Source organism: Paractinoplanes rishiriensis, assembly GCF_016862375.1.
GTDB classification, from domain to species: Bacteria; Actinomycetota; Actinomycetes; order Mycobacteriales; family Micromonosporaceae; genus Actinoplanes; species Actinoplanes rishiriensis.
Genome location: NZ_BOMV01000055.1, coordinates 57,023 through 113,998 on the forward strand (window position 1 = coordinate 57,023; position 56,976 = coordinate 113,998).

The window sequence follows — 56,976 nt, forward strand, 5'->3', positions numbered from 1 at the left end:
CGGGCGGATCTGCCAGCACCGCCGACAGCACCGCGGCGGCGGTCCGGCGCTGATCCGGCAGCTTGCCGAGGGCGCCGGCCAGATCGAGACGGTGCTGGTCGGTCCGGCCGGGCCCGGCCAGCATCTCGCGGAGCAGGGTTGCCACGCCGGCCCGTTCGGCACCGTCCAGCCCGGCCAGCGCGGTCACGGCGCTCTCCCGGACCCACCCGAAGACCTCCGGATCCTGCACCATGGTCCGCAGGCCGGCGACGGCCGCCGCCCGGCTCGCCGGCAGGCCGAGCAGCTCGTCGGCGGCGCGGAGCCGATCGGTGTGCTCGGTCCAGGGGTCGGCGACCAGGCCGGCGAGGATCGCGTGGGCCTCGGCGCGGCGCTCCGGGCACAGCTGGGCCAGCCGGACCGCGACCTCGACCAGTTCGCCGGTGTCCAGCGTGCCCGAGTCGAGCAGGCCGGTCAGCGAGGCGACGGCGGCGGAACGGTGCTCCGCCCGGGAGTCCACGATCATGCTCAGCACCTCCAGGGTGGCTTCCGGGTTCGCGCCGGCCTCCGCCAGAAGCGCGTGGAAGATCTTGTCGGCCTGCGCCCGGTGGGCCGGGCCGAGGTCGGACAGCACGGCGACGGCCTGGCTGCGGGTGGAGAGATCGCCGGCCGCCTCGGCCGCCACCGCCCGGCACGCCGCGGCGGCCTCGTCGACCGCGTCCGGGTACAGCTCGGCCAGTGCCCGCGCGGCGTTCAGCGCGTCGTCGGCGTCGGACCGCCGGCCGATCACCACCAGCAGCGCGGACCGCGCGTCCGCCCGGTGGTCCGGGCCCAGGCCGGCCAGGATCTCGGCGGCCGCCAGCAGCTCGGCGCTGCCCGCCTGCGGGTCGGTGACCGACCGGTGCAGGCCGGCCGCGATCTCGCCGGCCGATTCCGGGCTCAGCCGGGCGAGGGCCACCGCGGCCCGGGCCCCCGTCGCCGTCCGCACCAGCGCCAGCCCGGCCGCCCGGTGCTCGCCGCCGAGCTTGGCCAGCCCGGCCGCGGCCTCGTCGTAGACCCAGTCGTCGACCTTCGGCGTGGCCAGCACCTCGAGCAGGATCCGGCCGGTGAAGTCGTCGCCGGTCACGTCCGCGTCGGCCAGCGCGGACACGGCCCGCAGCCGCCACCACGGCGACAGCGAGGGTTCCTCGGCCATGGCCCGCAGCCGCTCGGCGGCCCGGCGCCGCTCGCCGGGCCCGCAGCCGAGCAGCAGCCGGGCGAGATACGTGGTGTGCCAGCTCTCGTCGTCCGACCGGGCCAGCGCCTCCCGGAGCAGGGTCACGACCTCGGACGGCAGCTCCTCGCCCAGGTCGAGCAGCGCCTCGGCCGCGTTGATCAGGTCGCCCGCCCCGCCCGGATGGTCGGCGCACATCGACCGCAGCGCGCCGGCCGCCTCGTCCCGGCGGTCCGGGTCCAGGTCGGCCAGCGCTCCGGCGGCCTCCAGCCGGTCGCCGGGCGCGGCCGCCGGATCGTGCAGGAGCCGGGTCAGCCCGGTCAGCGCGGCGTCGCGGTGTCCCGGACCGAACTCGGCCAGGGCCTGGGCGACCGCCCCCACCGACCGGCCGCCGGCCAGCGACTCGCGCAGGGCGGCCGCCGCCTCCGCGGTGTGCTCCGGTGCCAGCAGCACCAGCCCGCGGGCCAGGGCGATCCGCGCGTCCGGATCGGTGACCGCCCGGAGCCGGGCGCGGAGCGTCGCCACCGAGTCGGCGCGGTCCGCCTCGGGCGCGTCCAGCAGCAGCACCGCCGCGGCCGCCTGAAGCGCCGGATAGTCGCCGGCCTCGGACACCGTCGTCCGCGCCCACTCGCGCGTCACCGCGTTCCGGGGCAGCCCGCGCAGCAGCCCGGCCGGGCCGTCGTAGGTTTCCGGCCGGCGCCACGACTCGGCTGCGACGTACCGCAACCCGGCCCGGAGGTGCTCGGGACCGGCCGCGGCGCCCTCGCCGATCAGCACGACGGCCGCCCGCTGGTACGGCGGGCTGCCCCGTTGCAGCCAGCTCAGCAGCTCCCCGGCGTCGTGCCGGCCGGCCCAGTGGGCGAGCACCGCGGCGCCGATGCCCTCCCCGGCGACCGTCTGCCGGGTCCAGCCGGCCCACGCCGCCGTGCCCGGGTCGAAACGGTCCGGCAAGGTACCGGCGTGATACGCCGCCGCCAGGTGCTCGGCGAAGCTGTGGTGCAGGAAGCGCAGGCCGGCGCCGGCACCGACCAGCAACCCGGTGCCGGTCAGCGTCTCCCGCACGACCACCGGCCAGGACGCGGTCGGTTCGGCCGGGGCGATGCCGTTGGCCCGGCACCACGCGGTCGCGGCCGCGAGCAGCGGTTCGTCGCTGGCCACCCGGTGCACCGCGAGGTGCTCCACCAGTTCGCCGCGCCGGTCGTAGAGGGCGGCCGCGGCGCCGGCCCCGCCCACCCCGTTCATCCGGCGGCGCAACTGCTCGCGCAGCCGCGGGCGCTTGGCCGCGGTCGAGTCGCGAAGGTGGGCGAGGTACTGCTCGTACAGCTCGCGGCGGCTGCCCGGCAGCCGGCGCCGGGGATCGTTCAGATAGACCGCGAGCGCGATGGTGGCCAGCAGCGGGGTGCTGGCGACGTCCAGGTCGGCGTCGCGCAGCTCGGCCAGGAACCGGGCGGACACCTCGGCCGGGTCCGGGTCGCGGCGGGCGGCGACCACCCCGTCGACGAACTCGCGCAGCCGGGGCCGGGTGAACGGCAGGATCGTGCACACCGCGCTGCCGGCGCCGCTGAGCCGCTGCCGGGCCCCTTCGGGCAGCGGCCGGCTCAGGACCATCAGCCGCCACCGGGCGCCGGGCTGGGCCATCCGCTCGGCCAGCACGCCGACCAGGTCGCGGCGCTGCGGCTCGGGCACCTCGTCCAGGCCGTCCACGATGATCAGCCAGGTGAGGCCGTCGCGGTCCGGATCGATGGCGATCGGGCCGTCGGTGTGCTGGCCGAGCCCGGCAGCCGCGCGGGTGAGGGCGGCCGGCCAGTCCAGGTCGCGGTACCGGCTCAGATCCGGCGCCGTCACCAGCAGCGGCACCACCGGCTCGGCATGCGGCGCCGGGCCGTCCTCGAGCCAGGCCCGGGCCAGCCGGAGGGTCAGGTCGCGGGCCAGCGTGGATTTGCCGAGACCCGGGCCGCCCTCCACGATCACGTGCCGGTGCCGGGCCAGCACCCGCTCGATCGGCTGGGCCGGGTGCCGCCGCGGCCGCTCCCGCTCGTCCGGATCCGGGCCGGACCGGTCGTCCTCGGCGGCCGGTGCGACCTGCTGCTGCACGTGGACGGCGGACAGCCGGACCCCTTCGACGCCGGGCACCTGATAGGGCAGTTCCTCGGCGGCCCGGGCCTGGGCCTGGAGCAGCCGGTGGACGTCGGCGGGTACTCGCAACCGGCCCCACGCCGTGCGCCGGGTCCGCACGGCCGCCGCGGGCCTGCTCGTGGCGGACCTGGTCGTGGCGGACCTGCGGCCGCTGGTCAGGGCCAGCGCGAGGCCGATCAGCCCGACAAACCCGGAGATCACGCTGGACCACTCGTCGGCCCGGGACAGTCCCTGCCCGGCCAGCGCCACCCCGAGGCCGACCAGACCCGCGACGAACAACACCAATCCGCCGGCGATGGGAAGCATCCGTCCATCATGGCGGGTGCGTCCCGGGGCGGGGGCGGGCCCGCCGTCCCGGAGAGCGGGAAACGGCCAGTGGTGCGCGGCCCGATACCGCCTTTCGCCGCCACCTGAACCAACGCTAAGGTGGGATCCGGCTCCTTGATCAGGCAGCCCGCCGCATTCCCCCGGCCGCCACCCCGGCCGGACACCACATCTGCCTGACCAGGAGTCCCACCATGACGCTGCACGCACAGCGCCTCGCCGGGGTGGCCAGTTCCCCGGTCCGCGACCTGCTCGCGCTGATCAACCGCCCCGAGGTCATCTCGTTCGCCGGCGGCCTGCCGGCACCCGAACTGTTCGATGTGGACGGCCTGCGCGGCGCGTTCGACCGGGTGCTGTCCGCACCGGACGGGCGCCGCCACCTCCAGTACGCGCCCACCGAGGGCAACCCGGGCCTGCGCGCCCAGGTCGCGGCACGGATGACCGCCCGCGGCCTGCCCACCGGCCCCGAGCATCTGCTGATCACCACCGGTTCGCAGCAGGCGCTCACCCTGATCGCGGCGGCGCTGCTCGACCCGGGCGCGACGGTCGCGGTCGAGGAGCCGACCTACCTGGCCGCGCTGCAGTGCTTCCAACTGGCCGGTGCCCGGATCGTGACGGTGCGGGGCGACCGCGACGGCGTCGACCCGGACGCCCTCGCCCGGGTGCTGCGCGACGAGCGGCCCGCGTTGCTCTACCTGGTGCCGACGTTCGCCAACCCGACCGGGCGCACGCTCGCCGAGGAACGGCGCCGGGAGGTGGCCGGGCTGGCCGCGGAGCACGGGCTCTGGGTGGTGGAGGACGACCCGTACGGCGAACTGCGCTACCGCGGCGAGCCGGTGCCCGCGCTGGCCGCCCAGCCCGGCGCCGAGGACCGGGTGCTGCACCTGGGCAGCTTCTCCAAGATCGCCGCGCCCGGCCTGCGACTGGGCTGGGTGCGCACCCCGGACGCGCTGCGCTCCGCGCTGACCGTCGCCAAGCAGGCAGCCGACCTGCACACGTCCACCATCGACCAGGCGGCCGCGGCCGAATACCTCGCGCACACCGATCTGGACGCGCACGTGCGGGGGCTGCGCGCCGCGTACGCCACCCGGCGGGACGCCATGATCGCGGCGATGCCGCGGACCGCACCGGCCGGCAGCACCTGGACCGACCCGGACGGCGGCATGTTCACCTGGCTGCGCCTGCCCGGCCCGGTCGACACGGCCACGCTGCTGCCGGCCGCGCTGGCCCGGGACGTGGCGTTCGTGCCCGGCGCGCCGTTCTACGCCGGCCGGGCCGACACCGCGACGCTGCGGCTGTCGTTCACCACGCACACCCCCGGCGAGATCACCGAGGGCATGCGCCGGCTCGGCGAGGTGCTCAGCGCGACTGCTCCCTGATCCACTTCACGCAGTGCTTGTCGACGGCGGCGAACGGCACCCCGTACGCGTCGCGCGCCGCCTGGTCGTACTCGTTGTCCTGGGTCAGCACCAGCCGGACGAAGTCGAAGAGTTTCCGCTCGCCGTACTTCTTGGCCATGCAGTCGGCGGCGAAGTGGCTGAGCCCGTAGAACGCGTCGCCGGCCCGGTCCGACGACCGGGCGCCGGGCAGCGCGGGCACCATCGACTTGGCCGCCTTGCGGTTGAGCTGCCAGCGCACGCTGGACAGGCGCAGGCTGCCGGCGGCCGAGGTCGGCTTCCACCCGATGTACTCGGCGATGCCCTCGCTCAGCCAGGTGTCCTCGGCGGCGTCCGCCCGGAACGCACCGCTCAGCGTGATCACGTGGCCCAGTTCGTGCTGGAGCGTCAGCCGCAGCACCCGCGCGTCGGTCATCTCCTTCATCCGCAGCACCACGTCGATGCCGCGCATGTTGAGCGGCACCGCGAGGCCGATCGCCCAGGCGCTGTCGTTGCCGCCGTACCAGGACTTCCACTGCTTCTCGCCGGCCAGGAAGATCCGGTACCGGGACGGCGTGGTGCCGAGCATCGCCGCGTACCGGTCGTCCACCACGGCCGCCGCCTCGGCCGCGGCCAGCACGCGCTGCAGGTGTTTCTGCTGTCCCGCTGCCGCCGCCACGGTCACCCGCTTGCCCTGCGCGAAGGTCAGGTCGCCGCTCTCCCAGGGCAGGGGCTGACGCGGCTCCTTCTGCGGCGACGCACCGAGGTCGCTGATCACATAGCGCCCGTCCGCCGCTGGCTTTACTACGATTTTCTGTGAAATATACGGGGGTTTTGCCCACTCGGTGGCGGCCGATTCCGGGCACATCTCGGCGCCGAAGCAATAGCCGATGTCGACCCGCATCGACATCGCGGACGCGTCGCCCTTGACCGGTTGACCGACGCCCGGCCGGTAGGCGTAACGGGTCACACCGAGCGCCCGGAGTGAGCGGAACAGCTGCCGGTACCGCGTACGGAGACCGGTTTTGCTGGAATCGACGGCCGCGAGCCAGGCACTCTCGTCTCCCCGCAGCAAGGCCTCGGATTGCGCGGTGAGCGCAGCGACCGCCAGGTCATAAGGCGCCGACGGAGCACTCGGCGCGGCCGGAGCGCTGGTGGCGGCAACTGCCGCGTCGGTGGGCTCCGCGTCGGGCCGCAAAACCACAAAACCCAGCGCCAGTACGCCGAGAGCACTGCCGGCGGCGACCAGGGCTTTCCCTTTGCTACGCCGCGGCTTCTCCGGCTCCGGCGGCGGCGCGGCCGGGGGCTCGTAGCCGGCGTCACTGGGCGCGCGCTGGGCCGGGATCGCCGGGGTGACGGTCTCGGGGCCTTCGGGGGTCATGGTCAATCCTCAGGGTCAGCTCGATGGCCCCAAGATCTAACCAGCTTCCGCGCCGGCGCGTGCACCCGTCTTTTTACTCCCCCAGGAAGGGCCCCGCGACGAGCCGCACGGTCCACCGGCGCGACCGTTCCCCGTCACACTGGTACTGCACCGCGACCCCGCTCTCGGCCGCGCTGCCCCCCGCGATGGTGAGGCACTTGCCGCTGTGCACGTTGGCCAGCTGGGCATCCGAGCTGGGCAGCAGCGTCGTACTCTTCAACGTCCACTGCCGCGCCGGCCGCCCGTCACAGGCGAACTGCACCGCAAAGTCGTTGTCGTCGCGCCCCTCCCCCGCCACGGTGAGGCACTTGCCACTCTTCACGTTCTGGATGACAAATCTCCCACCCAGCGAAACCGGCAGGAATCGCCACCGATAGGCGGGCTCCTTGGTGCAGGTCCGCTGGTTCAGCTTGGCGTTGTCCGCCATGGCCGCGCCCACGGTGGTGAGGCACTTCCCACTGTTCACATTGACCAGCTGAAACCCCAGCCCGACAACGTCACCGCCACCGTCCCGCCCACCGCCGGCCTGCGAAACCCCCAGCACTTCCGACCAGGGCATCCCAACCCGCTCCAACACCCGAACAGCCGCCACCCCGGCCCCCACCCCGGCCCCGTCCCCCGCCCCACCTTCTCGCGCGTCGGCGACACCCACTCCCCCAGCCGACCCGGCCACAGCAGCACCCGCACCACCGACCGGCCCGGCCGCAGCGGCACCCAGCACCGCCATCCCCACCCCGGCGGAAACCACAATCCGGCGCCCAAGCCAGCCCATCCCACACACCCCCGACAGCCGAAGATCAGCACCGCCACCCTAACGACCAGAAACCCTTTTATCCGTTTTATGCGCTTTTAGCGATCGGTGGCGAGTCGCCCACCCACCGAGGCGCGTCCACCGAAGGCAATCCGGAGTGGCCCGCAGGCAGACCGCCGAGCACAGCCGGGACACGCCCCGCACCGTGACGGCCATCCCGAAGAGGGACGAGAGCTGGGAGGAAGCGCCTGGCCGCCGCTCGGGAGTGATGGACCCGCGCGGCGGCCCGTCTCGGCGGTTACGGCTGCAGGTCGATCGCGGCCTTCATTTCCTCGTCCATGTGGAACGGGACGGACTCGTGTTCGTGGGTTACCAGCCAGCGGCCGTCGATGCGGCGCAGGCCAAGCGTCACGCGGAACCACAGGGTGAACTCGTGGGTGGTTCCTCGCGGGGTCGCGGTCATCGCGTTGATGCTGGTGGCGAACGCCACGTCGGTGCCGGCGGTTACCTGGAGCTGCGTCACCCGCATGCGGGGCGGGGCCTCGAAGGTCGCCACCCACTCGGTCGCCGGCTTCGGGTCGCGGCCGTCGATGGTCTTGCCCAGGGGCGGGGCCAGGTTGTATTCGACCAGTTCGGGAGCGTTGTGGGCCTGCATGCCTTCGACGTCGCCGGCGGTCAGGCGGGCCGCGCGGTCGAGAATGATGTCGTGGATCTCCTGCATGGGTTCCTCCTGAAGACGAACTCGTAACGAAACTTCACGGGAGACGTCGAAGCCGCGCGGCCGGCTTCGACATCCTGGTGAGGCCAAGGAGGAAAATCGTGAAGTACGTGATCCTGATCCAGTCCAACCCGCGCAGCCTGGCCGCGTGGGAGGCGATGTCCGACGCGGAGCGGTCCGAGTTCGGCGTCGGGCACCTGCGGCTGACCGACGAGATGGCCAAGGCGGGGGTGCTGGTGGCGTCCGAAGGGCTGCCCGATCAGTCGCTGTCCAAGTGGGTTTCGGTACGTGACGGCAAGGCGCTGGCCTCCGACGGGCCCTACGCGGAGTCCAAGGAGCACTTGGCCGGCTTCTACCTGATCGACGTTCCGGGCGAGGACGACGCCGTCGCCTGGGCCGCCAAGGTGCCGGACGCCCGCTACACCGAGGTGGAGGTCCGGCCCGTGTACGACATGAGCGGGTGGGAGTTCTGAACCAGATCGAGGTCGTGCTGCGCACCACGACGCCGCAGGTGGTGGCGGCCGTGGTGCGCCGGTACGGCGACTTCGACGCGGCCGAGGACGCCGTGCAGGAGGCGCTGCTCGCGGCCGCCCGGCAGTGGCCGGCCGAGGGCGTTCCGGATGATCCGCGTGCCTGGCTGATCCGGGTGGCGTCGCGCCGGCGCATCGAGGCGATGCGCAGCGACGAGGCCCGGCGCCGGCGCGAGGCGCTGCCGGCCGATCCGCCGATGGAGGTACGCGGCGACGACGAGCTCACGCTGCTGGTGCTCTGCTGTCATCCGGACCTGTCGCCGCCCGCCCAGGTCGCGCTCACGCTGCGCGCGGTGGGCGGCCTGACCACGGCCGAGATCGCCCGCGCGCTGCTGGTGCCGGAGGCGACCATCGGGCAGCGGATCAGCCGGGCCAAGCAAAAGCTGCGCGGCAAGGAGCTGCGGTCGCGCGAGGACCCGTCGGCGCGCCTGCCCGGCGTACGGCAGACCCTGTATTTGATCTTTAATGAGGGGTCGACCGCGAGCGCCGGGGATGCGCTGCACCGGGTCGAACTCAGTGCCGAGGCGATCCGGCTGACCCGGCAGTTGCGGGCGCGGCTGCCCGGCGACGGTGAGGTGGCCGGGTTGCTGGCGCTGATGCTGCTCACCGATGCCCGGCGGCCGGCGCGCACCGCTCCGGACGGTCGGCTCGTGCCGCTCGCCGAGCAGGACCGGTCACGCTGGGACGCGGCCGCCATCGCCGAGGGCATCGCGATCATCACGGACGCGCTGAGCCGGTTCGAGGTGGGCCCGTTCCAGGTGCAGGCCGCGATCGCCGCGGTGCATGCGGAGGCGAGGCGGCCCGAGGCCACCGACTGGCCGCAAATTCTGCAGCTGTACGGGTTGCTGCACGCGCTCGCTCCGGGCCCGATGGTGACGCTGAACCGGATCGTGGCGCTCGCCGAAGTGAGCGGCCCGGCGGCGGGACTGGCCGCTCTGGAAGCGGCGGCGCTGGCCGGCCACCACCGGTTCGCCGCGGTCCGCGCCCACCTGCTCGAGCGGACCGGCGACACCACGGCGGCCCGGGACGAGTACCGGCGCGCGGCCCGGCTCACGCTGAGCCTGCCGGAGCGCCGCTATCTCGAATCCCGGGCCGCGCGGCTCACCTGAAATCACTCGGCTCCGGTGAACGCCTTGAACGAGCGCTCGGCCCGGGCCTTCGCCACCGCCGGGTCCTCGCCGCCGGCGATCGCGGCCTCGGCCCACGCCTCGCTGCTCAGCCGCATCATCAGGACGCCGTCCGGGGAGCCGGCCCAGGCCATCTTCTCCTCCTGGGAGACGAGGACCGCGCCCTCCGGGTCGGACAGGAAGAGCCGCAGGCCGACCAGGCCCGAGTCCCAGCCGATGCCGGTGGCAGCGGGGCCGTACTGCTCCCAGAACTCGTCCTTGACGTGCGCCACGTGCTCCAACTCGAACCGGGTGCCGTCACCCTCGGGGGTCAGCCGTACCTCGATCCAGCTGACCTCGCCGCCGTATTCCCAGGTCGCGGCGTAGCCCCGGGGCTTGTCGCAGCGTGAGATGCTGCCGCCGGCCTGGCCCTCGAACTGGTAGTGGCCGCCCTCCTTGAGCTCGCCGCTCACCGGCAGGAACCAGCGGCCGATCCGCTCGGGCGTGGTGACGACCTCCCACAGATCGTCGATGTCGGTGTCGTAGACCTGGCTGATGACGGACACCTTGGCCTCGCCGGCCTCCAGGGTGCGGCTGCCCACGGAGCGCCGCACCGCACTGATCTGCTGCCGGACGTCGATCATTGCTCGTTCCCCTCACTCGCCAGACGGCGTTGTCGTTTTCCCCGCGCCACCTCGGTGGCCATTGCTGCCAGATGCGGTTGCCAGAACCGCCGGAACCGGCCGAGCCACGCGTCGGCCTCGCGCAGTGCGGTGTCGTCGACCGCGTAGAGCCGCCGCGCGCCATCCGGGCGCACGGTGGCGAAGCCGTTGTCCCGTAACACCCTGAGGTGTTGCGAGACGGCCGGCTGGGAGATCCCGAACTCCGCCCGGATGACCTCGGTGACGTCACCGGACGACCGCTCGCCCTCGGCGAGCAGCTCCAGAATCCGCCGGCGCACCGGGTCGCCGAGCACATCGAACGCGTGCACGGGCCGAGGCTATCAGAAGCGACTTATATAAGTACAGCGTTTTGAATTGCCTCCGCCATCACCTCGGCGGCAACCCCGCGGATCAGGTCGAGATCCGCTTCGGCGACCTCGCCGGTGGCCAGGGCGACCACGGCGTCGCCGTCGTAGCGGGAATGGGCCGGGTGCAGGGCGCGGGCGAAGCCGGTGTGGCCACTCTGCGCGAGGAGGAAGCAGTCGTTCTTGCTGAGACGGGCATCGGTGAGCAGGACCGCGATGGTGGTGTTGCCGGCGACGAAGGGCTTTTCTTCGGACATTTCGGAAATGTTTGGCGTAAAGGGTGCGGTGGGGGTGATCACGTCGCCCCAGGCGTTGACGACGGCCACCGCTACCACCGAAGCGGCCCCCGCCGCGCGCTGTGCCACGCCGACACCGCCCGGGTCGGCCCGGCCTCGCCACTTGCCGGTGGTCGCGCCGGCGCCGGCGCCGACCGCGCCGGTGGCGAACGCTTCCCCGCTCAGCGCCGCCAGCAGAGCCGCCTTCCCGTCGGCCGCGGCCGGTGGGGTGCCGGCGACCGAGGCGTCGAAGAGGCTCATGCCGACCACGATCGGCACCGGGCCGTACGGGGTGGCGAAGCCCGAGCCGCGCGCCCGCAGTTCGCGCAGCACGCCGTCGCCCGCGGCCAGGCCGAAGGCCGAGCCACCGGACAGCACCACCGCGTCCACCCGGTCGACCAGGCGGGTCGGGTCGAGCAGGGCGAACTCGCGGGTGGCCGGTGCGCCGCCGCGGACCTCGCCGGAACCCACCGTGCCGGGTGGCGGGACGATCACGGTCACGCCGGTGCCGGCGCCGGTCCAGTGGCCGGCCCAGGCCGAGAGCAGCTGCGGATCACTCACCCGCCCCATTCAACCCCGTCAGTAGCGGCCCGTCAGTAGCGGCCCGTCAGTAGCGGAACGTGGACACCAGGCTGGTGAGTTCCGCCGACATCCGGGCCAGTTCGGTGGTCGCCTCCTGGGACTGCTGCACACCCTCGGTGGTGCGCCGCGCCGCCTCCGCCACGCCGGTGATGTTCTGGGCGATCTCGCTGGTGCCGGTCGCCGCCTCGGACACGCTGCGGTTCATCTCGGCCGTGGTGGCCGTCTGTTCCTCGACCGCGGACGCGATCGTGGTCTGGAAGTCGGAGATGCGCGCGATCACGTGGCTGATCTCCTCGATCGCCGAGACCGCGCCCTGGGTGTCGGACTGGATCGCCGAGACCCGCTTCGAGATGTCCTCGGTGGCCCGGGCCGTCTCCTGGGCCAGGTCCTTCACCTCGGACGCCACCACCGCGAAACCCTTGCCGGATTCCCCGGCCCGGGCCGCCTCGATGGTCGCGTTCAGGGCCAGCAGGTTGGTCTGCTCGGCGATCGAGGTGATCGTGTTGATCACGTTGCCGATCTCCGAGGACGACTCCCCCAGCTGGTTCATGGTGGTCGAGGTCCGCGCCGCCAGCCCCACCGCCTCGCTGGCCACCTGCGCCGCCTCGCTGGCGTTCTGCGATATCTCGCGGATCGACGCGCCCATCTCCTCGGAACCCGCCGACACGGTGTCCACGCTGCGCGACACCTCCTCGGCCGCGGTCGACACCACCAGCGCCTGCTCCGAGGTCTGCTCGGCGGACGACGCGATCTGCCGGGCCACCCCGTTCATCTGCTCGGAGGCGCCGGCCAGCGCGGTCGCCGAGTTGTCGATGGTGGACACCGTGCCGCGCAGCTTCACCATCGCCTCGTCCAGCGCGCGGCCCATCTGGCCGGGTTCGTCGCGGGTGGTGAGCCCGCTGGTCCGGGTCAGGTCGCCGGCCGCCAGCGAGTCGCACACGCCCCTGACCCGGCGCAGCGACCGCACGATGCCGCGGGAGATGAAGATGCTCAGCGTGATCGCTCCGACCGACCCGCCGGCCAGCAGCGCGATGGTCTGGATCCGGCTGTCGCGGTAGGACCGGACGGCCTGCGCGTCGGCGGCAGCCGCATCCGCGTTCTCGGCCGCGCGAAGCCCCTCGACGTTCTTGGCGATCGCCGACAGCAGCGGCGCGATCTCGTCGTCCCGGGTGTTCTGCCAGGCCTCGATGTCCCTGGTCCGGCCGGCCGGGATCTGCTTGTTCTGCGCCAGGTCCACGTACGCGGCCCAGTTGCTCTCCAGCTCGGCGACCAGCGACGCCTCGCCGGCCGGCCCGCTCGCCCGGTACTGGTCGAACGCCTCGCCGACCGCCGCGAGGTCGCCCTGGAACGCCTCGGTGTACTTGGCCGTGCTGGCCGCGTCCTTGGAGAGGATCTGGTTGGCCAGGCTCACCCGGGTCTCGGCCATCTCGGTGGTGATCATCCCGAGCGCGTTGATGCTGGGCAGGTTGCCCCGGTACATGTGGTGGGCCGCGTTGGCGGTGCCGCTCAGCGCGTACAGGCCGAGCGAGCCGATCACCAGCGCCACCACGACGCCGACGGCCACGATGATGCCGATCTTCACCTGCACGCTGAGGTTCGCGAACAGGCCACGCCCCGCCGCGGGCGCAGGGGACGTCGTTGAGGCGCTCATGCCGATCTCCCGCTGCCGATTACCTGCCGTTAACCGTACGTTTCGGGCACGCGGCGGGGGGCCGAATCGGCTCGGCTTGACACCTCAGCCGCCCCCGAGCAGTCTCACTTTTATCGATTTAGCACTTCCGGCTCACCGGTACCACGCCAAGGGAGCATCGGATGGATCCCGTCGAGGACGCTGCCGTCGTCGCCCTGACCGCGGCCGGTGTGACGGTGCTGATCGATGCCAACTGGGCAGGGTTGCCGGTGATCGCGTACTGGGGCCCGGAACTGCCGCCGCTCGACGCCGGCCAGGCCGCCGCGCTGATCCGGGCCGGCGAGCCGGTGGCCGGGTCGAACAACCTCGACCCGCGCCCGCGGGTGGCCGTGCTGGCCGAGCACGCGACCGGCTGGACCGGCCGGCCCGGCCTCAGCGGCTCGGCGGCGGGCCTGGGCTGGTCGACGGCGTTCCGGACGGACCGGCCCCGGCAGGGCTTCGTCAGCGGCGGCGCCGGGCGGCACGTCACCGACGCGGTCGACGACACCGGCCGGCTGGCGCTGCGGCTCGAGTTGGAACTGCTGCCCACCGGCCTGCTGCGGGCCCGCGCCGAGGTCACCAACCGCGGCGCCGAACCGTACGAGCTCCATGATCTGACCCTGTCCTTCCCGCTGCCGGCCGAGGCCACCGAGCTGCTCGACTTCGGCGGCCGGCACAACCTGGAACGGGTGCCCCAGCGCGGCCCGCTGCACGTCGGCACCCACCTGCGCGAAAACCGCAAGGGCCGGACCGGCGCCGACAGCGCGTACGTGCTGCACGCCGGCGCACCCGGCTTCGGTTTCGCCCGCGGCCGGATCTGGGCCGTGCACACCGCCTGGAGCGGCAATCACGTGCACTACGCCGAGCGGGTGTTCACCGGCGAGCAGCGGATCGGCGGCGGCGAGTTGCTGCTGGCCGGCGAGGTGCGGCTGGCCGAGGGCGAGAGCTATCAAAGCCCATGGGTGTACGCCGCACACGGCGACGGTCTGGACGAGGTGGCCCGCCGTTTCCACCGGCACCTGCGCGCCCGGCCACGCCCGGTCGGCGCCGAGCGCCCGGTGACGCTCAACGTGTGGGAGGCCGTCTACTTCGACCACGACCTCGGCCGGCTAACCGACCTGGCCGAGCGGGCCGCACGGCTCGGCGTCGAACGGTACGTGCTGGACGACGGCTGGTTCGGTTCGCGCCGCGACGACACCTCGGGACTGGGCGACTGGGTGGTCTCCCCGGACGTCTGGCCGGACGGGCTGCACCCGCTGATCGACCGGGTCCGGGGGCTCGGCATGCAGTTCGGCCTCTGGTTCGAGCCCGAGATGGTCAACCCGGACTCCGACCTGGCCCGCGCGCACCCCGAGTGGATCATGGCGGCCAGAATCACGGCGGCCGGGCCGGAATGGCCGGTCGAATCGCGGCACCAGCAGGTGCTCAACCTCGGCGTCCCGGCCGCGTACGAGCACGTGAAGGGCCAGATCCTGGCGATCCTCGGCGAGTATGCCGTCGACTACATCAAGTGGGACCACAACCGCGACCTGATCGAGGCCGGCACCCAGCCCGCCGGCGGCCGGCCCGGCGTACACCTCCAGACGTTGGCTTTTTATCGCCTGCTCGACGAGATCCGCGCGGCCCACCCCGGGCTGGAGATCGAGTCCTGCTCCTCCGGGGGCGCCCGCGTCGACCTCGAGGTGCTCGAACGCGCCGACCGGATCTGGGTGTCCGACAACATCGACCCGCACGACCGGCAGCACATGCTGCGCTGGACCACCCAGCTCATCCCGCCCGAGTTCATGGGCTCGCACATCGCCTCGGACCGCAGTCACGTCACCGGCCGCCGGCACGACCTGGCGTTCCGGGCCGGCACCGCGGTCTTCGGTCACCTCGGCATCGAGTGGGACCTGGCCGAGGCGACCGACCGCCAGCTGGCCGAACTCGGCGAATGGCTGGCTTTCTTCAAGGAGCAGCGCGGCCTGCTGCTCGGCGGCGACCTGGTCCGGATGGACGGGTACGGCGACGACGTGCTGGTGCACGGCGTGCTGGCACCGGACCGCTCCCGCGCGCTGTTCGCCATGGTCACCATGGCCAGCCCGTATCCCGATCCCCCGGCCCGGCTGCGCCTGCGCGGCCTGGACCCGCACCGGCCGTACCGGGTCCGGCCGGCGCGGCGGGCCGGGCGCGCACCGCTGTGGTGGGGGCCGGACGACACCGGCGAGATCTTCAGCGGCGCCGCCCTCGAGCACGTGGGTGCGGCCTGCCCGCGTGTGCACCCGGATCAGGTAGTGCTCTACCGCGCGGACGTGATGCCGCCGTAGAAGGAGACACGATGGCCGTGACCACCGCTACCCCAGGAGTCAAACCGGCAAAGAAACAGGACGACACCCGTCTGGCGATGTTCTTCATCGCGCCCGCCCTGCTCGGCTTCCTGGTCTTCATGATCTGGCCGACGCTGCGCGGCCTCTACCTCAGCTTCACCAAGTTCAACCTGCTCACCCCGCCCGAGGTCAACGGCCTCGACAACTACGTGCGGATGGTCCAGGACCCGGTGTTCTGGAACGCGATGTGGGTGACCCTCTACTACGTGATCGTCAACATCGCGATCCAGACCGTCCTGGCGCTGGCCATCGCCGTGATGATGCAGCGGCTCACCCGGCGCACCTGGCTGCGCGGCGCGGTGCTCACGCCGTACCTGGTCTCCAATGTGGTGGCCGCGATGGTCTTCCTCTGGATCCTGGACTACCAGCTCGGCATCGGTAACTGGGTGCTGGAGCAGATCGGGCTCAACCGGATCGCGTTCCTGGCCGACAGCGCCTGGGTGATACCGACCATCGCCCTGATCAACGTGTGGCGGCACGTCGGCTACACGGCTCTGCTGATCTTCGCGGGTCTGCAGACCATTCCGGAGACCGTGTACGAGGCGGGGCGGATGGACGGGGCCGGCGAGATCGCCATGTTCCGCCGGATCACCGTGCCGCTGCTCCGGCCGATCATGGCGCTCGTCCTGATCATCACCGTGGTCGGGTCGTTCCAGGTGTTCGACACCGTCGCGATCACCACCCGCGGCGGACCGGTCGACTCCTCGCGGGTGCTCCAGTTCTACATCTACGACATGGCGTTCGGGCGCTTCCAGTTCGGCTACGCCTCGGCCATGTCGGTGGCGCTGCTGATCGTGCTCGTGATCATCACATTCGTCCAGTACCGGCTCACCCGGGCCGAATCGTCGGACCTGGCCTGAGGAGCGCGCCATGGCCACCACCACGACCCCGCCGGTCACCACGCCGGAGACCAGCACCGAGACCGCCCCGCCCGAGCGGGCCGGCTTCAACCTCGGCCGGGCCCTCGCCTGGCTCTTCATGATCCTGGTGATCCTCGCCTCGCTGTTCCCCTTCTACTGGATGCTGCGGACCGCGCTGTCCAGCAACAACGCCCTCTACGCCGGCTCCGACAGCCTGCTGCCGGTGCAGTTCGACTGGGGCGGCTTCGCACGGGTCTTCGGCCTGCAGACCGGTCAGGAGGCGATCGACAACGGCGGCGCCGGCCAACCCATCGAGTTCTGGCACTACCTGCTGAACTCGGTGATCGTGTCCACCCTGGTCACCGGCGGCCAGGTGTTCTTCTCGGCGATGGCGGCGTACGCGTTCGCCCGCCTCCAGTGGAAGCACCGCGAGAAGGTGTTCGGCTTCTTCCTGGCCGGCCTGATGATCCCGGCGATCTTCACGCTGCTGCCCAACTTCGTCCTGATCAAGCAGCTGGGCCTGGTCGACACCCTGCTCGGCGTGGCCCTGCCGACCATGCTGATGACGCCGTTCGCGGTCTTCTTCCTGCGCCAGTTCTTCCTCGGCATCTCGCGCGAGATCGAGGAGGCGGCCCTGGTGGAGGGCGCCTCGAAGATCCGGGTGTTCTTCCGGCTGATCCTGCCGATGTCCTCGGCGCCGATCGCCACCCTGGCGATCCTCACCTACATCACCTCGTGGAACGACTACTTCTGGCCGCTGATGGTCAGCTACACCGACCGGTCCCGGGTGCTCACCGTGGCGCTGGGCGTCTTCAAGTCGCAGACGCCGCAGACCGGCCCGGACTGGTCCGGCCTGATGGCCGCCACGCTGGTGGCCGCGCTGCCGATGCTCATCCTGTTCTGCTTCTTCGCGAAGCGCATCGTCAACTCGATCGGATTCAGTGGGATCAAATGAAGCGCATAGCGGCCCTGCTGACCGTCTCGCTGCTCGCCGGGTGCGGGTGGGGAGGGGCGGAAGCCGCCACCGGGCCTGGTGGCAACGGCACCATCGAATACTGGCTGTGGGACTCGGCCCAGCAGCCCGGATACCAGAAATGCGCGGACGAATTCGCCAAGCAGAACCCCGGCCTGCGGGTGCGCATCTCGCAGTACGGCTGGGACGTCTACTGGTCCAAGCTGACCGCCGGCTTCATCGCCGACACCGCACCCGACGTGTTCACCGACCACCTCGCCAAATTCGCCCAGTTCGTCGACCTCGAGGTGCTGCGCCCGCTGGACGACCTCGGGCCGACCAGCGACATCGCCGACGACGACTACCAGCCGGGGCTGGCGGCGCTGTGGAAGGGCCAGGACGGGAAACGGTACGGCTCGCCGAAGGACTGGGACACCATCGCGATGTTCTACAACCCGCAATCGCTGGCCGATGCCGGGATCGATCCGGCAAGTTTGCAGAATTTGTCGTGGAATCCGGTCGATGGCGGGACTTTCGAGAAGACCATCGCGCGGCTGACCGTCGACCGCAACGGCGTGCGCGGCGACGCTCCCGGCTTCGACAAGAACAACGTGGCGCAGTACGGGCTCGGGTCGGACGGCGCCGGCGGGGGCGGCTGGGGCCAGACCCAGTGGTCCGCGTTCACCGGCAGCGCCGGCTGGCAGGCCACCGACAAGAACCCGTGGGGCACCCACTTCAACATGGACCAGCCCGCGTTCCAGGACACCCTGCGCTGGTACTTCGGGCTGGCCGAGAAGGGCTACATGCCGAGCTTCGCCGAGATCGGCGGCAACAACCCGGTCGGCGGCGACAAACAGATCCAGTCCGGCCTGGCCGCCGTCGCGCTGAGCGGGTCCTGGATGATCTCCACGTTCAGCAACCTGACCGACGCGTCCGGCGCCAAGCTGAACATCGGCGTCGCACCCACCCCGATCGGGCCGACCGGCAAGCGGGCCTCGATGTTCAACGGCCTGGCCGACTCGATCACCACGCTGTCCCGGCAGCCGGACAGCGCGGCGAAGTGGGTGAAGTACCTGTCCGGCGCCGAGTGCCAGAACATCATCGGCGAGTCCGGCGTGGTCTTCCCGGCCCGGCCGGAGGGCACCGAGAAGGCCATCGCGTTCAACCGCGACGACCGCAAGCTCGACGTCTCCCCGTTCACCGACCAGGTGCTCGACAAGACCACGTTCCTGTTCCCGGTGACCTCGAACGCGGCCGACATCACCGCGCTGATGGTGCCGAGGCTGGACGCGGTCTATATCGGCGAGGCGCCGGTGGAGTCACTGACCGCACTCAACGATCAGCTCAACGCCCTGTTCGAGGTCGCTCAATAGCGTTGCCGGCGATCGCGCCGGCCAGTTGCGGCCACAGCTCCCGCGGGAGGTCGTGCCCCATCCCCGGGATGATCAGCAGTTCGGCGCCGGCGACCGCGGCGGCGGTCGCCTCGCCCCCGCTCACCGTGATCAGCGGGTCGTCGGCGCCGTGGATCACCAGGGTCGGCACCTTCACGCCGCGCAGCCCCTCGGTGCGCTCCGGGGAGGCCAGGATGGCCGCGTACTGCCGCATCGTGCCCTGCGGCCGGTAGCCGCGGTCGAACTTCGCGGCGTGCTTGCGCTCCAGTTCCTGCTGCGGAGCGGGGTACCCGGGCGAGCCGATCACCCGGGACGCGGCCACCCCGCCGGCGATAGCCTCCTCGCGACTCGGCGCGGCCGGCCGCATCAGCACGGCCGCGGCCTCGGGCGTGGCCCGGCCCACCGCCCGGTCGCCGGTGGTCGACATGATCGAGCAGAGGCTGGCGGTCAGGTCGGGATGGTCGATCGCGAACTGCTGAGCGATCATGCCGCCCATCGACGCGCCGACCACGTGCGCCCGTTCCACGCCGAGCGCCCCGAGCAGCCCGGCCGCGTCGGCGGCCAGATCCGAGAGCAGGTACGGCACGGTGGCCGGGTCACCGCCCAGGATCGCCGGCACGTTCGGCACACCCAGGTCGTCGAGCAGGCTGGACCGGCCGGCGTCCCGGTTGTCGTACCGGATCACGTGAAAGCCGCGCCCGGCCAGCTCCTCGACAAAGCCGTCCGGCCAGTCGACCAGCTGCGCCCCCAGCCCCATGATCAGCAGCAGGGCCGGATCCGAGGGGTTGCCGGCGGTCTCGTAGCAGAGGTCGATGCCGTTCGCGTGCAGATGGGGCATGGGGGCCATTCTTACGCACCGGGCCTCCGCCGGTCTTGTGCTCAGCGCTGTGCAGATGTCGGTCAATAGCGCGGCCGGCAGACGTTCATGTGGGTCAGTTGCGCGTCGACGATGGCGTCGACCGACGGTAGCCGGTAGCTGGCCACTATCTCGACCCGGTCAGCGGGTAGATGTCCCCGGCCGGGATCGCCGACGAACACCTGAGCGCCCCGCGCCGCCGCACGCTCGAGAAACGCCAGCATCCGCAAGGCCAGCGTCTCGGTGTAGAAAACATCACCGGCCAGGATCACCTCCGCGTCACCCCCGTCGCCGTCCAGCAAATCGGCATGGCTTTCGGTCACCGTCACCGCGTTGGCCCTGGCGTTCAGCACGCTCGCCGCGACGGCGTACGGGTCGATGTCGTTCGCGATGACCGCCGACGCGCCGGCCTTGCCGGCCGCGATGGCCACCAACCCCGAACCCGAGGCCACGTCCAACACCCGCCGACCGGCCACCGTCTGCGGATTGTCCAGCACGTAACGGGCCACCGCCCGGCCGCCGGCCCACGCCGACGCCCAATACGGCGGGACCTGCAGGGCCAGCGAGCGGGCCTGCATCCTGGCCCACCACACAGTGGAATCCCGCGCCAGATACAGCCGCACCTCGGGTACGAAGGGCACCTCGACCAAACACAGTTGATCGAGCCCGCCGGCGGCATCAGCACCACCACCCGACGCCGCGCTGCCAGCGATCGCCACCTCATGCTTCAGATCGAGTAGGGCCAATTCCGGTGCGGTCAACATTGACCCAGCATGACAGCAGAGATCAGGAACCACCTTTCCGGCCCGCACACGCCGGGCACACCGTGCGGGCCAGCCCGGCTCCTCAACCACTACGCGTACCAGCCGATCACGCCGCAGATGGCCTGCTGCTGCCGCTCCATCGGCCCGGCTACCCCGACGATCCTCGTCACCGCATGCCCTTACTATTCCCATGTGCACGACTTCTCAGCGCTAACCGACGTTGAGCTGGAGCAGTTAGCCGCGGCCCTGCTCACTGCCGAGCTGTCCCGGCCGGTGGAATGCTTTGCGCGTGGTCCCGATCGCGGAATTGATCTCCGTTGGCGTGTCGACGGCGGAGGATGGGGAGTCGGACAGTGCAAACATTATCAACGATCATCGTTTGCCAACCTGCGCTCGGCAGCAAAGCAGGAGGTACTCAACGTCGAACGGCTCGATCCCGCGGAGTATCTTTTCGTCACCTCCTATGACCTTACGGTCGGACAGAAAGATCAGCTCCACGAACTATTTCGGCGATGGATGGCCGGCCCTCACTGCGTGATCGGCCGGAATGACCTCTCCGCGTTATTGACTAAGCACCGGGACGTCGCGCGCCGCCACCCTAAGGTGGTCGCCGCCAATGCAGCACGTGACTGGTGGGCAGAACACCCAGAAATCGCGAACCGGGCCTCCGCGTTGAAGGACCGGGTATCAAAGGCCTTGCCGCGCTATGTGGTAAATGCTGGATATTACCGCGCCCGAGCACTTCTGGATCAGCGTCGAGTGTGCGTGATTGCGGGGATCCCAGGTATCGGAAAGACGATGTTGGCACAGTTCCTCGTCGCCGAAGCTCTGGGTGAAGGATATGAGCCAGTCGAAATCTCCGGCGACATTTCCGAGGCGTGGGCAGCATTCCGGGAAGACCGACCTCAGGTGTTTCTTTACGACGATTTCCTGGGTCAGGTTCGATTCTCGCTGCAGAAGAACGAGGACCAGCGCATTTCAAATTTCGTAGAGAAGGTTGCCGCATCGAAGGCAAAGAAGTTCATTCTCACCACTCGTGAATACATTCTTAAGGACGCATTGGCGGCTTACGAGAAGCTTGAAATGCTAGATCAACGCATGTACCTTGTTCTCGCTCTCGAAGACTATTCCCGAGCCAACCGGGCCAAGATTCTTTACAACCATCTTTGGCACTCGGATCTTGACCGGAAGAGTCTTGCTGAAGTCGCCATGAGCTACCAGCGGATCGTGGACCATCCAGGCTACAGTCCTCGGCTGGTCGAGTACTGCACCGGACCAGCGCTTGAGGGCGAAGGCGCGGACTTCGTCGAGAGATTCGTCGACGTCCTCGACAACCCCGACAAACTTTGGCGGACCGCATTCGATCAACACCTTACTGAGGAGCAGAAATCAGCCGTGGTCGCCCTGGCGACCCTCCCCACTGATTGTGAGGTCGACGATCTCCTCACTGCTGCCCTCAGCTTGTGCCGGGAACGCGGCCTGCGAAATGTAGCGCTGCGCGATTGCCGTTTCGCGATTGAAGTCGTCGAGGGCACATTTTTGTCGGTTGGTCAGACCGGAGATCGCCCAGTTGTCCGCATCCTCAATCCTTCGGTTACGGATTTCGTCCAGAATCGGATACAGAACGACGAGGAACTCCTGCGTATGGTGCTCGACGGAGCTGCCTTCTTCGAGCAACTTCAGCAGATGTGGGACTTTCTTAGACCAAGGCCGCCGCGGAGATTGGGCGCGCGCGCCACTCCGCCGGGCTTAAATATCGAAAACCTCCGGAGTCGATTCACTGCCGCTTTGGACAGGACGATATACGAACAGTCGGCACTGCGGCGATTCGAGTGGGTCCACGCGAATGGATGGAAGTATCAAGAATCCTCGAACTATTTCGAGGAGCGAGTCGGGTATTGTATGCGACTGCCCGCAGGCTGGCGGCCAGACGACTGGCCAGACGAAATCTTTCGGCAGCTCGAAATTCGATGGCGCCATCGAGTCGGAGATAAACTTAGCGCGGTGCGACTGCTGGAAGAAGCCGAACGGCGGTTCCAACTGCCGGCAGATCTCCTTGCTGCCGCGGCTCGTTCACTCGATCGGTGGCTTGAGGTAGATTTGGACGAGCCGGAGGATTGGGTCGCATATCTCGACCGGTTGGCCAGCCGTGGCGGAGCGTGGCGTGCCGACGAGGTGCTGCGTAGACGTTACCAAGAGTTTGTGGAGAGACAACTGAGGCGGTGGTCTCCGACGCCACCGCACTTTGAAGATCTCCGCCATTATGCGAAGGAATTCGGGCTCAGCTCACTGGTACGACAGCTGAACGACGCCGACCGGAAAGCCAACAAGCTAGCGGAAATCCGGGAATCGCGTGACGTTTCCACCGCAGCGCTGAAACCGCCGGTTAATGACGCGGAGGATGACGCCACGCTGAAAAAATTGTTCAACCGCCTGATTGATCGGGGCGAAGGCGACTAATTAATCGGGGCACCCGAGCACCGGCCGGCGGCCAGAGACAGCGCGATGGCCTCGCCGTCGCTACGCTCCTACACCCGCCCGAAGCCTCCTCGGTGCGGCAGGCAGTGCGCCACGTCATGTGGCGCGGGTGGGGCAGTCCTTCATCCGTTAGGCATGACGCGGGCCGGCGGCCAACAGGGCACGATCCGGCTATGAAACGAATCTCCGGAATCCTCGCCGCCACGGTCGTCCTCGGTGCCGCGGGTTGCGCCGGCGATGCCGAGCCTGTGCCCGCGGTGTGCGACAGCTACGCCGCCGTGCAGAACACCGTGGACCACATCCGCGACACGAACGTCTCGGAGAACGGGCTGACCGCGCTCCGGCCGTATCTCAACCAACTGCGGGACCAACTCCATCAGCTGTACCTCGACGCACAGGCACAGTTCGCGTCGCAGGCCGACGTTCTGCGGACGACCGTCGACCAGCTCGCGGCAGACGTCCGGACCGCGAACGAGGCCCCCAACGTCACCAACCTGGCCGCGGTGCGGAGTTCCGTCGCCGCCGTCCGGAGCAGCGCGCAGACCCTGCGCGACGCGATGGCCTCGACCTGCTGAGGAGCCGCCGGAGACGAACGCGCGGCGACATTGAATGGGAATCCGAGATAGAGGCTGTCGAATGCCCGTGCACTCTCGTCGGCGGATCTGACGTCGCCGGTCGGCGGCTCAAGTTGTTCGTGTATCGGTGCTGAGCGCGGCTAGGCGAGCGCGGACCTCGTCGGCTTCGGGTGTGCCGAGGTCGGTGTAGAAAGCGGCGGCTTGCTGGCAATGGTGGCGCGCCTGGTCGGTGTGGCCGAGGGCGTGGTGGGCGCGGCCGAGGCCGGCGTGAGCTCGGGCCTGGTGATGGCAGGCGGTGGCGGCTTCGGGCTGGTCGTGGCGGTTGTGCAGCAGGCCGAGGTTGTCCAGCGCGTGGGCCTCGCCGGCCCGGCTGGCGAACTGCCGGTACAGGGTCAGCGCGTGTTGCAGATGCGTGTGCGCGTCGTCGTACCGCTCTAATTGTGTTTCCACGACGCCGAGGTTGTTGAGCGTCGACGCTACTGTGCGCAGGTCGCCGGATTGCCGGGCGAGCGTCAGATTCTGCTGGTAACAATCGATGGCGTCGGCGAAGTCGCCAATACGCCGCAGCGAGATACCGAGCCCGAGAAGGGCCCGAGTCTGACCGAGGCGGTCGCCTTCCTGCCGATACAGGGTCAAGGCGTGACGTTTGCGGGCGATGGCCTGGGGGTAGTCGCCGGTCCGGTCGGCGACGTAGCCGAGGCTGGTCAGTGCGCGAGCCTCGCCGAGCGGATCCCTGAGCTCCCGGAACAGGTCGAGAGCCGGCTCAAGGTGGGTACTTGCCATTTCGTGGTCGCCCAGCCGCAGGTAGGCGTAGCCGAGGTCGCGCATGGCGTGCGCCTGCCCGGCACGATCGCCGCCGTACAGGGCGGCCTGCCGGGCGTGGCCGTGCACCGTCACGGCGCTGGAGAAGTGACCGCTGTCGTTGAAGTAGGAGCACAACGTCCGCGACAGCCGGACGGTGTGGCCCGGCCACCCGTGCGCTGCGGTATGGGCTGCGACCGCGGTCAGCGTAGACCGTTCTGTGTCCAGCCAAACCGTAGCGGTATGCGGGTCGGTCAGCTCGGGTGCCGGGGTGTCCGTCGCCGGGACCGGCGGGCGCCAGTGTCGCTCCGCGGGATCCAGGACGTTCACGGCCGCCGCGCTGACCGCCAGGTAGTGATCGAACAGTCGGGTCAGTGCGGCGCGGCGCTCGGCGGGGCGGTCCTGGTCCTGGGCCCGGCCGGCGGCGTAGGTGCGTACCAGGTCGTGGAAGCTGTACCGGTCCCGGCCGGACTCCTGCAGCAGGTGGTCGCGGCGCAGGTGGCCGAGCCGGGTGCGGGCGGTGACCAGGCGGGTACCGGTCAGGGCGGCTGCGGCGTAGGCATCGAAGTCCTGGCCCGGGTGCAGTGCCGCCAGGCGCAACAGCCGTTGCCGGTCGGCGGGCAGGTGCTGGTAGGACAGGCTCAGGGCGAATTCGACGCCGGAGTCGAGGCGCTGCTGGTGCCGGCGTTCGTCGAGCCGGTCGGCGTGGTCGGTCAGGGTCCAGCCGTCGGTGTTGCGGACGTGCCCGGCGAGCACGCTCAGGGCGAGGGGCAGGTAGCCGCAGCGTTCGGCGAGCCGGGCCGCGGCCCGGGGGTCGGTGCCGACCGGCACGTCCGGCAGGGCGCCGGCCAGGAACGAGACCGCTTCATCCGGGGTGAACACGTTGAGGGTGAACCGGACCGTCGGCCGCAGGTCGTCGAGGCTGCGGCGGCTTGGTCACCAGGGTCAGGCAGCCTGGGGCGGCCGGCAAGAGCGGGCGGACCTGTTCGGCGGTGGCTGCGTTGGCCAGGACGATCAGCGCCCGGGTTCCGGCCAGCCGGTCGCTGAAGGCGGCGCTACGGGCCGTGAGGTCGTGCGGGATCCGGTGAGCCGGCACACCGAGCAGGCGCAAAAAACCTTCGAGGACGGCGTACGGATCGGCCGGCGGCTGGGCCGGATCGGGGTGGAAGCCACGCAGGTTGACGAACAGGACCCGGTCGACAACCCCCTCCCGGACGAGCTGATGCCCCGCGTGGATCGCGAACTGAGACTTGCCGACTCCGGCCATGCCCTCGATCGCCGAGATCACCGCCGCCGCACCGGCCGGCCCAGGGTGCCGGAGAACCGCGCGTAGTTTGTCCAGCTCGGTGGTGCGGCCGATGAACCCGGGCAACACGTCTGGCAGTGCGTCCTGCACCCGGACCTGAGACGCCGCCTCGATCTCCGCACCGATCACTCGCAGGGCCTGCCGCCACCGCTCCACGTATCCGGCGTCGGGCTCAAGCGCCTCTACCACGGCGAGAACGAGGTCGGTGTCCAATCGCCGGCGACCCGGCCGGAAACAACTCGCAACGGTGGCCTTGTGGGTCAGCTCGTTCGCCGGGCGGCCCGCCGCGGTCCGCGCCCCGTTCACCCGGTCCTTGATCGCCCGATACGACGGGTCGCCGGCCCACACCTTCAACAACCGCAGCCGCTCGATCGCATCATCGAGACAACGCGCCTGACCCGGATCGGGACGAGCGGCCAAGATCTCAGCCGACGTGGTCATTGGACTCCTCCGCGAACGCGCCGCCCTCCATCGACGGGACAACCTTCTCGGCGAGACCTCGACGATACCGACAATCGCCAGAACAGTTGGGCCCCTCAGCGGCGTCTCGACTTCGTCGCGCCGTCCGGCCCGACCTCGAGACTCAGCAGCAGGCCAGCATGCGTCACCAGCGGAGGGAGGACTGGAATGCGCCACCGGGACGCCCAGCCGGGCGGCGCTCAGCCGATGCGGCGTCCGATATCTCGGCTGTCTGCGAGCGGTATTGCGGGCGCAGATCGACGCCGAGGCAGGCCTGATCCGGCGAGCACCTGCTCTGGGAGTTACTGGTGGTGGCCGGCCGCTGGCCGGGGAATCGACTACGGCAGTTGGGCACACCACGTTCACGCGTTCGGCCGGGCGTTCTGGTGGGAGATGCTGCAGATCAACCCCGACCAGGCCGATGTGCGGCTCGCCACGTACGTCGCCGCCCAATGGCGTGAGCGGCTCGCCTTGACCCCCGCTGGCAAGCCCCGCCGTGACGTGCACAGCCTGCTCTTCCGGGTTCGTGCCTTCTACCGCGACCCCCGGTTCGACGCCGGCGCCGCCGAGGCTGACTGCTTCTGGGCATCATGAGGGATTGGGCGGCCGTCACGACGGCCGCCCAATCCTTGGTGTAGATACTTGTGAAGATGAATCCTGGACGCTCTGTTGGTGCCGAGGGTTCGGCGTTCACCCGTTCAGTTCTGGTTGAAAGGTCGTGCCAGGTGTTCAAGACCCCGCACGTTCACCCGGATCGCGGCGATCCCCGCGTCCGGCTTACCCTCAGGTCAGCCCGGGCCCCTACGATCATCGAGGTTAGTGCTCCCTCTTCATACACCTGCGGGTCGCTTCCACGTCCACAATTGGCTGTAGTTTGAGGGGTCGCAGCCGGATTGCACCAGCTTCACGCTATTGGCGGTGCCGTTGCCCGCGGCAGTGATGCAGAGGGCGCTGTCCAAGCTGACGAGGTGGTAATAGTCGGTGGACCCACTGACGGCAACCAGGCGTGGGTACCACCGCTCGTTGTCGACCGCGCTGCACGGGTATTGAATTATCGCGGCGTTGGTTTGCTGCGAGGCGCCCTGGACGTTGAGGCACTTGCCGGTGAGGTCGTTCTTGATGTAGTAGTAGCCGGGGTACGAGTCGTTGAAGTGCCAGTACTGATTGACGGCGCCGGCCTTGCATCCGTAGATGATGACCTGCACGTTCTCGGTGGTGCCGTGTGGCACGTCAATGCACCGATTAGAGGACTCTCCAATGATGTTGTAAGGTCCCTGACTCGCAGCCAGGACCGGCGCACTCGCAGCCAGAGCCGGCGCCTGGGGCAACAGCGCCAAGACCCCGCAGGTCGCGATTGTGAGGGTCGCAAAACGACGCAACCGTTTCCTAAGCATGACGGTTCCTCCCGTTAGACGCATGTTCGTCGGTTGTGGTGTGCCTTCCTTCAGGCACGGCACAAAGCGATCGCTCACCCGAGTGTCGAGTGGGGAGAGGCGACTGACGGGATATCGAGACGAACCTAGACGCAAATCCCGGCCGAGTCGCTGGCCTCGGTCGGGGCTGACGCAGACCGCTGCGGGGCTGGTGCCGGGGCGCGGTGGATAAGGCGGAGAAGGCCCGGGCGTCCCAGGTGGTGCAGGAGCGTTGGCCCCGATCCTGCTCTACACGCAAAGCAGCGACCGCTCGTGGTGACGGCAGGGCGTCCGCCAGCACCAGCATCCCGGCCAGACCATCTTTGACCAATAGCCACGCACCCACATGCCGCGATCAGCTCGTCGCCCACCGTGATGGCCAGCCTGCCGATACGTGTCTCCTTGGCCGGGCGAAATTGGGAATGGGAATCGAGCGATGCTCCTTCGGCTTGTCCGGGTCTGGGAGGAAAAGCGGGGTGCGACCGCTCCTTCACGCGAGCCGTGACTCAGCCATGCACAGCTGCCACTCGACCACCTCGGACGAAGCGGATCGGATTGCTCGGGACAGGTGGTGCAGCATCCAATGCGCCCAGTACCTCCGAAGGGTCGCGGGGGCGATCCGGTCGAGGAGGATCTCGTCGAGGTGGGCCGCGGCTGCGTTCTCTACCGGGTCGGCGTCCGGTGACCGGACGAACCACTCTCGATCAAACCGGGTTTGGACAAGCGCGAAGAACCGATCACCACGGTATGCACCAAGATTCCAGTCGACGACGCCGGTAGCGCGATCGTTCTCATCGAAGAGAACATTCGCCGCCGAGAGATCGACATGCACCAGGTCGATACCGGCTGTTTCGATTGGCTCTCGTTGCCCGATTCGACGGATCTGCTCCAGCACCCGGCGACTGCGCTGACTATGCGCCTCCAGAACCTCATGGCGAGGACATGAACCGCCGCTGCCAGCAAGGCGCACCGGAGGCGCCGGCACATCGGGCCGCGCGGCGAGAGCGCCGGCGAAACGGTCGTTGATCTCTACCAGCGCGTCCACTCTCGCGGGAGTCAGACGTCGGAGCGGGGAACTGGGTAGCCGCTCCTGCACGAACACAACACCGTCATGAAGCTCGACCACAAGATCATGCCTAGGCACCGGTAGCCCCCGGTCGCGGACGTAGGCGAGAACCTCGGCAGTACGGTCGGCCTCGGGACGCGGACCTAGAAAACGAGTCACCACTGCCTGTCGGCCGTCCGGCCACTCAGCGTAGATCGCGCCGCCGAGCCTTCCCTGCGGAGCCCGACCAACAACCCTCAAACCCGCACTCGTACGCCCATTTATTGCTGAGACGACCTCGTGATCTCGTGCCGCCGTAAACGTACTATCCATAGCCGAAGCCTTACCCCAGACCGGGTACGCACCAAAGTACCGCCGTGCCTGGGCTGTTGCGGCACGGCGGGCCGCGGTTGAGTTGGGCTGTTCAGCGTTTGGCGTGGAAGGCCTCGGCGATGGAGGCTGGGATGCGTCCTCGTTCCGATACCTCGTAGCCGTTCTTGGTGGCCCACTCCCGGATGGCCTGATTCTGGTCCCGGTTCGTCCGGCTGGGCGCGGCAGCGGTGCGAGAGCCGTTACGGCCGTTGGCGCCGGCGCGGCCGACCCGGGACGCTGCTGTCAGGTAGGGCTCAAGGCTCTTGCGGAGTTTACCGGCGTTCTTGTCGGACAGGTCGATGCTGTAGTTGATACCGTCGAGCCCGAACTCGATGGTGCGGTCCGCGTCACCGCCGTCAAGGTCGTCCGTCAGCACCGTGATGACTTGCTTCGCCATGATGTCGTCACTCCTGTGAAGATGCCATTAACGTTCGTTTGAAATTCTGCTGTCCTACCATAGCGGCTCCTCATATCGGAACGGTCAGCGCATCGACGTAACCGTCTCTGGGCTGCGTCCTCAAACGCCGAGCCACTGCCAAAGGCCGGCCCGGCGGTTCCGGCGTGGGTTGTCTGGGTACATAAGGGCACGCGATTCGAGGAGGCAGCACCATGGCAACTCTCGTCCAACGGGTTCGTGCATTCCTGCAGAGCCCCCAGGGTCGGCGGCTGGTCGACCAGGGTCGTCGGCAGGTGGCCAAGCCGGAAAATCAACGCCGGTTGCGCGGGCTGTTCACCCGGCTGCAGAGCCGGCGCCGCTACTGACCAGCGGTCCTGCGAGCTTGCGCCTTAAGTAGCCTCGTGCCATGTCTGGCAAGGCGGAGCGACGAGCCGGGCGGAGATCGCCGCGGCGATGATCCGCGAGAGCGGTGACGACTGGCGGCTCGGTGTCGCCGGCGCGCACTCTCATGGCCGCTGTCCGCCGCGATCCGTATTCGTATCAGCAATCCCGGCCGAGCCACCGCAACCCTTGAGCGGCAGGCACTTGGTCGTTCTTTTCTACGGCAGACGGAAATTGACCAGGAAGGGCCACTTCTGTGCCAGATCGGCAAGTTCGAGAACCCTGCCGTTCTGGACGATGAGCCGCTGGTTGTCGCGGTAGAAGCTGTACTTCAGGGTTCCCCTTTCCAGCTCGACCGACACGTCGTCGAGGTCGTGCGTGAACTGCTCGGGCAACCCCGGGATATTCGACAGGGGGGTGTTCACCGCTGGCCCGGCGAGGTTGGTGAACGTTACGAACTGCGAGCCCCGGACGGCGAAGTATGTCACCGGGACGCCCTGCCCGGGGTTGTAGCTGGAGATTCCGTCATAGTCCTGAACCTGAAGGATCGGTCCGGCGACGATGCCGCTGTCCTCGAAGGTGATGACGAAAGGCCCCTTGGTGAAGGTGTATATCCAGCGGAAGCCGGGCCCGCTGAAGTCGACCGAGGCGCCGTCCAGATCCTGGTGGAAGAGGGCCGGCAGGAAGGGCCACTTGTCCTGGATCCGGCCCGGCCCTTCAATGATTCCCTTGTCGTTGTAGATGACGTATCGGTCCTGGATGAGCGCCAAGTGCTTCCAGACGTTTCTTTCATTGGCGGTCGTGACCGCGTCGAAGTCACGCAACCCGGCGTTTATTCCCGAATTGTTCGCCGCGATCGCAGGACTCGGAACGGCGACCACGGCTGCGGCCACTACCGTCGCCAGTAGTCGCCATCTCCAGGATCGGTTCTGTGCAGACCGGAACTTGTTAACCACGTGTGAGGTCCTCCTCGAGCCCACGAAGTATCGGAGCTTTCATCTGACAGCGATTCGCGCGACCGACACGGCTAGACGGAATCTGTCGGATTACTTACCAAGGGGCTGGGAGGTGAACGCCGGCAGTGACCGTCAGCGCGACCGGTCTGGCTTCGCGCCGACCAGGTCGTCCTGGTCGGGGTGCACCGCGCGGATGTCCATGGTCCGGGCCTCGCGGGCGGCCAGGAAGGCGATCAGTGACACCACCGCGGTGCCGGCTATCCACGCGGCCACCAGCCACGGCTCGCCGTCGCCGCGCTGCAGCAGGTACGCGGCGATCAGCGGTGAGAAGCCGGCGATGGCGGCGCCGATCTCGCGGGACGCGGCGAAGCCGGTGTAGCGGACGCCGGCGCCGAACAGCTCGGCGTAGAAGGCCGGCTGCACCGCGATCATCGGCGCGAACCCGATGCCGCCCGCGATGCAGAGCGCCAGCCAGATCAGCGCCGGCACGCCGGTGTCCAGCAGCAGGAAGTACGGGACCGCGAACAGGGCGGTGAAGATGACGCTGAACAGGTTGAGCGGTTTGCGGCCGATCCGGTCGGACAGTGCCCCGTAGATCGGCTGGCACACGATCACGACCAGGCCCATCAGGATCACGCCGGTCAGCGGCACCCAGCGCGGCTTGCCCAACTCGTCGACCACATAGGACACCGTCCAGCTGGCGAAGATGTAGACGATCGCGGTGTCGCAGATGTGCGCGCCGATGCCGACCAGGAAGCTGCGCGGGTAGCGCTTGACGGCGTCCAGGATCGGGGTGCGCACGACCGTCCGGTTGCGCTCCATCTCGCGGAACACCGGCGATTCGGTGACCCGCAGCCGGACGTACATGGTCACGAAAATCATCAAGAAGCTGAAGAGGAACGGGATCCGCCAGCCCCACGACTCGAGCTGGTCGTCCGGCAACAGACCGACGAACAGGAACGCGACCGTGCCGAGTACCAGGCCGATCTGCACGCCGGTCTGCGCGAACGAGGCGTAAAAGCCGCGCCGCTCCGGTGGCGCGTGTTCGGCCAGCAGGGTGGCCGCGCCGCCGAACTCGGCACCCGCGCCCAGCCCCTGGCAGATCCGCAGCAGCACCAGCAGGATCGGTGCCAGGATTCCGATCGAGTCGTATGTGGGCAGCAGCCCGATCAGCCCGGTGCCGATGCCCATCACCAGCGTGGTGATGATCAGCGTGGAGCGGCGGCCGATGCGGTCGCCGAGCCGGCCGAAGAAGAAGCCGCCGACCGGCCGGAACAGAAAGGCAACCCCGAAGGTGGCGAACGCGATGAGGGTGCCCACGGCGGGCTCGGCCTCGGGGAAGAACAACTTGTCGAACACCAGCGCGGCGGCGGTGCCGTAGATGAAGAAGTCGTACCACTCCAGCGCGGTACCGACCAGCGAACCGGTCACCACGCGCCGCAGTTCAGGAGATGTGGTGCTCATTTCGGGCCTCCGGGCAGGCTGCACAGCTCGCGCCAGGTGAGGTCGGACAGGGGGATGCCGTCGCGGAGTCGTTCCGCGCGGGTGGTGGCCTCGATCTCGCCGGGCACCAGGACCCGGCCGCCGACCGCGGTCGCGGTGCCGCCGAGCAGCGCGCAGAAGTCCTCGCACTGCTGCCGGAACTCGGCCACGGGCACGAAGGTCGCGATGTCCACCGCGACGACGACGGTGCCGAAGGTGTTGTCGTAGCCGGGCAGGCTGGAGATGCCGGTGCCGGTCAGCAGCCCGCCGACGATCTCGATGAGGACGCTGAGCCCGTAGCCCTTGTGCAGTCCGAACGGCAGCAGCGCCCCGCCGCGGTAGAAGTCGCCGGGGTCGGTGGTCTCCCGGCCGTCCGGGCCGACCACGACGCCGGGCGGGAGGCTCTCCCCCGCGGCCGCGGCCAGCGCGACCTTGCCCTCGGCGATGCCCGCGGTGGCGAAGTCGGCCACCACCGGGGCGTGGCCGCCGGCGCGGGGCGCGGCCCAGGCGAACGGGTTGGTGCCGAGCCGCCGCTCGCGCCCACCGAACGGGGCCACGTTCGCATCGGTGTTGCCGAAGGCGACCCCGATCGCGTCGTCCGCGGCCAGCCGGTGCACGTACTCGCCGAGCCGGCCGACGTGGCCGCACCGGCGGATCGGCACCACGGCGGAACCGTTCTCGCGGGCCAGGCGCCGCGCCTCGGTGACCGCGAGCCGGGCCGCGAGATGGCCGAACCCGTTGCGGCAGTCGACCGCGGACGCGCCCGGCCGGAGGTGTTCGAGGGCGGGTTCGGCGGCCGGGTCGAGCCGGCCGTCGCGGATGAACTCCAGGTACTGCTGGACCCGGCGGACCCCGTGCGAGTCGTGCCCGACCAGGTCCGACTCGACCAGCGAGGCGGCCACCGCGTGCGCGTGCGCGGCCGGGGCGCCCGCCGTGGCGAGGATCCCCTCGGCGGCCGCCACCAGCGTGTCGCGCTCGACCAGGGCCACGGTGACCTCCTTCAATGAGGTAGATCACACTTCTTGACCGCCGGGCCCCTCCGCTAAACCGAGATTTCGATATCTATCGACGCGCCGCCGCGGCAATCGCGGCTGCTCCGGCGGCCGCGGCGATGCGCACGCCGCGCGGCCGGCGCGGGTACAGGGCGGTGGTGAGCAGTCCCCAGCCGGACGCCAGCGCGAGCGGCAGGCGCCCCCGCCGGCTGGCCGCGACCCCGGCCGTCACCGCGCCCGCGACACCCAGCACGCCGGCCACCGACGCCGCCACCGACTCCCGGGCGCCGGCCAGCTTGGCGCCGGCCGCGACGTTGACGGCGCTCGCCAGCGCGGTCCAGCCCAGCAGCAGCCCGGTGCTCGCCGGGGTGGCCGCCGCCCAGCCGGCCGGCGCTGGCAGGCGCTGCTGGCGGGCGTGCGCGACGGCGGCGAACGCCGTGGCCACCGGCAGTAGGAACGGGGTGAGCGCGAACCGGTCGCCCTGGGCAGCCAGCGACCAGAGGGCGTTCGTGGCGAAGGCACCGGCCAGCGGCCAGCCGGTGCGGCGGCTCACCGGCCGCGCCCGGTTGCCGGGCAACAGCTGGTTCCCGGTCGCCAGCGCACTGCCCGCGAAAATCGGCGCCCAGACGACGAAGGCGTAGTCCGGCGGCGTGATCACCGTGTCGTATCGCCGGGTCTGCTCGCCCTTGCCGAGCAACGGCCCCACGGTGGGTATGACGACGAACGCCGCACAGGCCCCACCGAGCACATAGGAACGCCATCGATCCCCCATGCCCACTGCCTTGCCCGGATTCGGTACGGTCGAACCATGCAGACCACGGACGACACGAAGCCTGCCCGCGATTCGCAGACGGTGGAACTGGCCTCACCGAGCGAGATCGGCCTGCTGGCGCTTGCCGTCGGTGCCGTGGCCACCGTGCTGTTCCGTCGCCGCCGCCGCCGGCGGGCCAACAGCTGATCGCAGACATCGGAAAGCCCGGGCCCCCTCGCCCGGGCTTTCCGCGTTTCCGGCCCGGCTACAGGGCGTGCATCACGTGCTTGAGGCGGGTGTAGTCCTCCAGGCCGTACACCGACAGGTCCTTGCCGTGGCCGGAGTGCTTGAAACCGCCGTGCGGCATCTCGGCGACCAGCGGGATGTGGCAGTTCACCCAGACGCAGCCGAAGTCGAGGCGCTGGGTCATCCGCATGGCGCGGCCGTGGTCCCGGGTCCAGACACTGGAGGCCAGGCCGTACTCGACGCCGTTCGCCCAGGCGACCGCCTCGTCCTCGTCGGTGAACTGCTGGACCGTGATGACCGGACCGAAGATCTCGTCCTGCACCGCCTCGTCGGCCTGGCGCAGGCCGGAGACAACCGTGGGGGCGTAGTAGAAACCGCGGTCGCCGACCCGGGCGCCGCCCGCGTTCAGGGTGGCGTGGTCGGGCAGCCGGTCGACGAAGCCGCGCACCCGGTCGAACTGCCGGGAGCTGTTGAGCGGGCCGAACAGCACGTCCTCGTCGTCGGCCGCACCGGTCTTGGTGCCGTTGGCCTGCTCGGCCAGCGCCGCCACGAAGTCGGTGTAGATGCCCGGCGCGGCCAGCACCCGGGTGGCGGCCGTGCAGTCCTGGCCGGCGTTGAAGTAGCCGCCGATCGCGATGGCCTCGGCCGCCGCCTCCAGGTCGGCGTCGTCGAAGATCACCACGGGGGCCTTGCCGCCCAGTTCGAGGTGGGTGCGCTTGAGGTCGGCCGCGGCGGCTCCGGCGACCTCCATGCCGGCCCGTACGCTGCCGGTGATCGAGACCATCTGCGGGGTGGGGTGGCTGACCAGCTCGCGGCCGGTGTCGCGGTCGCCGACCACCACGTTGAACACTCCCGGCGGCAGGAACTCGGCGGCGATCTCGGCCAGCATCACCGTGGTGACCGGGGTGGTGTCGGACGGCTTGAGCACGATCGTGTTGCCGGCCGCGATCGCCGGCGCCAGCTTCCAGACCGCCATCATGAGCGGGTAGTTCCACGGCGTGACCTGCGCGCACACGCCGACCGGCTCGCGCCGCACGTAGCTCTCGAAGCCGTTCATGTACTGGCCCGCGGAGCGGCCCTCGAGCAGCCGGGCGGCACCCGCGAAGAACCGGATCTGGTCGATCGCCGGCGGCAGTTCCTCGCTCTTGGTGAGCGCCAGCGGCTTGCCGGTGTTGCGCGACTCCGCCTCGACCAACTCGTCGGTGCGGGCCTCCAGCGCGTCGGCGAACTTGAGCAGCGCCTGCTGCCGCTCGCTGGGAGTCGTGTTCCGCCAGGCCTCGAACGCCGTCGCGGCCGCCGCCATGGCCCGATCCACGTCCGGTTTACCGGACACCGGCGCCGAGGCGAACACCTCGCCGGTCGCCGGGTCGACGAGATCCTCGTATCGTCCTTCGACGGGCGCAGCCGGGGCGCCGCCGATGAAGTTGTGCAGCACGGTCTTGGCGGTCACTCGATCTCCAGACGCAGGATCGGACACTTTCCGGCCCATCCTTCCACTGATTCCGCAGCTATCAAGACCTTCGAGGTACGACTTCCGTCAACCGGCTCAGCCATGCGGACTTCCCGCCGAACTTGGTACAAGTGGGGTCGACAGCGGGCACTACCGGCGCTGACGGCCGGCTCAGCGATGCCGCGCGACTGCGCCGGCTGGCCGACACCGGCCTGCTCGACGCTGCCCCCTGCCCCTCATTGGACCGGCTCGCCCGGGCCGCCGCCCATCAGGTGCGTACCGCCGCCGCACAGATCTCGCTGATCGCCGCCGACCGCCGGGTGGTGGCCGGCCAGGCCGGGCCCGCGGTCCGGCACACGTTCTGCCGGCTGGTGGTGGACAGCGACGCACCGCTGCTGGTCAGCGACGCCCGCACCGACGACCGGGTGGCCGGGCACCCGGCGCTGGGGAACGGCGTGATCGCGTACGCCGGCTTCCCGGTGCGCAGCGGCGACGGCTACCCGCTCGGCGCCTTCTGCGTGCTGCACGACCAGCCCCGCGACTGGGAACCGCGCGACCTGCTGCTGGTCGAGGACCTGGCCGCGGCGGCGCAGACCGAGATCAGGCTGCGGGCCGAGGCGCGGACCGCCCGGCGGCTGCAGGGGGTGCTGGACGCCTGCCAGGACGCGTACGTGTCCATCGATCTGAACGGCGCCGTGCAGGCCTGGAACGCCGCGGCTGAGCGGCTCTTCGGCTACCCGGTGGCGGACGCGCTGGGCCGCCAGGTGTCCGCCCTGATCATCCCGGAGCGGTTCCGGCCGGCGCACGAGGCCGGCCTGGCCCGGCTGCGCGCCGGTCATCCCTCGGTGCTGGCCGGCGGCCGGGTCGAGCTGGCCGCCCGGAACCGCGCCGGCGGCGAGTTCCCGATCGAGATGACCCTGCAGGTGGACGGCGAGCTGTACCACGCGTTCCTGCACGACATCACCGCCAAGCACCGGGCCGCGACCGGCCGGGAGCTGCGGCTCGCGGTGGCCCGCGCGCTGGCCGACGCGACCAGCGCCGAACAGGCCGCCGACGGCACGCTCGCCGCCGTGGCGCACGCGCTGGGCTGGGCGTTCGGCGAATTCTGGCAGGCCGACGACGAGGCCGGCCGGATCGCCCGGGTCGGCCACTGGATCTCCCCGGAGCACGACCTGTCCGCGGTCACCGCCGACCGCCCGTTCTCGGTGCCGCACGGGGTCGGGCTGGCCGGCCACATCTGGGCGACCGGCACCGGCCTGTGGGCACCCGAGGTCGCCGACGACCCGCGGCTGCTGATGCGCCGCGACCAGATCCGGCAGGCCGGGCTGCACAGCGCCATCGGCCTGCCGATCCGCTCGGCCGACCGGATCCTCGGCGTGCTGCTGCTGTTCAGCGTCGAGGTGGAGGAGCCCGACGCCGAGGTGCTCGAGCTGCTCGACGGGGTGTGCGGCCAGCTGGGCCGGTACTTCGAGCGGCGCCGCGCCGAGGACCTGGCGCTGGCCCTGGCCGCCGCCCGCCGCGACTTCGACCGGGTGATCGAGCAGGTCGAGGACTACGTCTGGACCGTGGAGGTGCGCCCCGACGGCAGCATCCACCCGGTGTACGGCAGCCCCGGCGGCCGGCTGGTGATCGGACCGCCGGCCGACCACCCCGACCTGGCCGACGCCATGGACGGCCGGGTGCACCCCGACGACCGGGCCGCCGCCGAGGAACTGCCCCGCAAGGTGCTGGCCGGCGAGGCCGCCGAGAACGAGGTCCGGATGATCGGCCCGGACGGCGCGGTCCGCTGGATCTGGACCCGGGCCATCCCCCGCCGCGAGGGCGGCCGCCTGCTGGTGGACGGGATCAGCACCGACGTCACCGACCGGCGCCAGCTGGCCGAGCAGCGCGAACGCCTGCTGACCGACCAGCGCGAGCAGAACGACCGGCTGCGCCGCCTGGACCGGCTGAAGGACGAACTGGTCGCGCTGGTCAGCCACGAGCTGCGCAACCCGCTCGGCGCGATCCGCAACTACGCCGAGGAACTGCTGCTCGACGACACCCTCTCGGCCGACCAGCGGCACCTCACCGAGGTGATCGACAAGCACAGCGCGCACATGCAGAACCTGGTCGACGACCTGCTCGACATGGCCCGGCTGGAGGACGGCAGCCTGCGCATCACCCCCGCGCCGATCGAGATCGGCGCGCTGGTCCGGGACGTGCTGCAGTCGCAGCAGCCGGCCGCCGCGGGCAAGTCGCTGACCGTCGCGGCCGACGCCCCCGAGCACCTGGCCGTCCGCGCCGACCCGACCCGGCTGCGCCAGGTGCTCGACAACCTGCTGTCAAACGCGGTCAAGTACACGCCGTCCGGCGGCCGGGTGACGATCACCGCGGAGCGGGTGGCCGACGAGGTGCGGGTGACCGTGACCGACAGCGGCATCGGCATCCCCGACGACCAGTACGACCTGCTGTTCGACCGCTTCTTCCGGGCGAGCAACGCCATCAAGCAGGGCATCAAGGGGACCGGACTGGGCCTGGCCATCACCAAGACCATCGTCGAGGCGCACGGCGGCCGGATCACAGCGGCCCCCGCCACGGGCGGAGGCTGCTGCTTCACCGTGGCCCTGCCCGCCCTCCAGTAGGCCCTAGTAGGCGGGCACCAGTTCCTCGGCCAGGCGCAGCAGCGGCTCATGGTCGTACGCGACCCGCGGGATGTAGAAGAGGACGTAGTTGGCGCCGGCCGCCAGGACCTTGTCGACCCGCTCCCGGACCTGCGCGGTCGACCAGGAGAGGTCCAGCTCGATCGTGGTCGACTTGATGATGCGGTCGTAGTCGCGGTCCAGCTTCTCGCAGTGCTGCCGCAGCACGCCGAGCTTGTGCGCGACGAGTTCGGGGTTGCCGCCGCCCACGTTACAGGCGTCCGCGTACTGCGCCACCAGCTTGAGCGTCACCTTCTCGCCGCCGCCGCCGAGCCAGAACGACGGGCGCCGGCGGGGCTGGTTGATCGGACCGTCGATCCGGTGGTACTTGCCGTGGTAGACCGGGCGGTCCTCGTTCCACATCTTGTCGATGATCTCGACGGCCTCGCGGAAGGCGGCCATCCGCGGCGGGATGTCGGTCCACTCGTAGCCGTACGCCTTCCACTCGTGCTCGTACCAGCCGGCGCCCAGGCCCGCGTAGAGGCGGCCGTGGCTGGCCACGTCGACGGTGGATGCGATCTTGGCGTACAGCGACGGCTGGCGGTAGCCGTTGCAGCCGACCATCTGACCGATGTTGACCCGGCTGGTGTCCCGGGCCAGCGTCGACGTGGCGGTCCAGCACTCGAACACCGCGTTGTCGGTGGGTTCCGGAACCGTGTGGAAGTGGTCGTACAGCCAGATCGAATCCCACGGCCCGGCGTCGGCGACCCGGGCCACCGCCGTCATCGCCTCGTACTGATCGACCGGGTCGGCGATCTCGACCAGGTCCATCTTCCATCCCTGCGGCACGAACACTCCGAAGCGCACACTCATGACGCCCAACCTAATCGAGCCGTGGATGTCGAGCGCCGTTGATCGCCTCCGTCCCTAGGGTGAAGAGACCAACGAGGAGGACAGCGATGCCGCGTTACCTGCTGATCGTCGACTACCGGCCGGGCACCGAGGACACGCCGATGGACCGCTGGCAGCCCGACGAGGTCAGTGCGCACATGAACTACTACAACGCGCTCAACAAGGAACTGACCGAGAGCGGCGAGTTGGTCGGCGGCGAGGCGCTCACCGGGCCGGAGTTCGGCAAGGAGGTGACCGGCGACGGGATCACCGCTCCGGTGGTCACCGACGGGCCGTTCGCCGAGACCAAGGAGGTGCTGGCCGGCTTCCAGATCGTCGAGGTCGAGTCGGAGGCGCGGGCGATCGAGATCGCGGCGCAGGTCTCGGCGGTGCCGGGACCGGGCGGGGTGCCGCTCCAGCAGCCGGTCATCGTGCGCCGGGTGATGGACGGCACCGACTTCGACGCCCTGGTGAAGTGACCGCCGACCTGCTGCGGCGGCTGGCGCCGGAAGTCCTCGGGGTGCTCGCGCGGCGCTCCGGAGACTTCGGCGCGGCCGAGGACGCGGTGCAGGAGGCACTTATCGCTGCGCACCTGCACTGGCCGGCCGAGGGCGTACCGGACAACCCGCGCGCCTGGCTGATCCAGACCGCCACCCGCAAGCTGATCGACGCGATCCGGGGCGAGCAGGCCCGGCGCCGCCGCGAGGAACTGGCGGCCCGGCTGACTGTGCCGGTCGACGCCACCGACCGGGACGACACGCTGGCGGTGCTGTTCATGAGCTGCCACCCGTCACTCACCCCGGCGTCGGCCATCGCGCTGGCCCTGCGCGCGGTGGGCGGCCTCACGACGGCCGAGATCGCGGCGGCGTTCGTCGTCCCGGAGGCCACCATGGCCCAGCGGATCAGCCGGGCCAAGCAGCGCCTGCGCAGCTCCGGCGCGCGCTTCGCGCTGCCGGCCGAGGAGTGGACCGGCGCGCTGCGTCAGGTCCGGCACGTGCTTTACCTGATCTTCAATGAGGGGTACGCGGTGAGCACCGGCCCGGCGCTGCAGCGCACCGACCTGACCGCCGAGGCGATCCGGCTCACCCGGCTGGCGCACGAGATGCTGCCGTCCGACGCCGAGACCGCCGGCCTGCTCGCGCTCATGCTGCTCACCGACGCCCGGCGGCCGGCCCGCACCGACGCGTCCGGCGACCTGATCCCGCTCGACGAGCAGGACCGGTCCCGCTGGGACCGCCGGTCCATCATCGAGGGCATCCGCCTCATCGACGCCGCCATCGTCCGTGGTGAGCTGGGCGAATACCAGCTACAGGCGGCCATCGCGGCGCTGCACGACCGGGCACCGCGGGCCGCGGACACCGACTGGCCGCAGATCCTCGCGCTGTACGGGCTGCTCGAGCGGATGACCGGCAACCCGGTGGTGTCGCTCAACCGCGCGGTGGCCGAGGCCATGGTGCACGGGCCGGCGGCCGGGCTGAAGGCACTCGACGACCTCGGCGACCGGTTGCCGGCCGGGCACCGGGTGGACGCGGTCCGGGCCCACCTGCTGGAACGGGCTGGGCAGCGCGAGGAGGCCGCGCGGTTATACGCTGCCGCCGCGGCCGCCACCACGAGCCTGCCCGAGCGGCGGTATCTGACGACCCGGGCGGCGCGGCTGCGGTAGGCGCATGGGGGACGGATGTTTTTGGTGAGTTGGGGCGCCGTGCGCCGGCGGACCGGCGCGGCGCTGGCGGTGCTGGTGCTGGCCACCATCGCGGCCACGGCCGCGGCGGCCGCCCCGTGGTACGGGCTGACCGTGGCCACCCGGGCGGCCGGTGCCGAGGTGACCGCCCGGCCGGACGCCGAACAGGTGATCACGGTGCACCGGCCCGGCCGGCCGACCGGCGGCGACCCGCGCCGGGCGCTGGACGAGTTCGCCGGCACGGTGCGCGGGCTGCTGCCGCTGCCCGGTGCCACCCCGGTCCTCGGCCTGGTGCAGGACACCACCTACCTCGACCGGCAGCGCGGCAACAGCGTGTCCGACCTGCCGCTGGCGTACCGGGACGGCTTCTGCGCGAACGTGCGGCTCACCGGCACCTGCCCGGACCGCCCGGACACCGTGGCGATCAGCGGCGACGCGGCCCGCCGGCTCGGCCTGGCCCCCGGCGGCACGCTGCCGGTGCGGCCCGGCGGCGCGGTCGACGAGATCCCGCTGCGGATCACCGGCGTGTACGAGCCCACCGGCGGCACCTACTGGTCCGACCCGCTGTTCCGCAGCCGGGGCGACCTCGACCCGGCGTTCACGTCGCTGGACACGTTCCGCCGGCCGCGGCTGGACACACCGATCCTCGGGTACGCGCTGCCGGTCCCCCTCCCGCTGCTGCGCGGCGACAACCTGTACGACCTCAACGGCGTCCTGAACGCGGCCGGCCCCCGGTTCGCGGCCGCCCAGCTCGACCTGGACAACCCGACCGGCAAGCTGTTCGACGCGGTGCTGGCCGACCGGGTCACCGTGCTGCGCAACGTGCTGATCGCGCTCGGCCAGCTGCTGGTGCTGGCCTGGTTCGCGCTGGCGCTGGCGGCCCGGCTCACCGGCCGGGACCGGCGGGCCGACGCGGGTCTGCTGCGGCTGCGCGGCACGCCCCGCGGCGGCCTGCTGCGGCTCGCCCTCGGCCAGCACGTGGTGCCGCTGGCCGGCGCCGCCGTGCTCGGCCTGCCGCTGGGCATCGCCGCGTCCGGGCTGGTGGCCGGCGGGCTGCCGATCCGCGCCGAGTGGTGGCCGGCGCTGGCGTTCTCGGCCGGCGCGGTGGCCGCGGCGCTCGGCGTCGGCCTGCTGGTGCTCACCGCGGTCGACCTGTACGCGCAGCGGGCGCCGGTGATCGCGCTGCTGCGCCGGGTCCCCGCGGTCCGCAGCGACTGGCGCTCCCGGTTCGTCGACCTCACCTTCCTGGCGCTCGCCGCCGGCGCCGTCTACCAGGCCCGCACCGGCGGCCCGGACAGCGGCCTCGGCATCGCGGCACCCGCCCTGGTGGCGCTCGCGGTCGGCCTGCTGCTGGCCCGGCTGCTGCGCCGGCTCACCGACCGGGCCGGCGCCGGGGCGGTCCGGGCGGGCCGGCTGCGGTTCGGGCTGGCCGCCGTGCAGGTGTCCCGCCAGCCCGGCACCGACCGGGTGTTCGCCCTGCTGGTGGTGTCGGTGGCACTGCTCGCGCTGACCGCCGGCGGGGTGCAGGCCGGCCAGCGGGAACGCGCCGACCGCGGCGACGTCGAGCTGGGCGCGGCCCGGGTGCTCACCGTCCGGGCCGAGTCCCGCACCGCGCTCCAGCGGGCGGTCCGCGCCGCTGACCCGGCCGGCACCAGCGCGATGGCCGCGGTCCTGGACACCACGACCCGGCCCGCGGTGCTGGCGGTCGACAGCGCGCGCCTGGCCGCGGTCGCCACCTGGCGCCCCGAGTACGGCCCGGTGGACGCCCTGCCGGCCGCGGTCGCGGCGGCCCGGCTGCCGGCCGCCGCCCCGCTGGTCACCGGCCGCACGCTGGCCGTGCGGGTGGTGCGCGGCCCGGCCGGCCCGGGCCTGCTCGGCGCGGCCCTCCAGCACGAGGGCACCGGCGCCGGCATCCGGGTGGAGTTCCGCGGCCTGCGCCCCGGCGCCCAGGAGGTCACCGCCGCCACCCCGGCCTGCGCGGTCCCGCCCGGCTGCCGCCTGGTGGGCTGGAAGCTGTTCCCCGGCGGCCGGCTCACGGTGGCTGCGGTGTCCCAACGCGACCCCGCGGCGACCATCATGGACGGTGCGGCATTGGCGGACGTGAGCCGCTGGCACGCCGGATTCGTCGACCGGGCACCGTTCGTGGCCGCCGGCGACGGCCTGGCGCTGGCCGCCGGCAAGGACACCGGCACCGACGTCACGCTGGTCGACGCGCCGCTGCCGGTGCCCGTGGTGCTGGCCGGCGCGCGGCCCGAGGGCTGGCGGTTCGACGACGCGCTGTCCGGCCGGTTCGGCGGCACGGTCACCCCGGTCCGCGCGGTGGCCACCGTGGGCGTGCTGCCGGTGCTGGGCCGCGACGGCATGCTCACCGACCTGGACACGGCCCGCCGGGTGGCCGGCGACGCCGACCTGGGCGGGACGTTCCAGGTGTGGCTGGCACCGGATGCGCCGCCCGGCCTGCCGGCCGCTCTGGAGGCCAACGGCCTGACCGTGCTGTCCGACCGCACCGCCGCCGCCCGGGTGGCCGAACTGGCCGCCGCCGGCGACGTGATCACCGCGCCGTTCGTGCTGTTCGCGGCCGCGATGGCGGTGCTGCTGGCGGCGGCGATGGTGGCGGTGGCCGCGACCGCCGAGCGCGAGCCGCAGATCGCCATGCTGCGCTCGTTGCGCCTGCAGGGCGTGTCCCGCGGCCTGGCCGCGACCGCCGGCTACGCGGGCGTCGCCGCGCTGGTACCGGCCGGCGTGGCCGGTGGCGTGCTGGCCGCGCTGCTGGCCCGCCCGCTGGCCGGCCTGGCCGCGCCCCCGTTCCCGGACGGCTGGCGGGTGCTCGCGCCGCCGGGCCTGCTCGACCCCCCGCTGCTGGCGGGCGCCGCGGCGGCCGCCCTGTTCGCCTTCGGCCTGGCCGGCTGGCTGGGCACCCGCGGCCTGCGGGCGGGCCTCCGATGACCCGCCACGACAGGCCGGCCGGCATCCCGGCGGCGGCGCGCCCGCGGGCAGGCCTCCGATGATCCGCCTCGTCCTCGCCATGGTGTGGAGCCGGCGCGGCCAGGCCGCGGCGCTCGCCCTGCTGGCCATGCTCGGGGTGGCCGCCGCGGTGGCCGCCCCCGCCTACCTGCGGGCCGCCGACCGCGCCGTCGCCGCCGGTCAGGTCGCGATCGCCACCTCCGCCGAGCGCAGCCTCACCCTGATCGCCCTGCAGCACGACACCCGCCGCGGCCAGGAGTTCCCGGCCGACGTGGCGCTGCCCGACACCGGCGACTCGCTGGCCGGCCTGCCCGGGTTCGACTACGTCTACTCGGCCGAGTTCCCCACCGTCGGGATGGAGCCGGACGAGCGCTACCGCACCCGGCTCGTCTATCGCCAGGACGCCTGCGCGCACCTCACCATCACGGCGGGGCGCTGCCTGATCGGCGAGTCCGACGTGGTGCTCGGCGAGCAGACCGCGCGCCGGCTGGGACTCGTGCCCGGCGACACGGTGTCGCTCAGCTATGCGCGGTTCGTGAAGGGCCCGCCGCAGAGCACGTTCCTCCCGGACGGCACCGCGAAACGGTTCCTGGTCACCGGCGTCTACCGGGTGCCGGACCCCGGCGCGGCCTACTGGGGGCAGCACAACTACTTCGGGGGCGACACCGGCGACCGGCCCGGCGAGCCCGCGTTCGTCACCAACGCCTCGGTGACCGCCATGGACCGGGGCATCGTCACCCAGCGGCTGGACGGCACCACCACGGCCGGCGCGCTCGACGTCGACCGGCTGCCCGCGGTCCAGGCCGGGCTGGCCGGGCTGCGCGCCGAGGTGCAGCGGCTGGGCGGCGGCGTCGAGCTGGAGAGCGGCCTGCCCAGCCTGCTCGACCGGATCGACGCGGGCCGCACCGCCGGGCACCGGATCGTGCCGGTGCTCGCGGTCAGCCTGGTGCTGCTCGCCTGCCTCACCATCTATCTCGCGGTCGGCTACGGCACCGAGGGCCGCCGCCCCGAACTCGCCCTGGTGGCGCTGCGCGGTGCCCGGCGCGGTCAGCGCTGGTGGCTGGCCACCGGCGAGAACCTGGTGGCGATCCTGGCCGGGACCGTCGCCGGGTGCCTGGCCGGGCAGTTGCTGGTGGACGCGTTCGCGGCCTGGCGGTTCCCCGGCCTGGGTGCCGATCCCGGCCTGGACGCGCTGCGCTGGGCCCCGGTCGCCGCCGCGGCCGCGCTGTTCACCACGCTGCTGGCCGAGCGCCGCCAGCTGGGCCGCCCGGTCGCCGAACTGTTGCGCCGGGTGCCGCCGTCCGGCAGCACCGCCACCGCGGTGGCCGCCGAGGCGGTTTTCGTGCTGCTCGCCGCCGCCGCGGTGGTCCAGTTGCTGACCACCGGCGGCAGCCTGACCGGGGTGGGCACGTTCGCGACCGGGCTGGTGCTGGTGGCGGCCGCCCTGGTCACCGCGCGCCTGCTGCTGCCGTGGGCCACCGTGTTCGCCCGCCGGCAGTTGCGCCGGGGCCGGGTCGGCGCCGCGCTGGCCGGCTACCAGCTGTCCCGGCGACCCGGTGGGGTCCGGCTTTTCGCGCTTCTCACGGCCGCGGTCGCGGTTGTCGGGTACGCGGCAGCGGCCGTCGACGTGGCGGCCCGGGGCCGGGCCGAGCAGGCCGGCGTGGGCACCGGCGCGGCCCGGGTGGTGTCGGTCGGCCCGGTGAGCCGGCAGGGCCTGCTCGCCGCGGTCCGCCGGATTGACCCGGACGGCACGTTCGCGATGGCCGCGGTCCGGCTGCCCGGCGCCATCGACCGCGCACCGGTGCTGGCCGTCGACACCACCCGGCTCGCCGCGGTGGCCACCTGGGCCGGCTCCGGGCCGGCCGCGGAGCGGGCCGGGCCGCGGCTGCACCCGGCCGCCCCGACCGGTCACCCGGTACGCGGCGGCCGGCTCGCGGTCGACGTCACGACCGCCGGGCTCGCGGCCGGCAAGCCGCTGCTGCTGACCCTGGTGCTGTCGCCGGCCGGCGGGCTGGCCGACGAGGAGGTCAGCCTCGGCGAGCTGCGGCCCGGCCGGCACACCTATGCGCAGGACACCCCGGCCTGCGCGACCGCATCCTGCGACCTCAAGGCGGTGCGGATCGCCGGCTACCCCGGCTCGCTGGAGCTGACCGGCACGTTCACCCTGCACACGGTCGGCGGCGCGCCGCTGCCGGCCGGCTGGCGGGTCACCGAGGGCGGCCGGGTCACCGCCGGCCCGGACGGCCTGGACATCGAGATCACCTCGCTGAACGGGCTGCCGCTCGGCCTGGCCGTGCAGCCCGGCGACGTGCCCGACCCGATGCCGGTCGCGGTTGCCGGCGCCGTCCCGGCCTCGGTCACCGGCCTGGACGGCCGGCCGGTGCCGGTCGGCGCGGCGCTGACCCTGCCCGCGGTGCCCGGCGTCGGCACCCCGGGGGTGCTGGCCGACCTCGACTACGCCGACCGGCTCGCCGTGGACGGCGCGCCGAGCAGCACCGGCCAGGTGTGGCTGGCGGCCGGCGCCCCGGCCGACGTGCTCACCCGGCTGCGCGACGCCGGGCTGGTGGTCACGTCCGACGTGCGGGCCCGGGACGTGCGCTCCGGCCTGGACGAGCAGGGCCCGGCGCTGGCGCTCTGGTTCTATGTGATCGTCGCGGCTCTCGCCACCGCGTTGGCGGCCGGCGCGCTGGTGCTGGCCGCCACGGTCGACCGGGCCCGCCGGGTCGAGGACCTCTCGGCGCTGCGCGGCCAGGGCCTGGACCGCTCGGCGGTGCGCCAGTCCACGCTCTGGACGTATCCGGTGCTGGTCGGCGCCGCGGTGCTGGCCGGCACCGGCATCGCGCTGCTCGGCTGGCGGCTCACCGGCTGGGCGCTGCCGCTGGCCGGCATCGCGCCGCCGCCGATCCCGCTGCCGCTGCTCCCCCGGCCCGGCACGATGGCGGCCACCGCCGCCCTCGCGTTCGCGATCCTGGCCGGGGTGGCCGTGCTGGCCGGCCGGCGCACCCTGCGCGCCATCCGCTAGTCACTAGACCCGATGATCAGGCCCAGATGCTGCTCTCTCTGGTGCCGCCCGCCCAGGCCGGCGCCACCCGGGTCAGGTGCTCCCGGGTGAGAAAGGCGTGCCGCAGGTCGCCGGGCAGGCCCTGTGGCAGCGGGAGCGCGGCGGCCTCAACCGGGTCGCGAGCTCAAGAGGCGGCTCGACGAGGCGCGGGCCGAGCTGGAGCGCAGCGCGACGCCGAGTGGGAGCACACCGGCCAGCGCGGGCGGACGGTCTACGAGCTCACCCCGGCCAGCCGGGGTGAGCCGGAGCAGTGGCTGGGCCGGCCGCCGGCGCCGCGCACCACCGAGTTCGAGGGCATGGTCAAGGGTGTTCTTCGCCGACGCCGGCTCGCTCGACCAGTTGCTGGCCACCCTCGACCGGATCGAGGACGAGGCGGCCGGGCGGCTCGCCACGCTGGCCGAACTCGCCGGGCGCGCGAGCAGGCCGGCCAGTGGCACATGGCGGCCGGTCCCGGCGGCTGGGACCCGGCAAAGGTCTTACAACAGCTCGCGACCGGATAGGGTCAGGTCCGCCGATCGGGCGCCGAATAAGGCTGCCGTGAGTGACGTCAACCGTACCGGCGTGCCCGGAACCCGACGCTGGGTGACCCGGCGCCTGGCCAGCCGCGCCCTGGCACGGACGGCCATCGCCGGCACCGCCGTCGGCATCGCGGTGCTGGCGACGCTCGCCGTGGTGGGTTCCGCGGTGACCTCGGACGCCACCACCCAGGTGCGCCGGGCCCAGGAGATCACCCGGGCCTGGAACAACATCTCCAGCCACATCAACGGGCAGGACGCGGCGCTGCGCGGCTTCCTGGCCACCGGTGGCACTCAGTACCGGCGCTCCCAGCTCGATCAGACCATCGACTCGGCGCGCAGCGACCTGGACTGGCTCCAGGAGCACGACGCCATCGACCGGGTCGAGCTCGACGTCATCCGGGGCGCGTACGCCAACTACAGCCGCATCGTCGTGCAGATCATGGCGATGGTCGGCCGGGAGGCCAGCGTCCAGGGGTACGCCGAACTCGCCTCGCTGGCCTTCGCCCCGCTGCGCGACGAGGTGCTGGAGAACGTCCGGCACAACGACGACAAGCTCACCGGCTACCTGGCCGGCGTGGACCAGCGCACGGCGTTCCAGCGCATGGTGGCCGCGATCATCATCCCGTTCTGCGCCGTGGTCTTCGGTCTCTGCGCCGTCGTGCTGGTCGGCTACCAGCGGCGGGCCGAGCGGCAGGCGGCGAGCCGGCTGCACGACGCCACCCACGACCCGCTCACCGGGCTGGGCAACCGCACGCTGCTCGGCGAGCGGCTGCGGACCGCGATCGGGAACACCGACGACGCGGGCGAGCCGTTCTGCCTGCTGCTCATCGACCTCGACCGGTTCAAGGAGGTCAACGACACGCTCGGCCACCACTGCGGCGACCAGCTGCTGGTCGGCGTCGCCGAGCGCCTGGTCGGCGCGTCCCGCGAGGGCGACGAGGTGGTCCGGCTGGGCGGCGACGAGTTCGCCCTGGTGATGCCGAACACGCCGGACCGGGCCGGCGCGCTGGAGGCGGCCCGGCGGGTGCTCGCCGCGCTGCGCCAGCCGATGGACCTGGACGGCATCACGGTCGACGTCGACGCCAGCATCGGCGTCTCGCTCTACCCCGCCGACGGCACCGACGCACCCGGCCTGCTCCGGCACGCCGACGTGGCGATGTACACCGCGAAGCGGGCGCACGCCGGCGTCGCCGCGTACGACCCGGACCAGGACCAGAACGACGCCAACAAGCTGACCATGCAGAGCGACCTGCGCCAGGGCGTGTCCCGTGGCGAGCTGGTGCTGTACTACCAGCCCAAGATCGACATGGCGACCGGGCAGCCGAGCGGCATGGAGGCACTGCTGCGCTGGCAGCACCCGCAGCTCGGGCTGCTGGCGCCGGACCGGTTCATCCCGATGGCCGAGGAGACCGGGCTGATCGACCTGATCACCACCGAGGTCCTGGACATGGCCCTGCGCCAGGTGCGGGAGTGGTACGACGCCGGCCGCGCGCTGCGGGTCTCGGTCAACGTGGCGGCCCGCTCGCTGTTCGACGTGACCTTCCCGGAGCAGGTCGTCGCCGCCCTCGAGCGGTACGACGTACCACCGGAACTGCTCACCCTGGAGATCACCGAGACCGCGCTGATCGCCGACCCGGAGCGGGCCAACCTGGTGCTCGAACGGCTGCGCGCGCACGGGGTCGACATCTCGATCGACGACTTCGGCACCGGCTACTCGTCGATCGCGCACCTGCGGGCCATGCCGCCGCACGAGCTCAAGATCGACCGCAGCTTCGTGATGCGGATGTGCACCGACGCGCGGGACGAGACCATCGTGCGGGCCGTGGTCGAGCTGGCCAAGGGGCTCAACCTGCGGGTGGTCGCCGAGGGCGTGGAGGACGCAGGCGCGTTCGAGGCGCTCAGCGCGCTGGGCTGCGACGAGGCACAGGGCTACCACATCAGCCGGCCGCTGCCGCCCGCCGAGCTGGCGGCCTGGCTGGAGACGGTGCACGAGAATGTGATGGTTGCCTGAACGTACCGGCGCCACGACGTTACGTTGAGGTGGTGGATCGACGGCACCTGCTGACCCTCGCGCTGGGCGCCACCACGGTCGGCGCCTGCGGCGGCCGGTCGTCCACCACCGGCGGGGACGGGCCGATCGTGGTCAAGGTCGCCGACGCGGTGCGGGCCACCAACCCGATGGTCGCCGCCGAGCGGTACTTCGCCGAGCAGGTGGGCGCCCTGACCCAGGGGCGGTACCGGGTCGAGGTGTCGGCCGGCGGCGTGCTGGGCGACGACAACCGGGTCAACGAGATGGTGCGGACCGGTCAGGTCGCGTTCGCCAAGACCCTGGTGAGCAACCTTTCGGCGTACGACAAAAGGCTCGGCGTGCTGGGCCTTCCGTACGTGTTCGCGGGTGAGAAGGAATGCATGGCGGCGCTGGACGGCGAACTGGGCCGGCGCTGCGCGACGATCCTCTACGAGTCCGGGCTGGTGACGCTGGCCTACTTCTACGGCGGCGAACGCAACCTCTACAACGCCAAGCGTCCGATCCAGACGCCGGCCGACGTGAAGGGCCTGCGCATCCGGGTGCCGCAGAACATCGTCTCGATCGACATCGTGAACGCGATGGGCGCCAGCGCCGTGCCGATGGCCACCAACGACATCCTGTCCGCGCTCCAGCAGCAGGTGGTGGACGGCGCCGAGAACAACACCGTCTACTACGTGACCGAGCAGCACGTGGTGTACGCGCCGTACTACTCCCGCACCCGCCACCAGCAGAGCGTCGACGTGCTGATCGCCAGCCGGAAGTGGCTGTCCGAGCAGCCGGCCGACGTGCAGGACGCGATCAAGGAGGCCGGCCGGCGCACCCAGACCGAGGAGATCCGGCTCTGGGCACTCGAGTCCACCCGCTCGGTGGACGCCGCCACGGCCCAGGGCGCCAAGGTCAACGACGCCGACGTGGACGCGTTCCGCCGGGCCGTCGCCCCGGTGCTGCGGGAGCACCGGGGTGCGTTCGGCGACCTGGCGACACTGCTGCCGGACGACTGACTGATCTCAGTACTGGCGGGTGGGCAGGACTTCCTTGGCCTTGGCCTGGTCGAACACGGTCTCGTCGGTGACCACCCGGGTGGGCAGGGTCTCGCCCGCGGCGGCCTTCTTGACCAGGTCCATGAGCTGCGGCCCGAGCAGCGGGTTGCACTCCACCACGAAGTTGAGCTTCCCGGCGGCCAGCGCCTCGAGACCGCCGCGCGAGGCGTCCACCGTGATGATCAGGACGTCCTCGCCGGGCTTCTTGCCGGCCGCCTCCAGCGCGTCGATGGCGCCGAGGCCCTCCTCGTCGTTGTGCGCGTACACCACGTCGATGTCCTTGTGCTTCGCCAGGAAGGTCTTCATCACCCGCTCGCCGCCCTCGCGGGTGAACTCGCCGTCCTTCGAGTCGATCACCTTGAGATGGGGGTAGGACTCGATCGCCTCGGTGAAGCCGACCCGCCGGTGATTGGCCGGCGCGGAACCGGTGGTGCCCTCGATCTGAACGATCTTGATGTCGTCCTGCCTGCCCCGGTAGCGGTCCACCAGCCATTGGCCGGCCTTGCGCCCCTCGGCCACGAAGTCGGAGCCGAGCAGGGTCCGGTACAGCGAGGTGTCGGTGGTGTCGATGGCCCGGTCGGTGAGAATGACCGGGATCTTGGCGTCCTTGGCCTCCTGGAGCACCGCGTCCCAGCCCGACTCGACAATCGGCGAGAAGGCGATGACGTCGACCTTCTTCTGCACGAAGCCCCGGATCGCGGTGATCTGGTTCTCCTGCTGCTGCTTGCCGTCCTGGAAGTCGAGCGCGATGCCGGCCGACACGGCCGAATCCTGTACCGACTTGGTGTTGGCGACCCGCCAGGAGCTCTCCGACCCCACCTGCGAGAACCCGAGCGACACCTGCTCGGTGCCGCCGCCCTGTCCCCCGGTGTCGGTCTTCTCCTCGGCCTTGTCGCCACACCCGGCCGTCACGGCCAGGCTGCAGGCCACCAGCGCGACCAACCCGGCCCGCCGCATCCGTCGTGTCCACGAGACGTTCGCCATGAGCTCCCCCGACCTCGGCAACATCTCGGGAAGCCTTACACATAAATCGGGGCAATACCGGCGCTTCTACGGGCATCGATTGGTTGTGCCATCAAACCATTTGGTTGTACGGTCGAACCGTGAGCGATGCAGACCTGGCGGCCGCCCAGGAGGCGCTGATGCGATTCGTGCGCCACTTCGGCCTGCACAAGCCCGACCGGACACCGTGCGGCCAGCCGTTGCCGGTGTCCGAGGCGTACGCGCTGGCCGACCTGGCCCGCGAGCGCCGGCTGCGCCAGGTCGAACTGGCCCGCCGGTTGCGGCTGGAGAAGAGCACGGTGAGCCGCCTGGTCGGCAACCTGGTCGGCCGCGGCTGGGTGCGCCGCTCGGCGGCCGGCGACGACGCCCGCGGCGTGCTGCTCGAGATCACCGAGGCCGGCGCCCGGGCCGCCGAGGTGCAGGCCGCCGCCCGGCATGACCGCCTGTCGGCCCTGCTCGCCCGAGTCCCCGACGACGAGCGCGGCGCCGTGGTGGCCGCGCTGCAGACCTTGGCGGAGGCCGCCGATGACCCAAGCTGACCGTCCCTCCCGCGGGATCACCCGCTCCCGCGCGGCCGCCGTCTGGCTCGCGGTTGTCGCCGTTGCGCTCGGGCCGCTGGCCGGCGGGTGCACCGGCGACCGGCAGGCCGAGGTGGCCGAGCGCGGCCGGTCGGTGATGCCGTTCGACCTCGACCGCACCACCCACCGCTTCACCAAGAACCCCGGCGGCGGCGAGCAGACCGTCGTGTCCGGCGAGCCCGGTCAGATCGCACTGATCCGGCAGCACCTGCGGCAGGAGGCCGAGCGGTTCCGCGCCGGGGACTTCGCCGATCCGGCCGCCATCCACGGCGACGCCATGCCGGGCCTGGCTGCGCTGCGCGCGAGCGCGGGACGCATCACCGTCACGTACGCCGACACCCCGGACGGCGCCCGGATCACCTACGCCACCACCGACCCGGCCCTCGAACAGGCGCTGCACCAATGGTTCGACGCCCAGGTGAGCGACCACGGACGGCACGCCACCCCGGGCTAGCCACCGCTCTCTACTGTGGAGTGATGGCGGACCGTCAGTCACCCGGCAGCTACCTGCGGTCGTTGCTCACCCTCGATCGGCTGCTGCGGCTGGCCGCCGTGGTGCTGTCCGGGCTCATCCTGGTCCGGGTGCTGTTCGCCGGCACCGCCGGCTGGTGGTCGATCCTGCTCGTGGCGGGCACGGCCGCGCTGGTCCTCGGGGTCGTCAAGCTGGCCGAGCGGATGCGCACGCTGCTGCCCGGCGACCAGACCGGGACGGCCGACTCGCTGTCCAACTCCCGGTTCGCCGCGTTCGTGGCCACCCGGTCCCGGCCGGCCGCCGTGCTGGCGCTGCTGGTGCTGGTCATCCACGCGGCGATCACCGGCTACATCGGCATCTGGACCATCCTGATCACCGTCGTGCTGGCCGCCATCGCCACGCTGCTCAGCCCCAACCTGCGGCTGGTCGCCCTGCTCGGCGGCACGGCCATCGTCTTCGCGGCGGCCACCGTCTTCGTCGCCGACGCGTTCCAGGGCAGCGCCGAGGCGCGGGCGCTGGCCGTCTCGGTGGCCGGCATCATCCTGCCGGTACTGGTTTCCGACAAGCTGACGACGCTGGTCAAGCTGCCCCCGCTGACCACCGCGCACCACGCGGTGCTGGCCGTGCTCACCCTGGTGCTGGGCTTTCTCGGCTGGACCCGCGCCGACTGGCTGCCCGGCGTCTCCAACGACTGCTACACGCTGCCGACCTCGACCGGCATCACCACGCTGCGCGCCACCGCGGACGGCGACCGCTGCTACGGCCTGCTCGACACCGCCGACCCGGGCGTGTTCGCGGCCGGCGCGTTCGGCAAGGACCCGGTCACCATCGCGCTGCAGCGCCGCATCCTGGCCGCCAACCGCGGTCTCGAGGACGGCGACCTGACCGTGGTGTGGCTGGGCGCGCTGTCCTGCGAGCCGCTGCCGGCCGACCGCACCCGCTGCGCCGACGGCCGCGACTATCCCTCCGAACGCGACCAGCTGCGGGCACTGCTGTATGCCCAGGCGCACATCGCCGCGACCAAGAGCCACCGCATGCACGTGGTCATCGCCGACGCCACCCAGGACGTGGAACGCATCGACGACATCGCCAAGATGATCATCGACCGCCGCCCGGCCCTGGGTTCCCGCCTGGTCGTGATCGGCGGCGGCGACAGCCGGGACACCACCCAGCAGGCGATCAACCGGCTGCTCGACGCCGGCATCCCGTTCATCGCCCCCAACCTGCTGGCCGACCTCGGCGCGCCCGGCCGGCCGTTCGTGGACCGTCCCGGCTACCTCCAGCTGGCGCCGTCCAACCTGGCGTACGCCCAGGACGCCGTCGACCGCCTGAGACTCCGCTTCGACAAGGGTTTCCGGCTGGACATCTACCAGCACCCCAGCCCCACCGACCACTACACGACCTCGCTGGTCAACGATCTGCTGGCCGCGGTGCGGGCCGCGCCCGGCGGGACCGCCCGGCACGTGGCCGGCCCGGACCGGATCGACGACGGCATCTGCCCGGCGAACCCCGACCCGAAGCCCACCGTGCTCTACTTCGCCGACCGGTGGACCCGCTTCGCCGAGTTCGTGCAGCGGGTCAACGAGGTCTGCGGGCACGCCCGGCCCCGGCTGGTGATCGCCGACGTCTCGGTGAGCCGCTTCATGGCCAACTACCAGCTGCGCGCGGCCACCAACGCGGACTGGCCGGTCGACTACAACGTGGGCGGCCCGTCCTGCGCCGACCTGACCCCGGCCGGTTTCGCCGCCCTGAGCAAGCAGATCCACGACTTCCGCGACCTGGTGCGGCTGCGGCCCGGTGCGACGTTCACCTGCGCCGACCGCCTGCCCGCCGCGGCCGGCGGCCGGCTGACCAACGCCTGCCCGCTGGACGCCGCGGTCAAGTTGACCAGCCAGCCGTGCCCGGCCAACGACCTGGGCACATACCTGATCCCCGCCTGGGACGCCGCCCTGCTGGCCGATGCCCTGCTGCCGGCCGCCCCGCCGGCGGGCAAGGACTACCTGACCGCCCTGGAGCTGCCCCGGTTCACGCTGTCCACCGGCAAGACCGCGAGGGTGATCGGCGGCCGCCTGGAAAAACCCACGATCGACGTACGGGTGTGGCACGTCGACCCGCTCAACAATCCCGCGACGGTCTGGGAGCGCCCGAGCGCCGACCTGCGCGGCGCTGACCTAGACTCGTCCGGTGACCTTCCACGGCTGGCCGAGTGAGGCACTGGAGTTCTACGAGGGCCTGAGCGCCGACAACTCGAAGACGTACTGGACCGAGCACCTGACCGTCTACGAGACGCAGGTCCGCGCCCCGATGACCGAGCTGCTGGCCGCCCTCGAACCCGAGTTCGGCCCCGGCAGGATCTTCCGCCCGTACCGCGACGTCCGGTTCAGCAACGACAAGACCCCGTACAAGAATCACTTGGGCGCCTGGCTCGAGTTCGGCGGCTACCTGCAACTGTCGGCCGACGGCCTGGCCGCCGGCTGCGGCATGTACCAGCTGGCCCCCGACCAGCTGGACCGCTACCGCCGCGCGGTGGCCGACGACCGCACCGGCCGCGAGCTGGAGTCGGTGATAGCGACCATCGAGCGGGCAAAGGTCGGCGTGCACGGCCACGCCTCCCTGAAGACGGCCCCGAAGGGCTACCCCAAGGACCACCCGCGCATCGACCTGCTGCGCCACAAGGGCCTGACCACGTGGCACGAGTGGCAACCGGCCGCCTGGCTGGGCACCCCGGCCGCCAAAAAACGCGTCGTCGACTTCCTCCGCACCAGCCGCCCCCTGCGCACCTGGCTGAACGACCACGTAGGCCCGTCAACCGCCACCCACTGACCCCTCCCGCAGCGCAGCGCTCCGGCAAAAGCCGCAATCAACCCATACCCACCCCCGGCGCCCCTCGAACGCCCACGTAACAGTCCGCTAAATTCGCGCATAAGGCAAGATATCGGGCGCGGACGGCAGCTTGGGCCATGACAGCTGCGGCAGCGGCCCAATGCTCCCAGCGGGCGGCGGTTGCGCTCGCCGCGATCACCAGGCGGCGGACGACGGTTGTGCTCGCCGCGATCACCAGCCGGCGGACGACGGTTGCGCTCGCCGCGGTCACCAGCCGGCGGACGGCGGCGCCGGCGCGATCGCGACCGGTTGGCCGGAGGCCGCGAAAGGCGATCGGCACCCAAGCACCGGCCGCCGTCCACCGTCACTGTTCGCGGATCTCCCACGGCGTGCCGTACTCGATCAGTTTGTCGAGGAAGGGGACCGCGTCGAACGCCTCCGGGCCCAGCACGCCGGTGCCGCTCCAGGTGCCGGCGGCCAGGAGTTCCAGGGCCACGATCGGGTTTACCGCGGTCTGCCACACCACGGCCTGGCTGCCGTACTCGCGCATCGACCACTCGTTGTCGACCAGGTGGTACAGGTATACCGAACGCGGGGTGCCGTCTTTGCCGAGGCCCGTCACGAGCGTACCGGCGCAGGTTTTGCCTTTCATTTTGTCGCCCAGCGTGGCCGGGTCGGGCAGCACCGCGGCCACCACGTCTCGCGGGGAGACCTCGGCGTTGCCGACGCGCACCGGCTTGGTGCTGTCCAGGCCCAGTTTGTGCAGGGTGCGCAGGACGTCGATGAACTCGCGGCCGAGGCCGTACTTGAACGTCACCCGGCCGGCGTCCACCCAGCGCGGGATCAGCAGCACCTCCTCGTGCTCCACGTGGACGCACTCGACCGGGCCGATGCCGCCGGGGAAGTCGAACGTCTCCGGCTCGCTGAGCGGCTCGGCGGTGTACCAGCCGCGGTCCTTCTCGAAGATCACCGGCGGGTTCAGGCACTCCTCGATCGTGGTCCAGACCGAGAACGACGGCGCGAACTCGTAGCCCTCCACCACCAGGTTGCCGCCGTCGCGGATGCCCACCTCGTCGATCCGGCTGAACAGGTGGTCGGCCGCGTACCGGGCGAAGACGTCCGACAGGCCGGGCTCCACACCGATGCCGACCAGCGCCAGGCGACCGGCACTCTCCCAGGCGGGAGCGGCTTCGAATTGTTCATCCCCGAGCTTCACCCCGGTTTGGCGGTACGGGTCGGAGGCGTGCGGACGGGAGAGCGACATCGCCATGTCGAGGTAGTCGGCACCGGCGGCCAGTGCGCCCTCGAAGACCGGCAGCACGAACCGCGGGTCGACCGCGTTGAGCACGTGGGTGATGTCGTGTGCGCGGCACAGGGCCGCCACCGCTTCGGCCGAGGAGGCGTCGACCCGCGCCGCGACGAACCGGTCGTCGGCCACCGCCTCGACGGTGCGCTCGGCGCGGGACAGGTCGTAGTCGGCGACCACGAACCTCGAGTAGAAGTCGCGGCGGGCGGCAATGCCGGTCGCGGCGGAGCCAACTCCGCCCGCGCCGACCACCAGGACGCGCATGGGAAACACACCTTTCAGGCATATGTGGTTTCTGATCACTGAAACCGTGTCCCAAGAGCCTCCCGGCCACGGAAAACCTTGTCAAGAGCGATCAACTCTGCGATAAACGCAGTTCACAGCCCGCTTCCAGGGGACGAGGAGGTACGGATTCCATTGATGGGCGCAAACCGGACGAGCGATTCGATTGCCGTGCACCCCTACCCAGGGAAGAATCGCGGCGTGACGGCGGACCTGGCACTGGATCAGATCAACAAGCAGATCATCGAGCACCTCCAGCGGGACGGCAGGATGTCGTATGCGACGCTCGCCAAGACCATCGGGCTGTCCGAGGCCG

Annotated in this window: 48 protein-coding genes (2 of these 48 only partly in view); 24 read left to right on the plus strand and 24 right to left on the minus strand. The window is 71.3% G+C overall.

What is annotated here, in order from left to right; genetic code table 11:
• Positions 1–3,631 carry the 5' portion of a P-loop NTPase family protein gene (locus Ari01nite_RS23015; RefSeq protein ID WP_203783810.1) on the minus strand. It extends 992 nt beyond the left edge of the window, so 3,631 of the gene's 4,623 nt are visible here — the first part of the coding sequence; the start codon lies at positions 3,629–3,631; the stop codon falls past the left edge of the window.
• Between the two features lie 212 nt (positions 3,632–3,843).
• Between Ari01nite_RS23015 and Ari01nite_RS23020 the strand changes: the two genes are divergently transcribed.
• Positions 3,844–5,028 carry an aminotransferase-like domain-containing protein gene (locus Ari01nite_RS23020; protein ID WP_203783812.1) on the plus strand — a complete coding sequence of 395 codons (1,185 nt, stop codon included), beginning with the start codon at positions 3,844–3,846 and terminating at the stop codon, positions 5,026–5,028.
• Here Ari01nite_RS23020 and Ari01nite_RS23025 read toward each other — a convergent pair.
• From Ari01nite_RS23025 to Ari01nite_RS23035, 3 genes are all read right to left on the minus strand, one after another.
• Complete coding sequence (locus Ari01nite_RS23025) at positions 5,009–6,406, minus strand: hypothetical protein (protein ID WP_203783815.1); 1,398 nt, start codon at positions 6,404–6,406, stop codon at positions 5,009–5,011. The two genes, Ari01nite_RS23020 and Ari01nite_RS23025, sit on opposite strands and share 20 nt — an antisense overlap.
• 73 nt (positions 6,407–6,479) lie before the next feature.
• Complete coding sequence (locus tag Ari01nite_RS23030; protein ID WP_203783816.1) at positions 6,480–7,004, minus strand: RICIN domain-containing protein; 525 nt, start codon at positions 7,002–7,004, stop codon at positions 6,480–6,482.
• 490 nt (positions 7,005–7,494) lie between these two features.
• Positions 7,495–7,917, minus strand: coding sequence for a YybH family protein (locus Ari01nite_RS23035; RefSeq protein WP_203783818.1), 423 nt, complete (start codon positions 7,915–7,917; stop codon positions 7,495–7,497).
• 98 nt (positions 7,918–8,015) lie between these two features.
• Here Ari01nite_RS23035 and Ari01nite_RS23040 point away from each other — a divergent pair, with 98 nt between their 5' ends.
• Together Ari01nite_RS23040 and Ari01nite_RS23045 are read left to right on the plus strand one after the other, a co-directional pair.
• Entirely contained in the window at positions 8,016–8,387 is a 372-nt protein-coding gene (locus Ari01nite_RS23040) for a YciI family protein (protein ID WP_203783826.1), read from the plus strand.
• Positions 8,375–9,553 carry an RNA polymerase sigma factor gene (locus Ari01nite_RS23045; RefSeq protein ID WP_203783828.1) on the plus strand — a complete coding sequence of 393 codons (1,179 nt, stop codon included), beginning with the start codon at positions 8,375–8,377 and terminating at the stop codon, positions 9,551–9,553. Before Ari01nite_RS23040 ends, Ari01nite_RS23045 begins: the two co-directional genes overlap by 13 nt.
• 2 nt (positions 9,554–9,555) lie before the next feature.
• Here the strand turns inward: Ari01nite_RS23045 and Ari01nite_RS23050 are convergent, their stop codons facing one another.
• Genes Ari01nite_RS23050 through Ari01nite_RS23065 form a run of 4 tightly spaced genes read right to left on the minus strand, consistent with a single transcriptional unit; the run spans position 9,556 to position 13,085 of the window.
• Positions 9,556–10,194, minus strand: a complete 639-nt coding sequence (locus Ari01nite_RS23050) for an SRPBCC family protein (RefSeq protein WP_203783830.1) — start codon at positions 10,192–10,194, stop codon at positions 9,556–9,558.
• On the minus strand, positions 10,191–10,541 hold the full coding sequence (locus tag Ari01nite_RS23055) for an ArsR/SmtB family transcription factor (protein WP_203783832.1): 351 nt from the start codon (positions 10,539–10,541) through the stop codon (positions 10,191–10,193). Before Ari01nite_RS23055 ends, Ari01nite_RS23050 begins: the two co-directional genes overlap by 4 nt.
• Before the next feature lie 23 nt (positions 10,542–10,564).
• A complete protein-coding gene (locus Ari01nite_RS23060; protein WP_239162938.1) occupies positions 10,565–11,413 on the minus strand; it encodes a P1 family peptidase in 849 nt (282 codons plus the stop codon).
• A 46-nt stretch (positions 11,414–11,459) separates the two neighbouring features.
• Positions 11,460–13,085, minus strand: a complete 1,626-nt coding sequence (locus tag Ari01nite_RS23065; protein ID WP_203783835.1) for a methyl-accepting chemotaxis protein — start codon at positions 13,083–13,085, stop codon at positions 11,460–11,462.
• A gap of 161 nt (positions 13,086–13,246) precedes the next feature.
• Here Ari01nite_RS23065 and Ari01nite_RS23070 point away from each other — a divergent pair, with 161 nt between their 5' ends.
• From Ari01nite_RS23070 to Ari01nite_RS23085, 4 genes are read left to right on the plus strand one after another with little or no spacing between them, the layout of a single operon-like run.
• Positions 13,247–15,409, plus strand: a complete 2,163-nt coding sequence (locus tag Ari01nite_RS23070) for an alpha-galactosidase (protein ID WP_203783836.1) — start codon at positions 13,247–13,249, stop codon at positions 15,407–15,409.
• Between the two features lie 11 nt (positions 15,410–15,420).
• The gene (locus tag Ari01nite_RS23075; protein WP_203783837.1) at positions 15,421–16,329 is read left to right on the plus strand and encodes a carbohydrate ABC transporter permease; all 909 of its coding nucleotides are present in this window, start codon (positions 15,421–15,423) and stop codon (positions 16,327–16,329) included.
• A 10-nt stretch (positions 16,330–16,339) separates the two neighbouring features.
• Entirely contained in the window at positions 16,340–17,284 is a 945-nt protein-coding gene (locus Ari01nite_RS23080) for a carbohydrate ABC transporter permease (RefSeq protein WP_239162939.1), read from the plus strand.
• Entirely contained in the window at positions 17,281–18,654 is a 1,374-nt protein-coding gene (locus tag Ari01nite_RS23085; RefSeq protein WP_203783838.1) for an ABC transporter substrate-binding protein, read from the plus strand. Before Ari01nite_RS23080 ends, Ari01nite_RS23085 begins: the two co-directional genes overlap by 4 nt.
• On the opposite strand, the gene Ari01nite_RS23090 is transcribed toward Ari01nite_RS23085, so the two are convergent.
• Positions 18,626–19,510, minus strand: a complete 885-nt coding sequence (locus Ari01nite_RS23090; protein WP_203783839.1) for an alpha/beta fold hydrolase — start codon at positions 19,508–19,510, stop codon at positions 18,626–18,628. The two genes, Ari01nite_RS23085 and Ari01nite_RS23090, sit on opposite strands and share 29 nt — an antisense overlap.
• A gap of 62 nt (positions 19,511–19,572) precedes the next feature.
• Positions 19,573–20,292 (minus strand): class I SAM-dependent methyltransferase, encoded by a 720-nt coding sequence (locus tag Ari01nite_RS23095; protein WP_203783840.1) that lies wholly within the window; start codon positions 20,290–20,292, stop codon positions 19,573–19,575.
• Positions 20,293–20,301: 9 nt separating this feature from the next.
• Between Ari01nite_RS23095 and Ari01nite_RS23100 the strand changes: the two genes are divergently transcribed.
• Together Ari01nite_RS23100 and Ari01nite_RS23105 are read left to right on the plus strand one after the other, a co-directional pair.
• Entirely contained in the window at positions 20,302–22,752 is a 2,451-nt protein-coding gene (locus Ari01nite_RS23100; RefSeq protein WP_203783842.1) for an nSTAND3 domain-containing NTPase, read from the plus strand.
• 191 nt (positions 22,753–22,943) lie between these two features.
• A complete protein-coding gene (locus Ari01nite_RS23105; protein WP_203783844.1) occupies positions 22,944–23,345 on the plus strand; it encodes a hypothetical protein in 402 nt (133 codons plus the stop codon).
• Positions 23,346–23,453: 108 nt separating this feature from the next.
• Here Ari01nite_RS23105 and Ari01nite_RS49960 read toward each other — a convergent pair whose 3' ends face one another.
• Both Ari01nite_RS49960 and Ari01nite_RS49965 read right to left on the minus strand, forming a co-directional pair.
• On the minus strand, positions 23,454–25,028 hold the full coding sequence (locus Ari01nite_RS49960; protein ID WP_239162940.1) for a tetratricopeptide repeat protein: 1,575 nt from the start codon (positions 25,026–25,028) through the stop codon (positions 23,454–23,456).
• On the minus strand, positions 25,012–25,893 hold the full coding sequence (locus Ari01nite_RS49965; protein ID WP_239162941.1) for a hypothetical protein: 882 nt from the start codon (positions 25,891–25,893) through the stop codon (positions 25,012–25,014). Before Ari01nite_RS49965 ends, Ari01nite_RS49960 begins: the two co-directional genes overlap by 17 nt.
• A 411-nt stretch (positions 25,894–26,304) precedes the next feature.
• Between Ari01nite_RS49965 and Ari01nite_RS23115 the strand changes: the two genes are divergently transcribed.
• A complete protein-coding gene (locus Ari01nite_RS23115; RefSeq protein WP_203783846.1) occupies positions 26,305–26,505 on the plus strand; it encodes a hypothetical protein in 201 nt (66 codons plus the stop codon).
• A gap of 236 nt (positions 26,506–26,741) precedes the next feature.
• Here the strand turns inward: Ari01nite_RS23115 and Ari01nite_RS23120 are convergent, their stop codons facing one another.
• From Ari01nite_RS23120 to Ari01nite_RS23130, 3 genes are all read right to left on the minus strand, one after another.
• Positions 26,742–27,329, minus strand: a complete 588-nt coding sequence (locus Ari01nite_RS23120; RefSeq protein WP_307837784.1) for an RICIN domain-containing protein — start codon at positions 27,327–27,329, stop codon at positions 26,742–26,744.
• A gap of 484 nt (positions 27,330–27,813) precedes the next feature.
• Positions 27,814–28,701 carry a phosphotransferase gene (locus Ari01nite_RS23125; protein ID WP_239162942.1) on the minus strand — a complete coding sequence of 296 codons (888 nt, stop codon included), beginning with the start codon at positions 28,699–28,701 and terminating at the stop codon, positions 27,814–27,816.
• Between the two features lie 91 nt (positions 28,702–28,792).
• Entirely contained in the window at positions 28,793–29,137 is a 345-nt protein-coding gene (locus Ari01nite_RS23130; protein WP_203783852.1) for a histone-like nucleoid-structuring protein Lsr2, read from the minus strand.
• A gap of 212 nt (positions 29,138–29,349) precedes the next feature.
• Between Ari01nite_RS23130 and Ari01nite_RS23135 the strand changes: the two genes are divergently transcribed.
• On the plus strand, positions 29,350–29,502 hold the full coding sequence (locus Ari01nite_RS23135) for a hypothetical protein (RefSeq protein ID WP_203783855.1): 153 nt from the start codon (positions 29,350–29,352) through the stop codon (positions 29,500–29,502).
• A 234-nt stretch (positions 29,503–29,736) separates the two neighbouring features.
• On the opposite strand, the gene Ari01nite_RS23140 is transcribed toward Ari01nite_RS23135, so the two are convergent.
• From Ari01nite_RS23140 to Ari01nite_RS23155, 4 genes are all read right to left on the minus strand, one after another.
• Complete coding sequence (locus Ari01nite_RS23140; protein WP_203783856.1) at positions 29,737–30,411, minus strand: hypothetical protein; 675 nt, start codon at positions 30,409–30,411, stop codon at positions 29,737–29,739.
• 195 nt (positions 30,412–30,606) lie between these two features.
• On the minus strand, positions 30,607–31,938 hold the full coding sequence (locus Ari01nite_RS23145; RefSeq protein WP_203783857.1) for an MFS transporter: 1,332 nt from the start codon (positions 31,936–31,938) through the stop codon (positions 30,607–30,609).
• The gene (locus tag Ari01nite_RS23150; protein ID WP_203783858.1) at positions 31,935–32,945 is read right to left on the minus strand and encodes an Ldh family oxidoreductase; all 1,011 of its coding nucleotides are present in this window, start codon (positions 32,943–32,945) and stop codon (positions 31,935–31,937) included. The genes Ari01nite_RS23145 and Ari01nite_RS23150 overlap by 4 nt, the downstream gene beginning before the upstream one ends.
• Before the next feature lie 73 nt (positions 32,946–33,018).
• Positions 33,019–33,720 (minus strand): TspO-related membrane protein, encoded by a 702-nt coding sequence (locus Ari01nite_RS23155; protein ID WP_203783859.1) that lies wholly within the window; start codon positions 33,718–33,720, stop codon positions 33,019–33,021.
• Between the two features lie 36 nt (positions 33,721–33,756).
• Between Ari01nite_RS23155 and Ari01nite_RS23160 the strand changes: the two genes are divergently transcribed.
• Positions 33,757–33,906 carry a hypothetical protein gene (locus Ari01nite_RS23160; protein ID WP_203783861.1) on the plus strand — a complete coding sequence of 50 codons (150 nt, stop codon included), beginning with the start codon at positions 33,757–33,759 and terminating at the stop codon, positions 33,904–33,906.
• Between the two features lie 58 nt (positions 33,907–33,964).
• Here Ari01nite_RS23160 and Ari01nite_RS23165 read toward each other — a convergent pair whose 3' ends face one another.
• Positions 33,965–35,395, minus strand: coding sequence for a gamma-aminobutyraldehyde dehydrogenase (locus tag Ari01nite_RS23165; protein WP_203783863.1), 1,431 nt, complete (start codon positions 35,393–35,395; stop codon positions 33,965–33,967).
• A gap of 131 nt (positions 35,396–35,526) precedes the next feature.
• Here Ari01nite_RS23165 and Ari01nite_RS23170 point away from each other — a divergent pair, with 131 nt between their 5' ends.
• Positions 35,527–38,016, plus strand: a complete 2,490-nt coding sequence (locus tag Ari01nite_RS23170) for an ATP-binding protein (protein WP_203783864.1) — start codon at positions 35,527–35,529, stop codon at positions 38,014–38,016.
• Between the two features lie 3 nt (positions 38,017–38,019).
• Here Ari01nite_RS23170 and Ari01nite_RS23175 read toward each other — a convergent pair whose 3' ends face one another.
• Positions 38,020–38,886, minus strand: coding sequence for a TIGR03560 family F420-dependent LLM class oxidoreductase (locus Ari01nite_RS23175; protein WP_203783865.1), 867 nt, complete (start codon positions 38,884–38,886; stop codon positions 38,020–38,022).
• Between the two features lie 86 nt (positions 38,887–38,972).
• Between Ari01nite_RS23175 and Ari01nite_RS23180 the strand changes: the two genes are divergently transcribed.
• From Ari01nite_RS23180 to Ari01nite_RS23195, 4 genes are read left to right on the plus strand one after another with little or no spacing between them, the layout of a single operon-like run.
• A complete protein-coding gene (locus Ari01nite_RS23180) occupies positions 38,973–39,383 on the plus strand; it encodes a YciI family protein (protein ID WP_203783866.1) in 411 nt (136 codons plus the stop codon).
• On the plus strand, positions 39,380–40,567 hold the full coding sequence (locus Ari01nite_RS23185) for an RNA polymerase sigma factor (protein WP_203783867.1): 1,188 nt from the start codon (positions 39,380–39,382) through the stop codon (positions 40,565–40,567). Before Ari01nite_RS23180 ends, Ari01nite_RS23185 begins: the two co-directional genes overlap by 4 nt.
• Positions 40,568–40,582: 15 nt before the next feature.
• Complete coding sequence (locus tag Ari01nite_RS23190) at positions 40,583–43,531, plus strand: FtsX-like permease family protein (RefSeq protein WP_203783868.1); 2,949 nt, start codon at positions 40,583–40,585, stop codon at positions 43,529–43,531.
• 58 nt (positions 43,532–43,589) lie between these two features.
• Positions 43,590–46,571 carry an FtsX-like permease family protein gene (locus Ari01nite_RS23195; RefSeq protein ID WP_203783870.1) on the plus strand — a complete coding sequence of 994 codons (2,982 nt, stop codon included), beginning with the start codon at positions 43,590–43,592 and terminating at the stop codon, positions 46,569–46,571.
• 146 nt (positions 46,572–46,717) lie between these two features.
• Here the strand turns inward: Ari01nite_RS23195 and Ari01nite_RS23200 are convergent, their stop codons facing one another.
• Positions 46,718–47,047, minus strand: a complete 330-nt coding sequence (locus Ari01nite_RS23200) for a hypothetical protein (protein ID WP_203783872.1) — start codon at positions 47,045–47,047, stop codon at positions 46,718–46,720.
• A gap of 100 nt (positions 47,048–47,147) precedes the next feature.
• On the opposite strand from Ari01nite_RS23200, the gene Ari01nite_RS23205 reads away from it, so the two are divergent.
• Together Ari01nite_RS23205 and dctP are read left to right on the plus strand one after the other, a co-directional pair.
• Positions 47,148–49,139, plus strand: a complete 1,992-nt coding sequence (locus Ari01nite_RS23205; RefSeq protein WP_203783881.1) for a putative bifunctional diguanylate cyclase/phosphodiesterase — start codon at positions 47,148–47,150, stop codon at positions 49,137–49,139.
• A gap of 32 nt (positions 49,140–49,171) precedes the next feature.
• Positions 49,172–50,158: a TRAP transporter substrate-binding protein DctP gene (dctP, locus tag Ari01nite_RS23210; protein ID WP_203783882.1), complete on the plus strand. Its 987-nt coding sequence runs from the start codon at positions 49,172–49,174 to the stop codon at positions 50,156–50,158.
• Between the two features lie 6 nt (positions 50,159–50,164).
• Here the strand turns inward: dctP and Ari01nite_RS23215 are convergent, their stop codons facing one another.
• The gene (locus Ari01nite_RS23215; protein WP_239162943.1) at positions 50,165–51,181 is read right to left on the minus strand and encodes an ABC transporter substrate-binding protein; all 1,017 of its coding nucleotides are present in this window, start codon (positions 51,179–51,181) and stop codon (positions 50,165–50,167) included.
• A 119-nt stretch (positions 51,182–51,300) separates the two neighbouring features.
• On the opposite strand from Ari01nite_RS23215, the gene Ari01nite_RS23220 reads away from it, so the two are divergent.
• From Ari01nite_RS23220 to Ari01nite_RS23235, 4 genes are read left to right on the plus strand one after another with little or no spacing between them, the layout of a single operon-like run.
• Positions 51,301–51,738, plus strand: coding sequence for a MarR family winged helix-turn-helix transcriptional regulator (locus Ari01nite_RS23220; protein WP_203783887.1), 438 nt, complete (start codon positions 51,301–51,303; stop codon positions 51,736–51,738).
• Positions 51,725–52,231, plus strand: coding sequence for a hypothetical protein (locus tag Ari01nite_RS23225; protein WP_203783888.1), 507 nt, complete (start codon positions 51,725–51,727; stop codon positions 52,229–52,231). The genes Ari01nite_RS23220 and Ari01nite_RS23225 overlap by 14 nt, the downstream gene beginning before the upstream one ends.
• Positions 52,232–52,254: 23 nt before the next feature.
• The gene (locus Ari01nite_RS23230; protein ID WP_203783889.1) at positions 52,255–54,459 is read left to right on the plus strand and encodes a hypothetical protein; all 2,205 of its coding nucleotides are present in this window, start codon (positions 52,255–52,257) and stop codon (positions 54,457–54,459) included.
• Entirely contained in the window at positions 54,434–55,072 is a 639-nt protein-coding gene (locus Ari01nite_RS23235) for a DUF2461 domain-containing protein (protein ID WP_203783890.1), read from the plus strand. Before Ari01nite_RS23230 ends, Ari01nite_RS23235 begins: the two co-directional genes overlap by 26 nt.
• Positions 55,073–55,436: 364 nt before the next feature.
• Here the strand turns inward: Ari01nite_RS23235 and Ari01nite_RS23240 are convergent, their stop codons facing one another.
• Positions 55,437–56,642, minus strand: coding sequence for a saccharopine dehydrogenase family protein (locus tag Ari01nite_RS23240; protein WP_203783892.1), 1,206 nt, complete (start codon positions 56,640–56,642; stop codon positions 55,437–55,439).
• A gap of 156 nt (positions 56,643–56,798) precedes the next feature.
• On the opposite strand from Ari01nite_RS23240, the gene Ari01nite_RS23245 reads away from it, so the two are divergent.
• Positions 56,799–56,976 carry the 5' end (the start) of an Lrp/AsnC family transcriptional regulator gene (locus Ari01nite_RS23245; RefSeq protein WP_438872220.1) on the plus strand. 344 nt of this gene lie beyond the right edge of the window, so 178 of the gene's 522 nt are visible here — the first part of the coding sequence; it begins with the start codon at positions 56,799–56,801; its stop codon lies off the right edge, out of view.

Excerpts from the sequence above, each read along its gene's own strand:
- Ari01nite_RS23020 (WP_203783812.1), top strand. The coding sequence starts at position 3,844 with ATGACGCTGCACGCACAGCGCCTCGCCGGGGTGGCCAGTTCCCCGGTC.
- Ari01nite_RS23025 (WP_203783815.1), bottom strand. The coding sequence starts at position 6,406 with ATGACCCCCGAAGGCCCCGAGACCGTCACCCCGGCGATCCCGGCCCAG.
- Ari01nite_RS23030 (WP_203783816.1), bottom strand. The coding sequence starts at position 7,004 with ATGCCCTGGTCGGAAGTGCTGGGGGTTTCGCAGGCCGGCGGTGGGCGG.
- Ari01nite_RS23035 (WP_203783818.1), bottom strand. The coding sequence starts at position 7,917 with ATGCAGGAGATCCACGACATCATTCTCGACCGCGCGGCCCGCCTGACC.
- Ari01nite_RS23050 (WP_203783830.1), bottom strand. The coding sequence starts at position 10,194 with ATGATCGACGTCCGGCAGCAGATCAGTGCGGTGCGGCGCTCCGTGGGC.
- Ari01nite_RS23065 (WP_203783835.1), bottom strand. The coding sequence starts at position 13,085 with ATGAGCGCCTCAACGACGTCCCCTGCGCCCGCGGCGGGGCGTGGCCTG.
- Ari01nite_RS23070 (WP_203783836.1), top strand. The coding sequence starts at position 13,247 with ATGGATCCCGTCGAGGACGCTGCCGTCGTCGCCCTGACCGCGGCCGGT.
- Ari01nite_RS23075 (WP_203783837.1), top strand. The coding sequence starts at position 15,421 with ATGGCCGTGACCACCGCTACCCCAGGAGTCAAACCGGCAAAGAAACAG.
- Ari01nite_RS23080 (WP_239162939.1), top strand. The coding sequence starts at position 16,340 with ATGGCCACCACCACGACCCCGCCGGTCACCACGCCGGAGACCAGCACC.
- Ari01nite_RS23085 (WP_203783838.1), top strand. The coding sequence starts at position 17,281 with ATGAAGCGCATAGCGGCCCTGCTGACCGTCTCGCTGCTCGCCGGGTGC.
- Ari01nite_RS23090 (WP_203783839.1), bottom strand. The coding sequence starts at position 19,510 with ATGCCCCATCTGCACGCGAACGGCATCGACCTCTGCTACGAGACCGCC.
- Ari01nite_RS23095 (WP_203783840.1), bottom strand. The coding sequence starts at position 20,292 with ATGTTGACCGCACCGGAATTGGCCCTACTCGATCTGAAGCATGAGGTG.
- Ari01nite_RS23100 (WP_203783842.1), top strand. The coding sequence starts at position 20,302 with ATGACAGCAGAGATCAGGAACCACCTTTCCGGCCCGCACACGCCGGGC.
- Ari01nite_RS23105 (WP_203783844.1), top strand. The coding sequence starts at position 22,944 with ATGAAACGAATCTCCGGAATCCTCGCCGCCACGGTCGTCCTCGGTGCC.
- Ari01nite_RS49965 (WP_239162941.1), bottom strand. The coding sequence starts at position 25,893 with ATGACCACGTCGGCTGAGATCTTGGCCGCTCGTCCCGATCCGGGTCAG.
- Ari01nite_RS23115 (WP_203783846.1), top strand. The coding sequence starts at position 26,305 with ATGCTGCAGATCAACCCCGACCAGGCCGATGTGCGGCTCGCCACGTAC.
- Ari01nite_RS23120 (WP_307837784.1), bottom strand. The coding sequence starts at position 27,329 with ATGCGTCTAACGGGAGGAACCGTCATGCTTAGGAAACGGTTGCGTCGT.
- Ari01nite_RS23125 (WP_239162942.1), bottom strand. The coding sequence starts at position 28,701 with ATGGATAGTACGTTTACGGCGGCACGAGATCACGAGGTCGTCTCAGCA.
- Ari01nite_RS23130 (WP_203783852.1), bottom strand. The coding sequence starts at position 29,137 with ATGGCGAAGCAAGTCATCACGGTGCTGACGGACGACCTTGACGGCGGT.
- Ari01nite_RS23135 (WP_203783855.1), top strand. The coding sequence starts at position 29,350 with ATGGCAACTCTCGTCCAACGGGTTCGTGCATTCCTGCAGAGCCCCCAG.
- Ari01nite_RS23145 (WP_203783857.1), bottom strand. The coding sequence starts at position 31,938 with ATGAGCACCACATCTCCTGAACTGCGGCGCGTGGTGACCGGTTCGCTG.
- Ari01nite_RS23155 (WP_203783859.1), bottom strand. The coding sequence starts at position 33,720 with ATGGGGGATCGATGGCGTTCCTATGTGCTCGGTGGGGCCTGTGCGGCG.
- Ari01nite_RS23160 (WP_203783861.1), top strand. The coding sequence starts at position 33,757 with ATGCAGACCACGGACGACACGAAGCCTGCCCGCGATTCGCAGACGGTG.
- Ari01nite_RS23175 (WP_203783865.1), bottom strand. The coding sequence starts at position 38,886 with ATGAGTGTGCGCTTCGGAGTGTTCGTGCCGCAGGGATGGAAGATGGAC.
- Ari01nite_RS23180 (WP_203783866.1), top strand. The coding sequence starts at position 38,973 with ATGCCGCGTTACCTGCTGATCGTCGACTACCGGCCGGGCACCGAGGAC.
- Ari01nite_RS23190 (WP_203783868.1), top strand. The coding sequence starts at position 40,583 with ATGTTTTTGGTGAGTTGGGGCGCCGTGCGCCGGCGGACCGGCGCGGCG.
- Ari01nite_RS23195 (WP_203783870.1), top strand. The coding sequence starts at position 43,590 with ATGATCCGCCTCGTCCTCGCCATGGTGTGGAGCCGGCGCGGCCAGGCC.
- Ari01nite_RS23215 (WP_239162943.1), bottom strand. The coding sequence starts at position 51,181 with ATGGCGAACGTCTCGTGGACACGACGGATGCGGCGGGCCGGGTTGGTC.
- Ari01nite_RS23225 (WP_203783888.1), top strand. The coding sequence starts at position 51,725 with ATGACCCAAGCTGACCGTCCCTCCCGCGGGATCACCCGCTCCCGCGCG.
- Ari01nite_RS23230 (WP_203783889.1), top strand. The coding sequence starts at position 52,255 with ATGGCGGACCGTCAGTCACCCGGCAGCTACCTGCGGTCGTTGCTCACC.
- Ari01nite_RS23240 (WP_203783892.1), bottom strand. The coding sequence starts at position 56,642 with ATGCGCGTCCTGGTGGTCGGCGCGGGCGGAGTTGGCTCCGCCGCGACC.